This window comes from Hydrotalea lipotrueae (assembly GCF_019249625.1).
Taxonomy (GTDB): domain Bacteria; phylum Bacteroidota; class Bacteroidia; order Chitinophagales; family Chitinophagaceae; genus Hydrotalea; species Hydrotalea flava.
This window is the reverse complement of the sequence record NZ_JAESDL010000008.1, coordinates 1-57,671: the sequence shown is the minus strand read 5'-3', so window position 1 is coordinate 57,671 and position 57,671 is coordinate 1. Positions and strand designations below refer to the sequence as shown.

Here is a 57,671-nt window from a genome sequence, read left to right as displayed (position 1 = left end):
ACGGGCGAACATCATCAAGTGTTGCAGTATCCTTACCAATATTGGTAATGGTTAAGGTATATTCCGCAGGCTTACCATAAGGTATTTTTCCAAAATCAAAATTATCATTGGTAAATGAAAACTGCTTGCTGATGTCGGCATTTGTAATTTGTGTATGTGCCGTGAAAGTAACACCAGCAATTAAAAAAATGAGTAAGATGAATTTTTTCATGAATATGTGTTTAGTGTTGAAAATACAGTTGATAATTTTTGGAAGTTGAACAAATACAGGAAAAACATTTTTATTCTGCATATCAATGAATGTCGGTTATTGTAGCCTTATTGTTTGCAATTTTCATGCAACTTTTAATATGCTTGTATAATGGTGACATAAAATTATTGATAATAACAATTAAAAAAATTAAGAAACCATGAAATGATGTATTAAAATTTATTGTTAACCTGCCCAATACAGCAAAATATACATTCAAATCTTTCTATACTGGGCATACACCTTAATATTTAAAAAATAAAAAAAAGGTATTTTGTCAATTTGGCATGTATGCCAATTGTTTCCCCAATTTTGATTATCTTAACCCCATTTTACTTTGATTACTGCGAAATAAGTGGGTTACAGGTGAATACATTCCATTTACTAGACTCAGTATTGTGTAAAATTTCTGAATAATTGACAGTTGATGGGATAACAAAAACTTACGGTTGATAGTTTATTAATTTATTTTTGCTTTATGGAACAAACAATTACTGCAATTGATGCCAATGTACTTTCTTTTGAGGGATTCAGACAACAGGTACTGAATGATTTTAAATTAACTGTGATTAGTAGAGAAGCCAGTTTGTTGGGCCGCAGAGAAGTACTAACCGGTAAGGCTAAGTTTGGCATTTTTGGAGATGGAAAAGAACTGGCACAGGTAGCTATGGCGCGTTACTTTAAAGAAGGTGATTTTAGAAGTGGTTACTACCGCGACCAGACTTTCATGTTTGCAGCAGGACTGGCAACTTTAGAAGAATTTTTTTCACAGTTGTATGCAGATCCCAATATTGAACACGACCCCTTTAGTGCAGGCAGGCAAATGGTTTCGCATTTTGCTACACCCAATGTGGATGAGGCAGGTAACTGGTTAGATTTAGCCAATCGAAAAAATGTTTCATCTGATATAGCACCCACTGCAGGCCAAATGCCCCGTTCTTTAGGTTTGGCATTTGCTTCCAAATGTTTTCGAGAAATTCCAGTTTTACAATCCTACAAACATTTAAGCAAACATGGTAACGAAATTTGTTTTTGTACTATTGGTGATGCTGCTACCTCTGAGGGGTCTTTTTGGGAAACCATTAATGCTGCCGGGGTGCTTCAAGTGCCTTTAGCTATTTTTGTTTGGGATGACGGTTATGGCATTTCCGTTCCACGTGATTATCAAACTACCAAAGGTTCCATTTCAACAGCGTTGCAGGGTTTGCAAAAAGATGAGCATACCAATGGTATTCATATTTACAAAGTAAAAGCATGGGATTATGCAGGTATGTGCGAAGTGTTTGAAGCAGCATTACAAAAAGTTCGTGAAACGCATACCCCTGCCTTATTTCATGTAGAAGAAGTAACACAGCCTCAGGGACACTCTACCAGCGGCAGCCACGAACGATATAAAAGCCCTGAACGATTGGTTTGGGAAAGAGAATGGGATTGTATTAAAAAATTCAAAGAATGGATTGTGCTGAGTGAGTTAGCCACCGAAGATGAACTCAATAAAATTACGCAGGAAGCCAAATTGTTCGTGAAGGAAGCCAAAGCAAAGGCCTGGGAAAAATTGATGCAACCCATTAAACAGCAGGTGCAACAAACTGCCGAATTGTTGACTACTATAGTTGTGAATGATATGGATGTGTACCGCACCATACAAGAGAAAGTAAAAGAACTACAAACCAATGTAGAACCGCTACGAAGAGATGTTTTGCATACACTGCATACCGCAATGGAGTTAGCTCCGGCATCGCCGTCAATTGAAATGATTCAGCAATACCACCATTCACTGCTGCAAGAGGCAAAACAATTATACAATACCCATTTATACAATGAAGGCCCGGCCAGTGCTTTAAAGGTAGAAGCTGTAAAACCTTTAATTCCTTTTGATGCACCCCTTATTAACGGTTATGAAATTTTAAATAAATATTTTGATGCATTGTTTACACATCAACCTTTGGTCGTTGCATTTGGGGAAGATGTAGGAAATATAGGCGATGTGAATCAGGGCTTTGCCGGTTTGCAGGCCAAACATGGCAGTAGCCGGATTTTTGACACTGGTATTCGTGAATTAACCATTATGGGACAGGCCATTGGTTTGGCATTACGTGGTTTAAGGCCTATTGCAGAAATTCAATACATTGATTATTTACTGTATGGTTTACAAACTTTAAGTGATGATGCAGCAACAACCCATTACCGCACATTCGGACGTCAAAGCTGCCCCGTTATAGTACGTACCCGGGGCCATCGATTAGAAGGTATTTGGCACAGTGGCAGTCCTATGGGAATGATTATTCATGCACTGCGCGGATTTTATGTATGTGTACCCAGAAACATGGTACATGCAGCAGGTATGTACAATACACTGTTGCGTGGTAACGATCCCGGTATTGTGATTGAATGTTTAAACGGATATCGTTTAAAAGAAAAACTACCGGCTAATTTATTAGATTTTACTATTCCATTGGGTATACCCGATGTGATACGGCATGGAGATGATGTTACCATTGTTTCTTATGGTTCTACCTTACGAATTGTAGAAGAGGCAGCAGAACGTTTGGCTAAATTAGAGATTAGTTGTGAAGTAATAGATGTACAGACCTTATTACCATTTGATATTCATCATTCCATTGTAGCATCTCTTAAAAAAACCAATCGTATCCTATTTGTAGATGAGGATGTACCCGGAGGTGCTGCAGCATATATGTACAATCACGTAATGGAAGAACAGGGTGGATACCGTTGGGTAGATGTTGCCCCCAGAACACTTACTGCAAAAGCACACCGCCCGGCCTATGGCAGTGATGGTGATTATTTCAGCAAGCCCAATACCGAAGATGTGGTGGATATTGTATTGGCAATGATGCGGGAGTAATGTAGTTTTTAATTAATGAATGTATAATTGAAATAAAAAGAGAGGCTATACTTTAGGGGTAGCCTCTCTTTATGGTTATTATAGAGAATCAATTAGAAAATGTATCTGATTCCAAATTGCATTTGCCATCTGGATGGTAAATCAGGACTGGTTGTAAATGTACTTTTTTGAGAGGGATCGAACTGATATATAGATTTACCGGTATTATCGGTTCCTAAATAAGTAATAGGTTGATAATAACCGGTAGCGCTGGCATATTTTCTCAAACCCCAATTACTACTAATTAAATTGCCAAGATTTATAATGTCCCAACTTAATTGTATGGTTCTTTTTTTATTACCATCTTTTATAATAAAGTCTTGTAAAATACGCATATCAACTTCGCTAAACCAAGGTGTAACGCCGGCATATTTGCCTGTGTATTGTCCACGATGTTTACTTAAATATTTATCCTGTTCTATAAAAGCTTCGAGTGCGGCACCTTGTTGAGCAGCATTTTGAATATTACCAAAAGCATCAGTTAAGGGTGCAAAATTCATGTTATTGATTTCAGCTTTTGTAGGAATATACATTAAGTCATTGAAACTTGAACCATCCTGATTTACATCTCCACCATATACATAAGAAAAACGATTACCGCTTGACCAGTTGGCAAAAAATGATATGGTTGTTGCATGCTGTTTTTCTTTTCCATATTCAATTTTTTTAATCCCTGCTAATACAAAACGGTGTGTATTACCATATAATGATGGTGAACTTACTGCAATATTAGCATTCCCTATAATGGGGTTCCTATCAAATGCATCCCCTGAAATTTCAGCTGAAATGGAGCTTGCATCATTTGCTGCCAAATAATTATATGAACCAGTGAGAAATAAACCTTTTTTAAATGTATGTTGCATCTGGAAAGTTGCATTAAATGAATTGCCTACTTTTGTATTGGTAAAAACATAGGTGCCTGTGCTTCCTTTATCTGATGGATTATAGATGCTTCTATTATCACCTGTTCCAGAATTTAAATGGCCGGTAGGAGTACCTAATCCATAATCTCTAACCATCATTGCATTTACATCTTTTGTGTATGCCACATCTATTGTGAGAATAGTGCTTGGGGCTGCTTTATAATCAACACCTAAGCTTGATCTCCAAATTTGCGGCCATTTGAAATTATTGGCAGTTACATTATAGTATCCTGAAAAGGGATTGCCAATGGCATTACCGAGCCATACAAATGGAAATCTTCCTGTAAAGAAACCTGTACCACCGCGTAGTTGAACAATTTTATCACCATTTATATCCCAATTAAAACCAATTCTTGGCGACAGCAATGCAGTACCGTTAGGCATACGTGTATTATCAATGGTTTGTCCCGGCCCGTTTTTTACTGGTACACCTTCGGGATTATATAATTTTAAATTATCTGTATTGGCAACAGTTGGCGAACCACTGGTATAGCTTCCGGCAAAAGTGCCATTACTATTCATATTGGGGCTTGTATAACTTGCTTTTGATGGATAGTAAATAGGCTTATCAATCCTTAAACCATAAGTTAATTTAAAGTTTTTTGCTACTTTCCATTCATCTTGTGCATAAGCAGATAGCTGACCTACTGTTAAATAATACCATACCCATTTATCTGCTGCAGCTCTGTTTTTTGCATAAGTTACATCTACATCAAGTGGGTAGGCTCCAAAAATTACATTGCCACCAATTGGAACCTGTGTTTTGAAAGTGTTGATATCTATTGGGCTAAACAACGATGGTCCAAAACCTAACAAATTAAATGAATTACCAAACTTAAATTGTTCGTATGAAGCACCAAATGTTAATGTATGTTTTGCAAGAATTACATTGAAATTATCCGTTAATTGTAATGCATCCTGATTTAATACATTGTGAATTGAAAACGGTTCATATCCCGCCACTATATATGGAACGCCATATTTTGTAATATTTAAAACAGGAAAGGGAGTTGAAAATGCATTACGGTGATCTCTGAATAAAGTATAAACTGCCCTGAATTTATTGGCAAAAGTGCTATTGAAATTTGATTTTAATTCTAATCCAAAAGAATGTAATTTATTAACCATTTGATACCCTGAATTTCGGAATTGCAGCGTAATGGCATCAGGACCTCTTCGGTTGATGGCATTGGGATGTGCAGGTTTTTCCTGTGTAGCATCTAAGCCATTGTATGTAAACGATAATGAATGCTGGTCATTAATTACCCAGTCAATTTTAGCCAGCCATTTGTAATTAATTTGCTTTAAATTAAAACCCTGATAAGGGCCTGTAACATAACCAAAGCGATTGAATAAAATTTTGCTTACGGTATCTAAATCAGACTGTAATACCCTTGATGTTGTTAATCCGCCGGCATTAGAAGCATTTTGTGCTACATAGGCGCTGGCCTGATCTTCTCTTTGTTGAGTTTCAAAATTAACAAAGTAGAATAATTTATTTTTTTTAATGGCTCCACCTAATGAAGCACCTCCCTGAAAATCGGTTAAGGAAGGAATATTGAATTTTGTGCCTTCTACTTTATGGCCGGTTAATGTTTGGTTTCTGTAAAATCCATATACTGTACCGCCAAATTTATTGGTTCCACTTTTTGTAACAGTATTAACACCGGCCCCGGTAAAGCCGGCTTGTGTAACATCATAAGGGGCAATATTTACTTGTATTTGATCAATTGCATCTAATGATATAGGTTGGGCACCGGTTTGTCCACCCGGAGTGGGTGCATCTAATCCAAACGGATTATTAAAAACCGCACCATCTAATGAATAATTGTTGTATTGTCCGTTTCTTCCAGCAAATGAAGTGCCGTTATAGCCTTGTGAAGCAGATGGAGTTAATCTGGTAAAATCATCTGCCGATCTTGATATTGTAGGAAGCTGTCTTAATTGTCTGGAGTTAATATTTGTTGCTGCACCGGTTCTGTTTTCATTAAATATTTTTGAACTTGCTGAAGAAACTACCACATCATTCAATTGATTAATGTTGGTACTTAGTTGTACTGCAACACTTGTATTCTGACCCAGGTCAAGAAAAATATTGCTTTCTGTTTTGGCAGTATAGCCTGTATAGCTTGCTGTTACATTATACGGTCCGCCAACCCTGAGATTGGGTACTTCAAAACTTCCATCTGATTTTGTAATAATTGTTTTATTAATTCCCGCATCAGGATAAGCAATGGTTACAACTGCACCCGATAGTGGTTTACCCTTTTCATCTTTTACCGTACCACTGAGTATTGCCGTGGTAATCTGTGCTGTGAGTGTAATAGCACTTAAAATAGACAGTGCTAACAACAGCAATGGTTTCAACAATTGTTTTTTAATCATTTTGCAAGGTTTATTGAATAAAATAATGTAAAGTTAAAATTACCATTTTGTTAATTAATTTTAACTAAACTTTACTGCCTATTTCAATAATCTTGTTTTTGCAATAATTATGTGCATTGGGTGTGGAAAATATTATTATTGTTGATGCATAAAAGAAATATTGATAAAATTTTATGTTTAACTATGTTGTATTAGTAGACTAATGCCGCTACTCAATAAATCGATTTCTCCATTTTTCATCGGGTATGAAGCAGATATTTTTTTTCCCAAACCAACGGTAACGGTTTGCTGCAATATAGTTGTAAACCTTATCTCTGATGAATTTGGGAATTATCCATCCAATTGCCAACAAGTTCATTGGAAATTTTAACTCAGTGGCAACTTTTAATGCGGCGGTTGATTGGGTGTATATTTTGTTGTTTTGTAAAAGAATAAAACTGCCGAAATGTTCTAAGGGTAAGTTGTATTTTAATAAAATATTTTTCCCGAAATTACTTTGTAAAGAGGCAAATTGAAATTGTTGTTTTGAATCATTGCGCAGTACAAACAATACTGAATGGCTGCATAAATTACAAACACCATCAAAAAAAATGATAGGTTTTAATAAGTTGTGATGATTTTGCATGTTATCACTATTAACAAAAAAAGCAGGGATACGTTGTGTCATTCCTGCTTTTTTACTTTTTAGCTTTTACCCCATATTGTGAAACACTTTTGTTACATCTTCATCCTGCTCTAATCGTTCAATGAGTTTACTTACTTCTTCGGCCTGGGTATCATTTACCGGAATTGTAGTAGTAGGAATCCATTCTAATTCAGCGCTGATGGGTGTAATGCCTTTGTCTTCTAATGCTTTTTGTAATTTACCAAAATCAACAAAAGCGCATCGCAATACAATAATATTATTGCCTTCTTCATCGGTGCTTTCTCCCATTTCTTCTAAACCAAAATCAATTAGTTCTAATTCTAATGATTCAATATCCAAATTTTCGGGTTTTAATTTGAATACCCCCATTTTCTTAAACTGAAAGCTTACACTGCCACTGTTACCTAATGTTCCGCCACCTTTGTTAAAATGGCTTTTAACATTGGCAACGGTACGCACATGATTATCGGTAGCCGTTTCAACCAATAAGGCTACACCGTGCGGGCCATAACCTTCGTATAAAATTTCATCGTAATTGGTGGCCTCTTTGCCCATGGCGCGTTTAATGGCTGCTTCCACCCGGTCTTTTGGCATGTTAACACTTTTGGCGTTTTGCATGCAGCGGCGCAAAGCCGGATTGGTAGCAGGATCGGGCCCGCCGGCTTTTACGGCAATTACAATTTCTTTTCCAATGCGGGTAAATTGTTTGGCCATTCTGTCCCAACGGGCAAACATGGTGGCTTTCCTTACTTCAAAAATCCTTCCCATAATAATATTTATAAATAATAAGTAATTGAAGGCTTGTTTATAGTATGGCAGGTTGTTCATTGAACGTAACAAAGCTCCTTTTTGCAGGAACGTTGAAGTGAGTGACACAACAGGCGATGCCATGCGTACAACAGCCGGCTACAAAAAAATTGTTGGCAAATTTAGCAGTAAACGGTGGTACAACAAAAAACCCCGACGAATCGGGGTTGAATGGTATAAGGTCTTTACTCTTTTTCAAAATCGGTTGCTTTGGGTAAAATATCTCCTGGTGTATTGAGTTTGCTGTGTTTGCGGCTATAAGCAAAGTATACAATAATACCCAGTGCCATCCAGGCAAACGCAACTTTTAAGGTTTCGGGATCTAAAGCTACTATCATCCCCAAACAAATAACGAATCCCAAAATAGGCACCAATGGCACCAATGGCGTTTTGAAAGGACGATGAATTTGTGGCGATTTGATGCGTAAAATCCAAACCCCCAGGCTTACCAATAAAAAGGCAAATAAGGTACCAAATGAAGTTAAATCGCCGGCTACACTACCCGGAACAAATGCAGCAAAAAGACCAACAAAAATAAATAATATCCAGTTGGCTTTATACGGGGTTTTGTATTGGGGATGTAAATCGCCAAATGCTTTTGGGATTAATCCGTCGTTACTCATGGTATAAAAAATACGGCTTTGCCCCATTAACATCACGAGAATAACAGAAGAGAAACCGGCTAAAATTGCTACCGTTACTGCAGTAGCCAGCCAGCTATAGCCTGTCATATAATGTTGAATGGCATAGGCAACGGAAGCTTCTTTTCCGGCTTTTGCAAATTCACTCCAATTGGCCACACCGGTTAGCACATGACCAAATAAAATATAGAGAATGGTACAAACCACCAGCGATCCTAATATACCAATCGGCATATCTCTTTTCGGGTTTTTAGCTTCCTGTGCAGCCGTGCTTACTGCATCAAAGCCAATGAAGGCAAAAAACACAATGGCAGCACCACCTAAAACGCCACCCCATCCATGTTTAAAATAACCACCATGGCCGGGTGCATCGGCGGGTATCAGGTAAGGGGTATGATTTTCGGGCTTAATAAAATGCCAGCCAATGGCAATAAAGGCAATTACAATGGCAACTTTTATAAATACAATAATCATATTAACGGTTGCAGATTCCTGCATACCACGAATTAATAATAAGGTCAATGCAAGCAATATCACTAAAGCCGGCAAATTGATGATGCCCCGAACACCGTTCATAGAAGTTTCGAAGGGCGAGTGGCACCATTCATATGGGATTTGCCCTCCCAGCAAATTATTCAGGTATTCGCTCCAGGCAATAGAAACGGTAGCAGCACCCAGTGCATATTCCATAATAAGTGCCCAACCAATAATCCAGGCAATTAATTCACCCATTGTAAGATAAGAGTAGGCATAAGCACTACCCGCAATGGGTATCATAGAAGCAAATTCAGCATAACATAAGCCGGCAAAAGCACAGCCAACAGCAGCTACAACAAATGATAAAGTAACGCCCGGGCCTGCGGCTTCGGCAGCTGCAGCCGCAGTTCTTACAAACAATCCTGCGCCAATAATGGCACCAATACCTAAGGCTATCAGGTTTCCGGCTCCCAGGGTTCTTTTTAAACCCGATTCACTATCGGAAGCCTGCGTCATAATGCCCTCAATTGATTTTTTTCTAAATAAACTCATGGTACAGTTGATTAGGTTTTACAATTTTCGAATTGGAAAAATAGGAATTTAATTCATTACAGCAGGTAAAACTTTATGAAACAGCGCGGAATAATTGATTTTTTGAAACAGGTGCATAAAAAATTGAAAGCAAATACTGTTCTGAAATACAAGTGTTTCTTTTGCAAAACAATCTGTAAGGAGTATTCATTATACGTGGTTTATACCTATATTGCCGCTTTGTATAACCGGTTTTGAAAAGCCTGCAATTATATTTAATAAAATAGTGCAGTATTCTGGCTGCATGCGCTGCTTAAACAGAAACACCATATGAAGAAAAACAGATTAACCCTCTATATTTTAATAGCGATGTTACTGGGTATTGGCGTTGGTTATCTGGTGCATGAAAATTCATCCCCAACCTTTATTGCTGCTTTTGCGCCAAAAGCCAATTTATTAACCACCATATTTCTGCGATTGGTGCAAATGATTATTGCCCCGCTTGTATTCAGTACACTTGTAGTGGGTATTGCCAAATTGGGTGATTTAAAAACGGTTGGAAGGGTGGGCGGTAAAGCATTGCTTTGGTTTATCTCAGCATCTTTTACCAGTTTATTATTGGGGCTTTTACTGGTTAATATTTTTAAACCCGGTACCGGTATACATTTAACGGCAGCTGATACCGGCGGTGCCAAAGATTTATTGGGTAAAACACAGTCTTTTTCTTTAGATACTTTTGTGAGCCATGTTTTCCCCAAAAGTATTATTGAGGCCATGGCTACCAATGAAATTTTACAAATTGTAATTTTTTCTATTTTCTTTGGTATAGCAACTGCTGCTTTGGGTAATACCGGAAAAATTATTATTAAAGTATTGGATGCGGTAGCGCAGGTAATTTTAAAAATGGTAGGTTATATAATGGGATTTGCACCATTGGGTGTATTTGGTGCTATTGCCGCGGTTATTGCCACCAATGGGTTAGAAGTGTTTAGGTTTTACAGTTTGTATCTCTTGTATTTTATGTTGGGTATTTTTTTGTTGTGGGCATTGTTATTAATAGTAGGGGCTATGATTTTAAAAAACCGATTGCCTGCTTTGGTACGCAGAATTGTTCAACCACTCATTATTGCTTTTAGTACCACCAGCAGCGAGGCAGTTTTTCCCAAATTAACAGAGGAACTCGAACGCTTTGGTTGTAACAATAAAATTGTTGCATTTATTCTGCCCCTGGGCTATTCCTTCAATTTAGACGGAAGTATGATGTACATGACTTTTGCCAGTTTAGCCATTGCACAGGCCTATGGTATTCATTTAGATATTGGCACCCAGCTCACCATGTTAATTGTTTTAATGTTAACCAGTAAAGGTATTGCCGGTGTGCCTCGTGCTTCTTTGGTAGTGGTTACGGCAACTTGTGCAATGTTTAACATTCCACCTGAGGGGATTGCTTTAATATTGCCAATCGATCATTTCTGTGATATGTTTAGAACGGCTACCAATGTGTTGGGAAATGCTTTGGCTACTTCAGTGGTAAGCAAATGGGAGGGGGCAATGGAATTGGAAAATGCAGCTTAAAATACATTCATTTTAATTAAATAGTATGTTGTTATCTTTTGAATGGCATCAGTTATTACAACCACAGTTTTATATTGAGCATGGCGGTCTTTGGGTGCTGCTGTTTATTGTATTTGCTGAAACCGGATTATTTGTCGGATTTTTTTTACCAGGCGATAGTTTATTATTTGTTGCAGGTATTTACAGTAATATGCTAATGGCATCTTTTATCGAATCGAATAGCAGCTTTATTAATTTGGTTTTGTTGATTGTATTGATTTCGCTGGCAGGCATTTTGGGCAATGCGGCTGGTTATTGGTTTGGTAGAAAAGTAGGGCCGGCCATGTATCATTGGAAAGATAATTTTATTTTTAAACAACATTATTTACAACAGGCACACGATTTTTATGAAAAGCATGGCGGCGGTGCCATTATATTTGCCCGATTTATTCCAATTGTAAGAACATTTGCACCTATTGTAGCGGGCATTGTGGCCATGGAGCATAAAAAATTTACCTTCTTTAATATTGTAGGATGCGTAGCCTGGGTAATTGCAATGGTAGCAGGTGGACATTATTTAGACAGGTTTTTTATTGTAAACTATCAGTTTGATATTAAAAAGCATTTAGAAATTATTGTGCTGGCTATTGTTTTGGTAACCACTGCACCAGTATTAATTAAATTGTTTTTGGGTAAACGAAGAAAGCAATAGCTAAAACTGCTGTTCAGGATGTTTTTACAGCTTCTTTTATTCGTTTTGCATCAACCTTTCTCCATTTTATTTATATTCATGCCTTTAAAAATTAGATTGAAACAATCGGTATGAATCAAAAGCAATATGGCATCCTGTCATTACCCGTTATTATAGGCGCATTAGGTTATTTTGTAGATATTTATGATTTGCTCTTATTCAGCATTATACGTGTTCCTTCTTTAAAATCATTGGGTTTAACCGATGCTCAGATTGCAGGCGATGGGTTGTTTATCTTAAACATTCAAATGATTGGGCTGTTGCTGGGCGGCATATTATGGGGTGTTTTGGGCGATAAAAAAGGAAGACTTAAAGTTTTATTTGCTTCCATTATATTATACTCTATTGGAAATATTGCCAACGGGTTTGTACAAACGGTACACCAATATGCATTGGTGCGCTTTATTTCCGGTATTGGTTTGGCCGGTGAATTGGGAGCAGGTATAACATTAGTAAGTGAATTATTGCCTAAAGAAAAAAGAGGGATAGGCACATCAATGGTTGCAGGCATTGGTTTAACCGGTGCTGTATTTGCATTTTTTATTAAAGAAATGTTTGAATGGCGTACCTGTTATTTTATTGGCGGCGGTTTGGGGCTGTTATTATTGTTATTGCGGGTGGGTGTTTTAGAGTCGGGTATGTTTCAATCACTGCAACATAAAAATGTACGCAAGGGCGATTTTTTTATGTTGTTCTTGAAACGAAAATATTTTCTAAAATACATGAAGGCCATTTTAATAGGATTACCCACCTGGTATGTGATTGGTATACTTATTAGCTTTTCAAAAGAGTTTGGAGCGCACATGCAAATTCAGGGTACTGTAGATCCGGGGAAAGCAGTAATGTATGCGTATGTGGCCATTTCAATTGGAGATGTACTGGTAGGCTTTTTAAGCCAGGCATTACAAAGCAGAAAAAAAGCGGTGTTTATTTTTTATGGTATTACGGCCATTTCAATTGTATGGTTTTTTAATCTGCATGGGCAATCGGTAAACATGCTGTATTTGGTAGCTGCTATTTTAGGTTTCGGAACGGGCTTCTGGGCTATTTTTGTAACCATGGCAGCAGAACAGTTTGGTACCAATATTCGTGCAACAGTGGCAACAACGGTACCCAATATGGTAAGAGGTTCATTGGTATTAGTTTCTTTGCTATTTACAGGATTACAATCATATACCGATTATTTAAAAAGTGCCTGGATAACAGGAATTGTTGTAATGCTTATTGCTGTATTGGCTGCCTGGTATACTGAAGAAACTTTTCATAAAGATTTGAATTATGTAGAAGTGGATGAGGTATTGCCATAGCCGGGCAATTTCCTGATAAAGTATATCTTCCGTCAATACAGCATCGTTACAACTGATGGGCGATTGAAAATAGGTGGCCTGTAACATTATTGATTTCTAAAAACTTTGTATGAAGTTGTTGGTGATTCGTTTTTCTTCAATTGGAGATATTGTATTAACCACGCCGGCTATACGTTGTCTGAAGCAACAACTACCCAATGTTGAAATTCATTTTTTGAGTAAACTTCAGTTTAAAGCGGTTACAGAAGCCAATCCATACATCGATCAATTTCATTATTACAATGGCAATTTATCTGCCCTAATCAAAACTTTGAAAGCTGAGCAGTTTGATTATGTAATTGACTTTCATAAAAACTTTCGTTCTTATAAAATTCGTTGGGCTTTGCGTACCAAAGTATTGGCTTATCGAAAACTGAGTGTACAAAAATTTTTACTAACCCGATTTCACATTAACTTAATGCCGGGTAGGCACATATCACTACGTTGTTTAGATGCTTTAGCACCTTTGGGGGTTACTGATGATGGGAGGGGGTTAGATTATTTTATACCATTGCATGCAACACTAAAGCCAGGCGATTTACCGGTATCGCATAGTGCCGGTTATATTGCCATTGTAATTGGAGCATCGTATTTTACCAAGAAGTTGCCTTTGGAAAAACTGCAAGAATTGTGTGCTGCCATCAACTACCCCATTGTATTGGTAGGGGGAAAAGAAGATGCTACGATGGGTGCGGCCATAGCTACTGTTGATGATATTAAAGTTTATAATGCCTGTGGAAAATTTTCTTTACATGAATCTGCCGATATTGTTCGCCATTCCAATCTGGTGATTTCGCATGATACCGGTTTACAATATATTGCCTGTGCATTTCAAAAAAAAGTATTGGCCATTTGGGGTGGTACTTCGCCAGCATTAGATGTGGAACCTTATTACGGAACCGGTTACGTAAATGAAGCATTGCATCATTTGTACCATAACTATGTGGTACCAAATTTAGCTTGTCAGCCCTGTTCAAATTACGGTACTACAACCTGCCCTAAAAAGCATTTTCATTGTATGCAATGGCAGGATGTGGATCAAATAGCAAAGGATGCGTTGGCAATGGTTACAAAAAAATAAGCCCTGCTATTAAAACAGGGCTCATTACGAAGGTATATTGATCATTACAATGTTTTCAGCACATCATTCATGCCTCTAACAGCGGCGGCACTTTTTGCAAATGCTGCTTTTTCATCTTCATTTAATTCAAAATCCAGAATTTTTTCCCAGCCATTTTTTCCAATGATTACGGGTACGCCCATGCAAATATCTTTTTGGTCATATTCGCCATCTAAATAAACACAACTGGTAATTAATTTTTTCTCATCGCGTACAATGCTCTCTACCATAGCTGCACAGGCAGCGCCGGGTGCATACCAGGCCGATGTACCAATTAATTTGGTTAATGTAGCACCGCCCACCATCGTATCATTAATAATTTGTTGTTGCTGTTCGGCAGATAAAAATTTGGTAACAGGTACACTGTTCCAGGTTGCTAAACGAATCAATGGAATCATAGTGGTATCACCGTGTCCGCCCACTACCACTGCATTTAAATCAGCAGGGCTGCAGCCTAAGTGCTGGCTTAACTGATAACGGAAACGGGAGCTGTCTAATGCGCCGCCCATTCCGATTACGCGGTGTTTAGGTAATCCGGTAGCCTGTAATGTTAAATAAGTCATGGTATCCATTGGGTTGGATATGATGATGAAAATTGCATTGGGTGAATATTTTAAGATGTTTTCTGCAACACCTTTTACAATGCCTGCATTTACACCAATCAATTCTTCTCTTGTCATACCGGGTTTACGCGGTAAACCTGAAGTAATTACCACCACATCCGAATGGGCAGTTTTTGAATAATCATTGGTGCTGCCGCTAATGCGGGTATCAAAACCCAGTAAAGCTGCAGTTTGCATCATGTCTTGTGCTTTCCCTTCGGCAATGCCTTCCTTAATGTCTAATAAAACCAGTTCATGGCAAAGTTCTTTTCTGGCAATATTATCGGCACATGTTGCACCAACGGCACCTGCACCTACAACGGTAATTTTCATAAAAACATATTTAATAATTAGTGAATAAATTTATTTCAAAAACCTATTATTATCCAAATGGGATAGCTATTATTTTAAGGTAAGCTTTCAAAATTTTTATTGTAAGGCTTCCATTATTTCCTGAGGTGAAGCGCCCTGTCTGAATTCTTTTACAAACTTACCATGCTTATTATATAAGGCTATAAAAGGGGTAAATTCTACTTTATAAAATGCGGGTATAAAATATTGGGGATCTCTTCCTGCAACCACATTTTTATACTTACTCAGGCCATAATCAAAATAAAATTTTTTAATATCATCAAAAGGGTGGTAGCTAACCCAAACAAAAAATATGTTGGAAAGACTATCCATTTTTTTGTTGAGTTCTTTTGCCTCATATTGGCAATGGCCACAATCGGGGCTGAAGTAAATAATGGCAACCGGAATGTTTTTAGGAAGGGAACGATTGGTAAACCAGGTACTGTCTGTACTTAAAATCTGAAAGGAAGGAATGGTTGGATTTTTTAAATAGGCTGGTAAACTGTCATTATTTGTTTGTGCATTTGTGAGGAAGGGAAGCCAGCAAATAATGGCGCAAGCGATGAATATGTGCTTCATGTTGTATAGTAATTTAACTTGTTTTGAAATGAAACAATTTACAAACCGTAAATGCGGCATAAAGATACGAATACGTTTTTTGATGACGGTTTTAAAACACAAAATTAATTGAGAAAATACCTGCATATTGTTAAAATAGAGGAATTGTTTTGTTGGTGGGAAATTAGGCTATAGCATAAAAAAACCTGTCGAAATCAGCTGATTCGAGCAGGTTCTGAACAACGAAAATACGCTTCTGTTTTTACCCTTTGTGCGTCATGTTTTGTCTGTGAATTTGTCTGTCGGCGCGCTTAACAGGATGTTTTACGCCTTCGGCCTGTAATTGTTTTCTGTCCTGATTCATATCTTTTTTATCAGAGCGAATGTCTTTACCTAAAGCATTTGCTTTTGCTTTATTCCCATTTTCTAAGGCTTCTGCACGTTGCCTTTTGTCTTTTCTAATATCACGCACATCATGACGCATGTCTTTCATGCCTGATTTTACTGCAGGATTTTGAGTAGGAGTGCTGGTGGTAGCTCCGGTTTGTGCCATTGCTGCAATGGTGAAAAATAAACCGCTTGTTAAAAGGAAAACTGTTTTTTTCATGAGTTTCATTTTTTATAGATGGTGTATAATAACAGACCATTAGCGGATGAAGAAGTTTATTTAGCCGGTAAAATAATTTTAAAAAAGAATGTTAAGTATTGAATTGGTGGTAGTAGCTAGGGTATGGGGAAATTGAGTGAACCAATATTTTATGGAACGAATTGAAAGAGGGCGTAAGATATATTCTATTTTTTTTGTGCAGCTTCTATCATGCGCATTTCTTTGGCATCCTGTAAAAATTCAGATGCAAAAATAAAATTATTGAGTAACTGGTCTTTGCTGAAAATGATGTCTTTATTACTGCCTTCCCACTGTTTGCGGCCATTATGGAGATAAATAATATGGTCGCCAATTTCCATTACACTATTCATATCGTGTGTTACCACAATGGTTGTGGTATTAAATTCATGTGTAATATCTTTAATGAGTTTATCAATCAGTAAAGAAGTTTGCGGATCTAATCCTGAGTTGGGTTCATCGCAAAATAAATATTTCGGATTGAGTACGATGGCTCTGGCAATACCTACTCTTTTCTTCATACCACCACTTAATTCAGCCGGAAATTTTTGATTGGATCCGGATAAGTTTACCCTTTCCAGCACTTCATTCACCCGTTTTTGTTTTTCTGTCATGGAAAGTTTACTGAACATATCGAGTGGAAAACGTACATTTTCTTCTACAGTTTTTGAATCGAATAGTGCCGAGCCCTGAAACAGCATGCCAATTTGTTGCCGGAGTATTTTTTTCTCATGTTTGTTCATGGTCAGCATACTTTCACCGCTGTATAAAACATCGCCTGAGTCGGGTGTAAAAAGCCCCACAATACATTTGGTCAAAACCGTTTTACCACTACCACTGGTGCCGATAATGAGGTTACATTTGCCAGCCTCCATGGTAGCACTGATGTCTTCCAAAATGGTTTTATCTCCGAATGTTTTTTTTATGTGGCTAATTTCAATCATATCATATTATGCTAAGCTACAGAACTTCTATTTGGTTCTTCAATAAATCCTGCCAGCTGTCTCTTTTTCTAATTAAATGCGTTTTCCCATTTAATACTAATACTTCGGCGGGCTTAAATCTGCTATTAAAGTTACTGCTCATTTCAAAACCATAAGCGCCGGCATTGTAAAACACTAAAAAATCACCTTCTCTGGTTTCATTTAATAAACGGTTCCATGCAAAAGTATCGGTTTCGCAAATATTACCTACAACTGAATAGTGTATATGTTTACCGTTTGGATTGCTGATATTTTGAATGCGATGATAGGCATCATAAAACATGGGGCGTATTAAATGATTAAAGCCACTGTTTACGCTTACAAATGTAGTAGCAGAAGTGGGTTTCAGTACATTTACCTGTGTAATGAAATATCCTGCTTCACTTACCAGATATTTACCTGGTTCAAACCAAACCTCTAACGGTTTGCCATTTGGGTTGGGGTGCGCCGAAAATGCTCTTTTTACTTCTTTAGCCAGTAGTTCAATATTAGTGCCTTCTTCGTTTTCTTTGTAAGGTACTTTAAAGCCCCCACCCAGGTCAATGTATGTTAAGTGGTTAAATTTTGGAATTAAATCAAACAGCACGGTAATGCCTTGCACAAATACCGAAACATCTTTTATTTCGCTGCCGGTATGTATGTGCAATCCTTTAATGATAAGGTTGTATTGCTGAATAATGTTTAAAATTTCTGCTATTTGGTCAACCGGTATGCCAAACTTGCTTTTATCGTGTCCGGTAGATATTTTTAAATTGCCTCCTGCCAGAATATTGGGGCGTAACCGGATACCAACGGGGTAGGTATTGCCGTATTTTTTGCCAAATTTTTCTAAGTTGGAAATGCTGTCAATATTAATGTGCACACCTTCTTGAGCGGCTGCCTCAATTTCGTCAAAGGCTATACCGTTAGAGGTATATAAAATTCTGTTAGGCGGAATACCTGCATATAGTGCCAATTGCACTTCATTAATTGAACTGCAATCCATATTGCAACCCAAATTGCCAATGTATTTTAAGATACTGATATTGGTTAATGCTTTGCAGGCATAAAAAAAACGGGTATTGGTTTCTTGAAATGCATGGGTTAGTTGTTGGTACTGTGCCTCAATTTTTTCTGCATGATACACATAAACCGGTGTGCCATAATCATGTGCTATGGCTAATAAAGTTTCGTTACTGAGTGGCTGCATGCTGCGAAGATACAGCTTGAAAAAATAGATTGAGGATGATAGAAATGTTTATTCAGGAGAATTTTCCGGTTCAATCAAATCCTCGTTCGCTTCGTTTTCAGAACTGATACTGTCATCCACTAAAAGTTCACCCTGCGCATTTACAACAATGTTGCTGCTGTTATCTTCCTCATTTGATTGGGTGGCACTCATAAAATCTTCCGGTTTAATAACGGTGGCATCAACAGCCTGCTCAGCCAATACTTCTTTTATTTTAGGTAAATCATCAGGTGAGTTTATGCCAAAATAATCCATGAAATTTTTAGAAGTGGTGTATAACAAAGGTTTACCGGGCAATTCTTCATTTCGGCCGCTTATTAATATTAATTCTTTTTCTAATAATTTTTGAACACTGTAATCGCTGTTTACACCGCGAATGGTTTCAATTTCTCCTTTTGTAATAGGTTGTTTATAAGCAATAATGGCTAATGTTTCCAAAGCTGCATTGGAAAGGCGTTTTAAAAATTTATCTCCATTTAGTTGTACAACTGTTTTGTGAAATGCTTTTTTGGTTAGAAATTGCCATCCACCGCCGCTTTCAATTACTTCAAAGGGGTAAAATTCTGATTTGTATTTTTCGGTAATACCTTGAAGCGCCATTTGTATCTGTTCCAGATTAATTCTTTCTTCCATAAAACCAAAAGCATTATTAATCAGCTCTACCATTTCGGAAACTGTCAGTGGTTTTTCGCTGGCAAAAATCAATGCCTCAATATGTGGTATAATAGCACTTAATTCCACTGTTATGTTGCTTAAGGAGTTACTAAAATAGGTTTTTTTGATTAACCTTGTAAAGCGGCTGCTCCACTCACTATTTCTGTAAGTTCGGTTGTAATGGCTGCCTGTCTGGCCCTGTTGTACGAAATACGCAACGATTTTAATAATTCATTGGCATTGTCGCTGGCTTTGTCCATGGCCGTCATTCTGGCGCCATGTTCGCTTGCATTGGCATCCAATACTGCTTTATATAGTTGTGTGTTTAAAATTTTAGGCATCAGCTCAGTAAGCAAAATTTCTTTTTCGGGTTCAAAAATAAAATCTGCTTTTTGTGATCCGGTTTGTTGAATTTTTGGGATGGGTAAAAACTGTTCTGCAACAAAACGTTGTGATGCAGCATTTTTAAATTCGCTGTAAATAATTTCAACCGCATCAAAAGTTTTGTTTTCAAAAGCATACATGGCAGCCTGTGCGGCTTCTTGAACTTTTTCAAAGCTGAGCTGTAAAAAAATATCTTTATAAGTTTCTTCAGTTTTAAAACCCTGCTTTGACAGGCTTTCATAACCTTTTTTACCAATATTCCAAATAGTGATATTGCCTTTTTTTAATTGGGCTGCATATTTTTCGGCAATGGTTTGCTTGGCCAATTTTACTACATTGGAATTATAGGCGCCACAAAGTCCGCGATCGCTGGTAATTACAATCAGTAGCACCTTTTCAACCGGGCGTTCTTCAGCCAATGCAAGTGAGGCACCACCTTCCATATTGCTAACAATATTGCTGAGCATTTCCTGTAATTTTCGGGCATAGGGGCGCATTTGTATAATGGCATCCTGTGCCCTGCGTAATTTGGCAGCACTTACCATTTTCATGGCTTTGGTAATTTGCTGGGTGCTTTGTACACTTTTAATTCTGTTACGTACTTCTTTTAACTGACCGGCCATATTTCAACTTTAAATTGGCTGCAAAAGTAGCAGATTGGTATTAAATTCCCATCCTTCCTTAAAAATCTACTTAAAATTTTGGTTTACAGGTGCCAAACCAATCCTAAACCATTATTGGCAGGCTCTAAACAAAGCTTTGAAAGTCTTTTACCGTTTTGGTGATGTTCTAAGTACTGAATTACATCTAAAACAAATAAAAAGCTGCCCTGAAGTATTATACTGCTGCCAAAACCCTCTGTTTGGTCGTTGTTTTTTCTTAGGCCATGCTCTCTTAAATACAAACCTGTTGTAATGTAAGCTGCATCTAATCCTGTATTCAGCAGTAAAAATTGTTCTGTTTTTTGCTGCTGTAGCCAATTTTGCTGCGGGGTAATTTTTTTTGTGAGCGCTTTTTTGGCCTGTAAAAATCCAATACCTGCTATGGCAGCATTCACGGTGTTCCAATATACATTCATTTTAAAAAAAGTCTGTGTATTTCCTGAAGTACTGGCAGCACTGATACTGCTTTGGATGATATTTAGCCCTGCCCATGCGCCCAAAATACTCATGTTGTTTTTTATCAGCGTTTGGCGATTTATGTAAATACTATCATATTTCTGTTGCAGTGAACTGTCTGTTAAATTGATTTGTGCCTCAATTGTAATGGCAAAAAAGCCACTTGTTACAATTAATAACCAAAACTTTTTGTTCATAATATCCAAATTATTGTGAAATGAATGCAGGAATAGCACTAAAATGATTTCAAACCCAAAATAAATGGTGAATTCGTTAAGTAATTGATAAAGCAGTATTATTGCGCCTGATAAACATTGAGAACCTTCAAATTGTTTACCTTTGATGCCCCTGTTTATGTCATTTTGGCTTAAATGGTTTTGTAGCACTGATTTTGGATAAAAAACTTTTTTTAATACACCACAAGTTATTTTGAGATATGCTGAAATTAATGTCAAAAATTTTAGGTGGAAATAAGAGCGAAAAAGACGTTCAAAAAATTCTTCCTATTGTTCAAAAAATTAATCAGTTTTATGAACAATATAAAACGCTCAGCAATGATGCTTTGCGCAACAAAACTGTTGAATTTAAAGCAAAAATAAAAGCCCATCTTACTGAAATTGATGATGAAATTGCCCTCTTGCAACAAGAGGCAGATGCGTTGCCACCTACCGAAATTCATGAGAAAGATAAATTATACCATCAGCTCGATAAATTAAAAAAAGAGCGGGATAAACATATTGAAACTGTACTGAATGAAATTTTACCTGAAGCTTTTGCCGTGGTGAAAGAAACAGCACGCAGGTTTAAAGAGAACGAAACACTTGTAGCTACAGCTTCTGATTTGGATCGGGAATTGAGTGTGAAAAAAGATTATATCACTATTCGCAACAATGAAGTAGTATTTAACAATAACTGGATGGCTGCGGGTGGTAAAGTGGTTTGGAATATGCTGCATTATGATGTGCAATTGATTGGTGGTGTGGTATTACATCAGGGAAAAATTGCGGAAATGGCTACCGGTGAAGGTAAAACATTGGTTTCTTCTTTGCCTGCTTACCTGAATGCCCTGGCCGGCGAAGGGGTGCATATTGTAACAGTGAATGATTATCTGGCTCGACGTGACTCTGAATGGAATGGACCCATTTTTGAATTTTTGGGCCTGAAAGTAGATTGTATTGATAAACACGATCCCAATACAGAAAACAGGCGCAATGCTTATCTGGCTGATATTGTATACGGAACCAATAATGAATTTGGTTTTGATTACCTGCGCGATAACATGGTTCACTCTCCCGATGAAATGGTACAACGGAAATTCCATTATGCCATAATAGATGAAGTAGATAGTGTATTGATTGATGATGCCAGAACTCCTTTAATTATTTCGGGCCCCATTGGTAAACAAGACAATATTGAACAATTTTTTGAACTGAAACCCCGAATTGAAAAATTGGTAGAAGCACAGAAAAAAGCGGTGAACCAGTTTTTAATTGAGGCCAAGAAAAAAATTGCAGAAGGCAATGACGATCCGAAAGATGGCGGATTATTGCTGTACCGCGCTTTTAGAGGATTGCCTAAAAATAATGCACTCATCAAATATTTAAGTGAACCGGGCATGCGCATGAAACTGCAAAAAGCAGAAAATTATTACATGGCCGATCAGTCGCGGGAAATGCACATTGTAGATGCGGAACTCTATTTTTATATTGATGAAAAAAATAATTCGGTTGAGTTAACTGATAAAGGGATTAACCTGATTACCAAATCGGGCGAAGACCCACACTTTTTTATATTGCCTGATATTAGTGTAGCACTCGGTGAAATTGAGCAGAACAATACACTCAGTGCCGAAGAAAAAATACACAAAAAAGAAGTCCTGATTAATGAATATGCGCAAAAAGCAGATCGTATTCATACCGTACAACAATTATTGAAAGCCTATACCTTATTTGAAAAAGATGATGAATATGTTGTTTTAGACGGGCAGGTAAAAATTGTAGATGAACAAACCGGACGTATTTTGGATGGCAGGCGTTATTCAGATGGTTTGCACCAAGCTATTGAAGCAAAAGAAAATGTGAAGATAGAAGCTACTACACAAACCTATGCTACCGTTACCCTGCAAAATTATTTTAGAATGTACCATAAATTAGCCGGTATGACGGGTACTGCACAAACAGAAGCCGCCGAGTTATGGGATATTTATAAATTAGATGTAGTGGCCATACCCACCAATGTGCCTGTAATAAGAAAAGATAGCAACGATTTGGTATTTAAAACCAAAAGAGAAAAATTTGGTGCAGTAATTGAAGAAATTTTGAATCTGCAAAAAAATGGCCGCCCGGTTCTGGTAGGTACTACCTCAGTAGAAGTAAGTGAGCTACTCAGCAGGATGTTACGGCAAAAACAAATTGCCCATAATGTATTAAATGCCAAACAACATGCCCGTGAAGCACAAATTATTGCTGAAGCCGGTATGGCAGGCGCTATAACCATTGCTACCAATATGGCCGGTCGTGGTACCGATATCAAATTAGGACCCGGTGTAAAAGAAGCAGGTGGTTTGGCCATTCTGGGTACCGAACGTCATGAATCCAGAAGGGTTGATTTACAGCTTCGTGGCCGTGCCGGTCGCCAGGGCGATCCTGGTTCTTCCGTTTTCTTCGTTTCGTTGGAAGACGATTTAATGCGCATGTTTGGCAGTGATAGAATTGCCAAAGTAATGGATTTTGCAGGTTATAAAGAAGGTGAGGTGATTCAGCATAGCATGATTACCAAATCTATTGAACGTGCACAGAAAAAAGTAGAAGAAAACAATTTCGGCATTCGAAAGCGGTTGTTAGAGTATGATGATGTAATGAATAAACAACGTACCGTTATTTATACCAAACGCAGCCATGCTTTGTTTGGAGAACGTTTGGCACTCGATTTAGACAATGCTTTTTACAGTGTAGCCGCAGAAATTATTAACGGATTTAAAGTAGAAGATGATTTTGAAGGATTGCGATTAGCCTGTATTGTACACTTTGGAACCGATACCAATATTACACCGGAAGAACTGAATAAATTATCAGAACAACAGTTAACCGAAAAATTATACAATCAGGCCATTACCAATTACCAAAGCAAGAAAGTAGAACTGGCCACACAAACATTACCGGTATTTAAAAATATTCGTCAACAACAAGGCGCCCATATCGAAAATGTAATTGTACCTTTTGGTGATGGCAGAAAACAATTACAGGTATTGGCCAATATGCAAAAAACACTCGATACCAACGGTATCGAATTGGTGAATGCACTTGAGCGATCTGTTACATTGGCGTTTATTGATGATGCCTGGAAAGAACATCTAAGAGCCATGGACGACTTAAAACAAAGTGTTCAAACCGCAGCCTATGAGCAGAAAGATCCATTAGTAATTTATAAAATGGAAGCCTTTAATTTGTTCAAACAAATGGATAGTGAAGTGAATAAAGAAATTGTTCAATTCCTTTGCCATGCTACCATTCCTTTGCAGGAAGGTGAAACCGTTCGGGAGGGCCGTCAGCGTAAAACTGATTTAAGTAATATGCGCACCCAAAAAGAATCATTGAATGGTGCCGTTAGAGAAGATGATTATTACGATCCCACTCCAGTAAAACAAGAGCCGGTTAAAGTCGGTCCGAAAATTGGTCGTAATGATCCCTGTCCATGCGGAAGCGGCAAAAAATATAAAAACTGCCACGGAAAAGAAGCGTAAACATATATTTTACCGGAAAGGGGTTATCAGCATATTCCTGCTTTTAACCCCTTTTTTATTTACTTTTGAAATAATTAAACTTGCTATATGCCTGCTGTAACAGCATTTTTACCCGATTTTAGAAATACGCCTCAAATAGATCATGTTGGCGTAGAAGAAAGAGCCGCCCGATTTACCAAACGCAGTATTAAAGCCGAAACCAAAGTAAACGGTTTAAAACTGGCCTTGAATATGATTGATTTAACAACCTTAGAAGGAAAAGATACCGACGGAAAAGTAAAACAATTATGCTATAAAGCCATGCACCTGTATGATGCTTATCCCGGCCTACTAACGGTAGCGGCTATATGTGTGTATCCTTCCATGGTTGCTGTTGCTAAAAAAGCATTAGAAGGTTCCGGCATAAAAGTAGCTTCGGTAGCAACAGTTTTTCCAAGTGGCCAGTCATCGCGTGATGTGAAAATTAGAGATACCAAATTTGCCGTGCAACAAGGTGCTGATGAAATTGACATGGTAATTAGCAGAGGAAAATTTCTGCAGGGTGAGTACAATTTTGTGTTTGATGAAATTGCTGCAGTAAAAGAAGCCTGTGGTACTGCCCGATTAAAAGTTATTCTGGAAACCGGTGAATTGGTTACTTACGATAATGTACGCCGTGCCAGCGAAATAGCAATGTATGCCGGTGCCGATTTTATTAAAACCTCAACGGGCAAAATTCAACCTGCAGCTACCATGCCGGTTACCTTAGTAATGTTAGAAGCCATTCGCGATTTTTATTATAGAACCGGAAAAAAAATTGCCATGAAACCTGCAGGGGGTATCTCTAAAGCCAAAGCCGCATTGCATTATTTGGTAATGGTGCAGGAAACATTGGGCAACGATTGGTTGAATAATGAATGGTTTCGTTTTGGTGCAAGCAGCCTTGCTAATGATGTATTGATGCAATTAGAGAAAGAGCGTACCGGTGTGTATCAGGCAGCCAACTATTTCTCAATCGATTAGTGTGAATTGTTTATTTGAATATTTTATTAATCAATTTTTATGGCCAAAATAGCTAAAAATAATACACCTTCCCTCAACTTTAAAACGAACTATGCACCGGCACCCGAAAGTGTGAGTGCTGCTTCATTGAAAGAACAATACCAACTTTTTATAAACGGAAAATTCGAAAAACCACTCAGTAAAAAATATTTTGATACCATTAATCCGGCTACGGAACAAAAAATTGCATCTGTTGCCGAAGCGGGTATTGCCGATGTTGATAAAGCCGTGAAAGCCGCAAGAGCCGCATATAAAGATGTTTGGGTTAAAATGCCAGCTAAAGAACGTGCTAAATATATTTTCCGTATTGCAAGGATGATTCAGGAAAGAGCCAGAGAATTTGCCATTATTGAAAGTTTAGATGGAGGTAAACCCATCCGCGAATCACGAGATATTGATATACCCCTCGCTGCCAATCATTTCTTTTATTATGCGGGATGGGCCGATAAATTAGCTTATGTCTTTTCTAACAGAAACCCGGTACCGTTAGGTGTGGCCGGACAAATCATTCCATGGAATTTTCCTTTACTGATGGCGGCATGGAAAATTGCTCCTGCATTAGCCTGTGGTAATACCGTAGTGTTAAAACCTGCTGAAACAACACCTTTAACTGCATTAAAATTGGCCGAACTGATTCAGGACTGTGATTTGCCACCCGGTGTAGTTAATATTATTACCGGTGCAGGTGCTACCGGTGCTGCCCTGGTCAATCACCCCGATATTGATAAAATTGCGTTTACAGGCTCAACAGAAGTGGGTAAAACTATTCAGCGTGCAACTGCCGCCACGCATAAAAAATTAACCTTAGAGCTGGGCGGCAAAGCTGCCAATATTATTTTTGAAGATGCACCCATTGATCAGGCGGTGGAAGGCATTATCAATGGTATTTATTTTAATCAGGGGCATGTTTGTTGTGCGGGTTCCCGTTTGTTTGTACAGGAATCAGTTTACAAAGAAGTGTTACAAAAATTAAAAGACAGGATTGCTACCTTAATAGTGGGCAATCCCTTAGATAAAAATACCGATATAGGTGCCATTAATTCAAAACAACAATTACAAACCATTCAAAAATACATTGCTATCGGGAAAAAAGAAGGTGCAGAAATGTTTGAAAGCAGTTGCGATTTGCCCGGTAAAGGCTATTTCTGTAGGCCAACTTTATTTACCAACGTTGCACAAAGCAGCCGCATTGCACAGGAAGAAATTTTTGGCCCGGTATTGGCCATTCAAACCTTTAGAACCGATGATGAAGTAATTGAAAAAGCCAATAATACACCCTATGGTTTAAGTGCAGGGGTATGGACGAACAAAGGCTCTCGTATTTTTAACATCACCACCCGTTTGCGAGCAGGCGTAGTTTGGGCCAATACCTATAATAAATTCGATCCCGTTTCGCCCTTTGGCGGCTACAAAGAAAGCGGTTTTGGCAGAGAAGGAGGGTTGCATGGTTTAAGCGCTTATCTTAAATAGCGGTATAGAATTGATGTAGTAAAACCTGATTGGAATGGTTACAAATTATTTGTAGATGGTTTTTTGTAAAATATACCTCTAAAACCATTTTTTGAATTTTTAATTTTGAAGTATGACAGAAAGAATTGATGTACTGAAAACATATAAGCTCTATATAGGAGGCCAGTTTCCCAGAACCGAATCAGGCAGGTATTATGCTATTAAAGATGCCAAAGGGAAATTACTTGCCAATATGTGCCAGTCTTCCAGAAAAGATTTTCGTGATGCGGTAGTAGCAGCTCGTGGTGCTTTAAGCGGTTGGTCGGGCAAATCGGCCTTCAATCGTTCGCAAATACTGTACCGTATGGCTGAAATGTTGGAAAGCAGAAAAAATCAGTTGGTAGATGAATTATTGCTACAAGGAAGTAAAACAATGGATGCCGTTACTGAAGTGAGCACAGCTATTGATCGGTTGGTGTATTATGCCGGCTGGTGCGATAAGTATCAGCAGGTGTTTAGTGCTGTTAATCCCGTTGCATCGCCACACTTTAATTTCTCTGTGCCGGAGCCTACCGGTGTAGTAGCAATTGTAGCCCCACAACAATCAGCTTTCATTGGATTGGTATCTGTAATAGCACCGGTTATTGCAGGCGGCAATACCTGTGTGGTATTGGCATCAGAAAGTTTACCCATTTCTGCAATCAGTTTAGCAGAAATCATTCATTCATCAGATGTGCCGGGGGGGGTTGTTAACATTTTAACCGGAAAATCCAACGAATTATTGAAGTACTTTGCAGAACATATGGATGTAAATGCCATTGTATTCAATCAATTATCAAAAGCAGAGGTGCAGTTGGTGAAAGAAAAAGCATCCTTGAATGTAAAAAGGGTAATTGAATACAATATTAAAAATTGGCTGGATGATACCGCCGGACAGTCGCCTTACTTTATATTGGATACACAGGAAATAAAAACCATCTGGCATCCTATTGAAACGGTTGCTGCCGGCAAATCCGGTTACTAAATATTTTTTTATGCAGCGAATTTTGGTGCTTTTTGTATGCTTATTGGTTGGAAAAACAATTATTGCCAATACACCTGATACGATTATTGTACACAAAGATGTACGAATAGATACGCTGGTAACCAAACAAGCTGCCATGAATAAACGAATGCTTTTAAAGTCATCGGGCGGTTTAGTCAAAGGCTATCGCATTCAGGTAATTACTACCAGCAGTAGGGATGAAGCATTTAAAATTAAATCTGAATTGCTGGCTAAATTTCCTGATCAAAAATCGTATATTTTATTTCAAAGTCCTTATTTCAAAGTAAAAATTGGTAACTTCCTGAAACGAGAAGATGCGGAATTATTACGAACGCAATTAAACAATACATTTCCCTTTAGCGTGTATGTGGTAGATGATATGGTGGAATATGCCGCTACCGGTATGCCTAATTAAAAGGCAATTGATTAGTTTAAAATATGAATATGCTTTTAACAAGAATACAACAGCGGGCTAAATTATATGCAGATGAGTTTGTTGCAGTTCGCCATTGGTTACATGCCCATCCTGAATTAAGTTATCAGGAATTTGAAACCTCCCGGTTCATACAATCTAAATTAAATGAATGGGGTATTGCTTTTGAAGTAAAAGCAGGAACCGGTGTGGTGGGAATGATTGAGGGAAAAGAGCCACATAGCCGAATCATTGCCCTGCGTGCCGATATGGATGCTTTGCCAATAGCAGAAGAAAATGAAGTGCCTTATCGTTCAACCAACGAAGGCGTTATGCATGCCTGCGGACATGATGTACATACTACCTGTTTGTTGGGAGCAGTAAAAATTTTGAACGAATTAAAAACCGAATGGTCGGGTACCGTTAAATTTATTTTTCAACCCGGTGAAGAAAGAAATCCAGGTGGCGCCAGCCTTTTAATTAAGGAAGGCGTATTGGAACATCCCAAACCACAGGGAATTATTGGTTTACATGTTCACCCCGGTTTACAGGTGGGTAAATTAAGTTTCAGAAAAGGGCGTGTAATGGCCAGTGCCGATGAAATATATATTACCATTAAAAGCAAAGGAGGCCATGCCGCAGCACCGCATTTAACGGTAGATACCATACTGGTGGCATCGCATATCATTATTGCTTTGCAGCAGGTTATTTCCAGAAACAATAACCCATTATCGCCTTCTGTTTTATCTATCTGTGCCATACAGGGTGGGCATACTACCAACGTAATTCCCAATGAGGTAAAATTAATGGGCACTTTCAGAGCCATGGATGAACAATGGCGTTTTAAAGCCCATACACTTATTGAGAAAATAGTAATAGGCGTGGCCGAAAGTATGGGGGCTGAGGTGCAGTTACATATTGATGTTGGCTATCCTACGGTGGATAACGATGCACAATTGACGGATACTGCCTGGAAACTGGCCGATGCATACATGGGCAGCGAAAATGTGGAAGAAACAGAAATTAGAATGGGTGCAGAAGATTTTGGATATTATACTCAGGTAGTTCCGGGTTGCTTTTTCAGACTGGGTGTAATGAATACGGAAAAGGGAATTACATCGGGTGTACATACCCCTACATTTAATATTGATGAAGCTGCTATTAAAACCGGAATGGGAATGATGGCCTGGCTGGGGGCCATTGCTACTATTGAATAAGTATACACCACTTACATGCCCATTGAAAAGTATTGATAAATATAAAAATATAAGCACATCACAAAATAAATCCGCAAATTTACTATACTTTTCAACAAAAAAATCAGGTGGTTTCACTGAATTTTTGTAATATGGAAAAACATACCTTGCAGTATGAAATGATGTAATATTCTAAATTACTGCTGAGTATGACTGCCATTGTGATTGCGGAAGATAATCTTACTTTTTTAGATAAAATAACTACCTGGGTATTACGGGAACCGGGGATGGAGCTATTGTATTTTGCCCGTAATGGTATGGCTTTGCTGCAAGATATTATCTCTAAAAAACCTTTGCCCGATGTTATTTTAATGGATATTGAAATGCCATTGATTGATGGCATTGAGGCCACCAGTTTTATTAAGGATCAGTATCCGCAAATCCGCATCATCGGCCTTACATCGCACAGTACAGAGGGAATGGCCATACACGCACTTACTGCCGGTATGGATGGTTTTGCCGGAAAAGCCCTTTCTGAGTATATTTTACCGGAAGCTATTGAAACCGTTTTAAAAGGGAAATTATTTATAGACAACAGATTAGATTTTAATACCGACTATATTTTAGAAACCGTTAAAAAACGAAAAGAACTGATTGCCAACTATCACAATGCATTGCCAACGCTAACACCTAAAGAAATGGCATTTATCATTTTAGCAGCTACTTCTTTAAAATATAAACAGGTTGCTGAGATTATGAATCTCAGCGAAAAATCAATTCATGGTTATTTTGAAGCAGTTTCCAATAAGTTAAAATTATCCAGTCGTCAGCATTTAACCCTGTTTGCCCATCAGCATGGACTAACGCATATGGCCGATTATACCAGTAGTTATTAGGGTTGAATACCAATCATTTTAATTTCTGTATTTTAGTTGTACTTTGCAAGCCTGCTTTTGTAACAGAAGCAGATGCCTGCCGTGCAGCCCATAGTTCGGAACCCTGAAGTGAGTGACACAACAGGCGATGCCCACTGTTGTTAAAGCAGGTACCCAAAAAATGCTTAAATGGATAAGAAAAAATTAAGAAGAGAGGAGGCATTGGAATACCATGCCAAAGGCCGACCCGGAAAAATTGAAGTAATTCCTACCAAAGAAGCCAAAACCCAGCGCGACCTTTCACTTGCCTATAGCCCAGGTGTTGCAGAACCCTGCAAAGCCATTAAAGAAAACCCCGAAGACATTTATAAATATACTGCTAAAGGCAATTTAGTGGCAGTAATTACAAATGGTACAGCTGTACTTGGTCTGGGCGATATTGGACCCGAAGCCAGTAAGCCGGTGATGGAAGGAAAGGGAGTTTTATTTAAAATTTTTGCAGATATTGATGTGTTTGATATTGAAATCAATGAAAAAGATCCCGAAAAATTTGTGGCTATTGTAAAAAGTTTAGAACCCACTTTTGGCGGCATTAATCTGGAAGATATTAAGGCGCCGGAATGTTTTTATATTGAAGAACAATTGCGGCAGCAACTGAAAATACCCATTATGCACGATGACCAGCATGGTACGGCCATTATTAGTGCTGCTGCTTTATTGAATGCATTAGATATTCAGAAAAAGAAAATAGAAAAAGCCCGTTTTGTAGTGAATGGTGCCGGCGCAGCAGCTATGGCCTGTGTACAGTTGTATGTAGCATTAGGTGCCAAATATGAGCATTTTATTATGTTTGATAAAGATGGGGTTTTGCATAAAGGGCGCAATGATTTAGGAGATGTACGCATGAAGTTTGCCGTTGATAAAGCTGATTGGGATTTAGCCAAAGCCATGAAAGATGCAGATGTTTTTTTAGGCCTGAGTGTGGGCAATGTGGTAACGCAGGATATGATAAAAAGCATGGCCAAAAACCCCATTGTATTTGCAATGGCCAATCCCGATCCGGAAATAACTTATGAAGATGCTACAGCTGTTAGAAAAGATATTATAATGGCCACCGGCCGAAGTGATTATCCTAATATGGTTAATAACGTACTGGGCTTTCCGTATATATTCAGAGGTGCATTAGATGTGAGGGCTACACAAATTAATGAAGCTATGAAACTAGCAGCTGTAAAAGCCTTGGCTGAATTGGCCCGCTCTCCGGTACCAGACATTGTGAACTTGGCCTATAATTTAAAAAATTTAACCTATGGGCCTGAATACATCATTCCGAAACCCATTGATCCTCGCTTACTCTCTACCGTAGCACCTGCTGTAGCAAAGGCAGCCATAGAAAGTGGTGTGGCACAACGCATCATTCAAAATTGGGATGAATATGCCTTGGAACTGAATAAACGATTAGGTTTGGATAATCAGTTAATGCGAATTATCAGTAATAAAGCCCGCAGGGCTCCCAAACGAATTGTTTTTGCAGAAGCAGATAATTTAAAAATTTTAAAAGCTGCCAGCATTGCTTATGATGAAGGTATTGCCTATCCTATATTATTAGGAGTGGAAGAAGATATAAAAAGAATTGCACTGGAAAATAGTGTGGATATTTCTGACTTACCCATTATTGATACCCGCAGTGATACTTATGCCGATAAACGTGAATTTTATGGGCAACTGTTTTTCCAAAAAAGGCAACGCAAAGGGTTTAACCGTTATGAGAGTTTTAAAATGATGAAAGACCGAAATCATTTTGGTTGTATGATGGTTGAAACCGGTGATGCCGATGCCATGATTTCAGGATTAACCCGAAATTATGCCGATGCCATTAAGCCTGCATTACAAATTATTGGAACCGATGAAGGGGTGAAAAAAATTGCAGGCATGTATTTGCTGCTTACCAAAAAAGGCCCGCTTTTTTTAGCCGATACCACTATTAACTTTAACCCCACTGCCGAAGAACTGGCCGATATTACTTTAATGGTAGCCAGAGAAGTGCGTACCTTTAATTTAGTGCCACGTATTGCTATGTTAAGTTACAGCAACTTTGGCAGCAGTAATTCCCCGGAAGCTAATTTGGTTGCTGAAGCAGTTCAAATTGTAAAACAACGTAACCCTTCTTTAATTATAGATGGCGAAATGCAGGCTAGTCTTGCTTTTAATAATGAAATTTTAAAAGACAATTATCCCTTTAGTGATCTGGTGGGGCAGGATGTAAATGTATTGATTTTTCCTAATTTAACTTCTGGCAATATTGCCTACAACTTATTGAAAGAGTTGGGTGGTGCCGATGCAATTGGCCCTATTTTGCTGGGTTTGAAAAAACCTGTGCATGTACTGCAATTGGGTAGCAGTGTACGCAGCATAGTAAATATGGCTTTAATTGCGGTGGTAGATGCACAAATGAAGTGTAAATTAGATACGGAAGCCGAGGTACAAAAATCAAAATGGTGGAAAAGGCGGCGTTTAAAAAAGAATTAATATTTTCGTTGATGAATCGTTTTGGCGAAAACATTTAAAAATTAAAACATGTCTTTTTTTTCACATTTAGGTTCGTTTTTATTGCTGTTGAAGGGAATGTTTACACGTCCGGAAAATTGGAAAATGTATTGGAAAGAACTCATGAACCAGTGTGTTGATATTGGCGTGGGTGCTTTGCCTATTGTGGTAATTATTTCTTTGTTTTTAGGCGCTGTAACTACCGTGCAAACGGCTTATCAGTTGGTAAGTCCGTTGGTACCGCAGGCTACTATTGCACAAATTGTTCGCGATAGTATGATATTGGAATTATCACCTACGGTAGTTTGTATTGTTTTGGCCGGTGTAGTGGGCAGTAAAATTGCCAGTGAATTGGGCAATATGCGCATCAGCGAGCAGATTGATGCGATTGAAATCATGGGCATCAATACCAAAAGTTATTTATTGTTTCCTAAAATTATTGCTGCTTTAATTGTTGTACCTGCATTGATTGTAATTTCTGCTGTATTGGGTATTTGGGGTGGAAGAGAAGCGGGCAGTTTAACCGGCATCTTATCGCACGATATATATGATATTGGGTTAAGGCAAAACCTGAATTTATACAATATTCAATTTGCTTTATACAAGTCGTACACCTTTGCCTTTATTATTAGCAGTGTACCTGCTTACTTTGGTTATTTTGTTCAGGGTGGTGCACTTGAAATTGGCAAAGCCAGTACCAGAGCCGTTGTAACCAGTTGTATTTTAATTTTATTTGCCGATTATGCATTAGCAGCCTTACTGTTATAACCGGGTTTTGTTCCATAATTTTACGTTTTTTATAGGTGCATGTTATTATAATTTGGTAGCTTTCATTTTATTTATATCTATGAAAGCAACATCTTTTCAACGCAACATTAGCCACCCGATTTTATACCGCTTATTCTTATTAAAAAATTTACCCATGGCTTTTTTGGCCGGGTTGCAAGTTCAACAATTCACTGAGGCATCCGCGGTAGTAACCACTACTTATCGTTATCTTACAAAAAATCCTTTTCGTTCCATCTATTTCGCTGTATTAAGTATGGCTGCTGAATTAAGTACGGGCATATTGGCTTTTGCACAAGTATACGAACAACCTGTTAAAGTTAGTATGTTGGTGGTTGGAATGCAGGCACAGTTTTTTAAAAAAGCAACCGGTACCGTTCAATTTAGCTGTCATGATGGGAACGCCATTCAAACTGCTATTCAAACTACTATTGCTACCGGTGAATCTGTTACGCTTCTTTGTCATTCAATCGGTACAAACGAACAAAGTGAAGTTGTTGCTAATTTTGAATTTACCTGGAGTTTTAAGAGAAAATAATTGGCATATTCGTTTTCAGGTATTAAATTACAGTAATATTTAAATGTAGTTGTCATTGATGCATTCTAACGGAATGGTGCGTTGATTGCTGCATGAAAAATAATAGATAGGCCCATTTTACATATGCATTAAATTTAAAAAAATGAAAATTGCATTTCACGGAGCAGCAAGAACGGTAACCGGTTCAAAACATTTACTGACTTTAGATAATGGCAAAAAAATGTTATTAGATTGTGGCATGTTTCAAGGGTTGGGAAAAGATACCGAACCCTTAAATATGCAATTTGGTTTTGTTGCCGCAGATATTGATTATTTAATTCTTTCTCATGCACATATCGATCATTCCGGTTTAATTCCCAAATTGGTGAAAGAAGGTTTTCAGGGAAAAATTTTTTCTACACCTGCTACCAAAGAACTGAGTGATGTGCTTTTGCAGGATTCGGCTCAAATACAACGGGATGATACTAAATTCATCAATAAAAAAAGAGCCAAACAAGGATTGCCGCCTTATGCACCTTTGTATGATTTAGATGATGCTTCTAAAGCATTCGATTATTTTAATTTGGTGGAATATGGTGTATGGACTACCATAGAAAAAGGCGTTGAATTATTGTTTACCGATACCGGACATATTATTGGCAGTGCGGCCATGCATTTACGTATTACTGAAAACGGCATAACACGCCAGCTCACTTTTAGTGGCGATGTAGGGAGGTATAACGATGCTATTCTTCGCTCACCGCAAACATTTTCCCAATCTGATTATATTATTTTAGAAAGTACCTATGGTAATAAATTACATGATGAAGTACATGGTATTGCCGATACTTTATTGCAATGGATTGAACACACCTGTATTGAGAAGAAAGGAAAACTGATTATACCGGCTTTTAGTGTAGGCAGAACGCAGGAATTGTTGTATGCTTTGAATCAGTTATCCCTCGAAAGAAAATTGCCTAAAATTGCATTTTATGTTGATAGTCCTTTAAGCAGAGAGGCAACGCAGGTAGTAAAGTCATACCCGCAGTATTTTAATAACAGGATTAGAAAAGTGATGGAACAAGATGAGGATCCTTTTGATTTTCCGGGATTAAGTTTTATTAAAACGGTGGATGAAAGCAAAGCGCTTAATTTTAAAACAGAACCTTGTGTAATTATTTCTGCCAGTGGAATGGCCGATGCAGGAAGGGTAAAACACCATATTTTGAATAATATTGGCGATAATAAAAATACTATTTTATTGGTGGGCTATTGTGAACCCCACACCATGGGGGGCCGCTTATTAGCCGGCGATAAAGAAGTGAAAATTTTTGGCGATTTTTATAAAGTAGTGGCAGAAGTGGGCGAAATGCACAGTATGAGTGCACATGGTGATTATGATGATTTATGCCAGTTTATTGCTTGCCAGCAAAAAGATTTGGTAAGAATTTTGTTTTTGGTACACGGAGAATATGATGTGCAACAGGATTTCAGGAACCGATTAGTAAGAAAAGGTTTTAAAGAAGTGGTAATACCTTCATTACATTCTGAACATTTGTTAGATTAAAAAATTATTTATGCAAATTTGAGAACAAATTTATACTTGAATTATTGATATAAAATATTCTTTTATTATTAATGTATACCTGTGCTAAAACGTTCCACAATACAGTTGTTGCGCATTCCGTTTTCTTTTTTATTAATGCCAGTATTCTGGTTTTCCTTATTATTTGTTGAATATATTCAATGGTGTCATGTCATTTTATTGTTTTTTATTATTCATATTTTAATGTACCCTGCCAGTAATGCTTATAATAGTTACATGGATAATGATACTGAAAGTATTGGTGGTATAGCCAGGCCGCTTGCCCCCACAAAGCAATTGTTTTATGTTTCTTTAGTAATGGATGTTTTGGCTTTTGTATTGGCCTTGTGGATGAACGTTTGGGTAGGCTGTAGTGTGCTTGTTTATATTATTTTTTCCAGATTGTATAGTTACAGAGGCGTTCGTTTAAAAAAATATCCGGTGGCGGGTTTCCTAACGGTTATTTTAAATCAGGGCGGATTGGTTTTTTTTACTGTTTATCAGGCTGCAACAATGCAACCTGCAGTTTCTGTACCCATAATGGGGGTGTTAACAGCCATATTATTAATTGGTGGTTTTTATCCAATTACTCAGGTTTACCAGCATGCGGCCGATAAAGCAGATGGAGTAACAACACTCTCTGTTTTATTGGGTATAAAAGGCACTTTTTTATTTTGTATGGCCATGTATGCACTGGCTTTTTTGTGTATGTTGTATTATTTTACATCCATTTCCTCTATTCATACGTTTATTATGATACAACTATTTTTTTTGCCGGTATTGGTTTACTTTTTTTACTGGATGCAATTGGTCTGGAAAGATGTTCAAAATGCAAACTTTAAACAAACCATGCGAATGAACTGGATTGCAGCTACATTTACCAATATGGCCTTCATTTTTGTATTAATACAACAACACATTGGCTAATATTATTTCAATAGGAACTACAGTGCCTGATTTTTGCCATCAGCAAACCGATATTCTGCAGTTTATGCAGAATATGTATCGATTAGATAATGCACAGAAACGTATATTGTCTTTTTTATACCGCCAAAGTGGTATTCGTCAGCGCTACTCCGTTCTCAATGATTTTTCTGAAAAGCATGAGCACCTGCATCAACTATTTGCTGCACAATCTGTAAATCCACCTATTTCTAAACGGATGGATGTATATCAATTAATGGCGCCGGTATTGGCATTCAAAGCAATTCACAATTGTTTAAATGGAGTGGCAGAACCTCATCAAATTACACATTTAATTACCGTAAGTTGTACCGGAATGAGTGCGCCGGGTATTGATTTGCAATTAGCTGAAATGTTGAACCTGCCCGATACTGTATTTCGAACCTCTGTAAATTTTATGGGTTGTTATGCAGCCATTCATGCATTAAAAATGGCCAATTATATTTGTAAGTCTGAACCTGACGCCGTTGTTGTAATTGTTGCCGTAGAATTATGTACCCTTCATTTTCAGCCCGAATTTACGGAAGATAATGCTGCCAGTAGTTTGTTGTTTGCCGATGGAGCTGCGGCGGTACTTGTTTCAACCCAACAGGTTAAAACCACACCCAAACCGATAATTGCATTGGAAAGTTTTTATTCTAAAATAGAGCGAAAAGGAAAAAATGATATGGCATGGATGATTGGCAATCATGGTTTTGAAATGACACTGAGTGGGTTTATTCCATCCATTATTGAAGCGGATATTGAAGAGCTGGTATATGCTGCTTTGAAAAATTCAGGTTATACGCTACAGGCCATACAGCATTGGTGTCTGCATCCCGGTGGAAGAAAAATTATTGATGTAATTGAAAAGAAATTAGGATTAACTCGTGAAAAAACGATTTCATCCCGTTTTATTTTAGAAAATTTTGGCAATATGTCTTCGCCCACCATATTATTTGTATTAAAAGAAATGATGCAACACAAACCTCTGCAACCGGAACCTGTTTTTGGAATAGCATTTGGTCCGGGTTTAACCATGGAAACTTTTACTGCCCAACTGATATGAATTTGCGTAAACGCTCATACCAACCTGAATTGTTAGATGCGGATGCCATTCCGTTTGAAGATATTTATTTGAATATGAAAGAGTTGAATGTTATTAATACCTGGTTGGGCGGCCATGCGATAACTGTTAATGGATTTAAACAATTCGTCAAAAACAAAAACCAAATAACTGTTTGCGAAATAGGTTGTGGCGGTGGTGATAATTTAAAGGCGATTGCTGAATTTTGTATACAACAACGGATACTCCTTTCAGTAATAGGAATTGATAAAAATGCCTCTTGTATTGAAGTAGCAAAAAAACTAAATGGTAATTGGGTAGATTCCAAATGGATAGTGGCCGATTATGCTTCTGTTGTATTTCAGCAAAAGCCTGATATTATTTTTTCTAGTTTATTCTGCCATCATTTTACCGAAACGCAATTAAATTTTCAATTACTATGGATGCAACAAAATAGTCGATTAGGTTTTTTTATCAATGACTTGCACAGAAATTATGTAGCCTACTACTCCATTCTTTTACTTACAAAACTATTTTCAAAATCCTACCTGGTAAAGCATGATGCACCACTGAGTGTTGCACGTGGATTTATAAAAAAAGAATGGGAAACTTTATTACAGGTTGCAGCCATCCATTACTATTCTGTTACATGGAAATGGGCATTTCGTTATTTAATTATTGTACGCCATGAAATCAGCAATTGATTTTGATGTAGCCATTATTGGTGGTGGTTTGGGTGGATTAACACTGGCCATTCAATGTGCCAATGCAGGATATCGTGTGGCACTTTTTGAAAAGGAAAATTACCCATTTCATAAGGTTTGTGGTGAATATATTAGTAATGAAAGTAAGCCTTTTTTAAACCATCTGGGTATACCATTGGAAGAATGGAATTTACCTGCTATTCAGCAATTAATAATAACAGATGTGAAAGGTAAGGCATATCCGTTTGCATTAGATTTAGGTGGATTTGGTGTTAGCAGGTATCAATTAGATAGTGCTTTATATAAGTTAGCTGTGCAAAAAAAAGTTCAGGTATATAGCCAAAAAAAAGTTTTAGATGTAAACTATTTGAATAATTATTTTGAGGTAGCGGCAATCAATACAAATATTTCTGCAAAAGTTGTAGTAGGAAGTTTTGGTAAAAGGAGCAATTTTGATGTACTATGGAAACGAATACCATCATTTAAACAAAAAAGTCCTTCTTCAAATAATTTTATTGGTGTTAAATACCATATTCGCTATCCTCATCCTTCTAACCAAATTGCATTACACAATTTTAAAAATGGTTACTGTGGTATTTCCATGATTGAAGAGCAGAAATGTTGTTTGTGTTATTTAACAACGCTGGATAATTTGCGTAACAATGAAAGCCGAATTGAAGTGATGGAAAAAAAAATACTTTTTAAAAATCCTGCGTTAAAAAAAATATTTTCTGGAGCTGATTTTTTGTATAATGCACCACAAGTAATTACGCAGGTATCTTTTGCGCCTAAAACACAAATTCAAAATCATGTATTAATGGTTGGTGATGCTGCCGGATTAATAACTCCACTTTGTGGCAATGGTATGAGTATGGCAATGCATGCCGGAAAGTTAGCCTTTCAGGCGATTGACGGTTTTTTGCAGGGTACCGTCAATAGAACGGAGATGGAACACCAATATGCTAAAAACTGGCATCTCCAATTTCAGCAACGATTATGGGTTAGCAGAAAAGTACAGGCATTGATGGGTGCCGAATGGTTAACTTCTGTTTCTTTAAATTTGTTACAGCGTTTTCCTTTTTTGGCTAAACAGGTAATTAGTTCAACCCATGGTCAACCTTTTTAGTGTACACATTGTTAATGTAACTGGTTGAACAAATACGATTGTATGAAAAGTATTTTTTTAGGATTATTTTGCCTGTTGAGGATGACACAGTTATTTGCACAAACCCTACACCCGGATGATGCTACTTCGCAAGTTTTATTTACCATTAAAAATTTTGGTATAAATACAACTGGAAGTTTAAATGGGTTGCAAGGGGATATTATCATTAATGAACAGGATTGTTCAAAAGATTATTTTCATGTAAGTGTAAGTGCTTCTTCTGTAAATACGGGTATTAGTGCAAGAGATCATCATTTACGTTCCAATGATTATTTTAATGTTGCTACTTTTCCTGACATTCAATTCATCTCCGAATCTGTATATCAAAATAAAAGTGATGGAACATGTTGGGTAACCGGAAAATTAACCATTAAAGCAGTTAGTCAATTTATCAAATTCCCTTTTACAGTTGTTCGTACGTCAAATGGTTATCGTTTGAAAGGTGCATTTTTCATCAATCGGTTAGATTACGGGGTTGGATTATCCAGTTGGGTGTTGGCCAATACAGTGTTGGTGCAATTAAATGTATTAGCTGTTCAATAAATTGAGGTTATTAGATAAATGTTCGGGTGCCAAAATCGGTATAGGTTTCTCTAAAATTTTTTGGTGTACAATTTTTTCGTTTTTTAAATGTACGATTAAAATTGCTCATATTATTAAACCCACATTTATCGGCAATTTCATTAATACTATGGGTGGTTTCAATCAATAATCTGGCCGCATGACCAATTCTAATTTCATTTAATGTATCAACAAATGTTTGTCCGGTTCTGGTTTTAAAAAAACGGCTGAAAGAAACTTCAGTCATGGCTGCAATTTTAGCTACTTCGGTAAGGGTAATGGGTTGTTCAAAATGTTGAAGCATATATTCCATTACTTTTTCTATTCTTCTGCTGTTAAAAGAAAAATGATTTGTATTGGCAAAAGATGTATCAGATAATATTTGCATATTTTTGGAAGTAGAAAGTTCATGCAAAATGGCGAGTAATTCCAAAACAGAATCGAAACCTTTTTTTTCGGGTAATTCCAGTAATCTGGGTTTTAACAATGCTGTTGTTTCTGCTGAAAATAAAATGCCTCTGGAAGAATGGTCCAGCATATTTTTAATAAAGTTCAACTGATTACGGCGTAAAAATTTTTCATCAAACAAATCCGGATGAAACTGAATGGTAATTTCTGTTATTTCATTACTGGTGCACTGGTTTGTAAACCAGCCGTGTTGTAAATTAGAGCCTACTAATACCAGTTCAATTTCACCTACTTCTCCAATATGATCACCAATAACACGTTTGGCTTTTGGGGCATTAACAATAAAGTTTAATTCAAACTCTTCATGATAATGTAAAGGAAAATCAAATCCTTTTTTCACTCTTGAAAAGATCGTAAAACAATCGTTTTGTGTTAACGGAATTACTTCTTTTAAAAGTTCAGGGGGGGTATACATAAAAGTTTATTTTAAGGTTGGCTAAGACAAATTAAAATTTGAAATGCTGCATGCGTTCTAAAATTACTGTTAATTTGATAAAAAAGTATTACTATCTATATTTTTTTGATTTTTATCAAACCTTTATGTAGTGTTATTTTTACACAGTGGTTCTTTTAATAAATGCTAAAATAACAATATAATTTGATAAAAAAGTATTTAAAATGCAATCGGTTGATATTTATTTTTGGTGAAACAAATTGCTATATGAAAAAATTAAGGCTACAACGCTTTTTTTTGGCGTGGTTATTAGTACTCTTCTCATTTGCTGCTTTTGCTCAAAGCAGAAAAATTACCGGAACAGTTACAGATGAAAATGGTGCCAGTTTGGATGGTGCTACCATTGTGGTAAAAAATACAAAAATTAGAACCACTACTAATGAAAATGGTATTTTCTCCATTAATGTTCCAAATGATAAGCATGTTTTAGTGATTACTTATGTAGGATTGAGAACGCAGGAAATAAACATAAATGGAAAAAATGTGATTAAGATAGTTCTAAAACCCTCTTCAGGCGATTTGAATGATGTAGTAGTAATTGGTTATGGCACACAAAAAAAGCAGGATGTAAACGGAGCTATTTCAACTGTTAGTGCTAAAGATATTGCAGATATTCCACAACCTTCTGTTGATCAAATGTTACAAGGGCGGGCAGCTGGTGTTACCGTTACACAAAACTCCGGCCAACCCGGAGCTGCTGTTTCTGTACGTGTAAGAGGCATCACCTCATTTACCGGTACTGAACCACTGTATGTAGTTGACGGAGTCGCCATTGACGGCAATGCACCTTCACAGGCTTCATCAAATGATAAAACCCTGGGTGGATTATCTCCAAGTGAGCAAGAGCAAAAACCAAGTGTATTAGCGAGTATTAATCCAAATGATATTGCATCAATTGATATTTTGAAGGATGCCTCTGCCACAGCAATTTATGGTAGTCGTGGCGCCAATGGTGTTATAATTATTACTACTAAAAAAGGTAAGAATGGAGAAGCCCGGATTAATTATGATGCTTACTATGGCAATCAGGAACAGGGTAAGTATTTAAAAATGATGAACCTGCCACAATATGCAAAATTTGAAAATACATTAGCAGATCTGTATGGCTTAACTCGCCGAATAGATTTTGCAGATCCGAGTAAATTAGGGCCCGGTACTAACTGGCAGGATGCTGTTTTTAAGAGAACCGCACAAATGAGCCATACACTTTCCATGTCTGGTGCAAATGGAAAAACAGACTATTATATTTCCGGTGGTTATTTTGAACAAAAAGGCACTGTAATTGGTTCAGATTTTAACCGGTTTGCCTTTCATACCAACATTAACTCTCAGGTAAAAGATTGGTTTAAAGTGGGAACAAGTATTACTGCCAATCAAAATAAGGCTAATATAGGTTTAGGCAATTCATATGGTATTATTTATAATGCATTATTGCAGGCTCCTGATGTAGCAGTGTATAACGCAGATGGATCATATTCAGGGCCGGCTGTAGTTAATGGCACCATACAGGGTGGCCCTAACCCTGTTCAACAAGCAATGAGTATTACCAATTATTTAATTAGAAGTAATATTCAGGGTATGTTGTATGGCGATATTAAATTTTCAAAAGACTTTACTTTACATTCAGAAGTGAATGGTAATTTTAATTGGGGACAGGCAAAAATTTTCCGCCCAACTTATTCTTATGGTGCACCAGGTTCCGCACCTGCTTTCGTCAATACACAGGCCGTTTTGTTAGAAAATAATAATTTTGATCACTATTGGAGTTGGTTAGAACATTTAAATTATAACCACACTTTTGCAGGCAAGCATGCTGTTCAGGCTTTAGTAGGTCATGAAGTATGGGCATCTGCATATGATGGTATTGTAGCCAGTACCAAGGGTTTTACTGCAGGCAATGCCATTCAAACTTTAAACCTGGGTACGCAAACCTCCAACACGTTAGATGAACCTAAGGGTAGCACATCTATGGAGTCCTGGTTAGTACGTGTTATTTATACTTTTGATAATAAATACAGTATTACTGCAACTGATCGTAGAGACCAGTCATCCAACTTTGCTCCCGGCCATCAGGTTGGGTATTTTCCCGGCGTTGCAGCGTCATGGAGAATTTCTCAGGAGCCTTTCATGGCAAAAATTAATTCTTTATTCAGTAATCTTAAGTTGCGGGTAGGTTATGGTACTACCGGTAATTCTAATACAAATGGAGGATATAAATATGGTTCAGCTATTACACCTGTTGTTACAGGAATAGGAACAGGGTTTAGTTTTGCCAACTTTAGTAATCCCAATTTAACATGGGAAACTGCTATTCAAAGTAATGCAGGTATAGATTTCAGTATGCTTCATAACAGAATAGATGCATCTTTTGATATATACAAAAAAACATCAAAAAACTTTTTATTCCAACAGCCTTTACCTGCTTTTTTGGGCGGGGGAACGGCTGAATATTCCAATGCTGCTGTGGTACAACCACCTTGGGTAAATGCCGGCGAAATTCAAAATACCGGTTTTGAATTTAGTATTACCAGCCGTAATATCATTAAAAAAAATTTTACCTGGACAACCAATGTAGTGTTTTCACATTATAACAATAAGGTTATATCATTGAACGGATTTCCTGCTATTATCGGCAATGTTTCTACCGGTTTTGGGCCTCAAATACCTGCTACTTATACACAGGTTGGCGGACCCATCGGAGAGTTTTATGGTTATAAAACATTAGGTATCATTAAAACACAAGATCAATTAGCTTTTTTGGCCCAGCATCCGCAAAATGTAATTGGCCAGCCCGAATTAATTAGTAGCAACAGATCGCAAACAAATGCCATTTATTTAGGTGATATTTTATATGATGGTAATGATGGTAAAGGCGGGCCTAATAAACAATATGCTTTAGGTAATCCCAATCCCGATTTTACATACAGCATTACCAATAGTTTTACTTATAAAGATTTTGATTTTTCCTTTTTCTTAGTGGGTTCACAAGGTGGTAAAATTTTAAATGCTGTTTCATTTCAAACAATGGGAATGTACAGTTTATACATGAACCAAAGAGCCAATGTTGCTAATTTCTGGACTCCTTCTAATCCTAATTCCAACATACCTGCTCCAAGGTCTGGTTTCGGAAATAATAACCTCGTTATGTCTGACAGATTTCTGGAAGATGCTTCTTATTTAAGAATACAGAATGTTCGAATAGGATACAATCTGCCTCAGGCATGGGCAGCAAAAGTAAAAATGGCCAGATTAAAAGCTTATATAAGCGGACAAAATTTATATGTATTTACTAAATACAGTGGCCTTGACCCGGAAATAGGTTCTTTAAATCAAAACCCAGTTTTGCAAAATATTGATTATGGCAGGTATCCTACACCGCGTACAATCACCTTTGGATTGAATGCTGAATTTTAATTTATTAACTACTTAAGTGAAAACTACAATGAAAACAAAATATATATTCAGTTTCATAGTCTTCTCAAGCTTGCTTTCATTAGGCTGTAAGAAAGATTTCTTTAACAGACCGCCTGAAAACGCTTCTACTGTTGGCACTTATTACCAAACTGCTGATCAGGTACAATCCAGCACCAACATATTGTATGCAGCACCCTGGTTCGGATTTAATGGGAAAGCATTTTTAGCTATTGGAGATTTACAGGCCGGAAATGCTATTTGTTATGCAGGTACAGATGGTTCGTTTGATGCCTTTGGTGCTTTCGGTGCCGGAAATGCAACTCAAACTGTTGCCAGTGCCTGGAATTCTTTATACACAGTAATTGCACAAGCTAATGCTTTGCTAAATAATCTGCCCTCTGCAGTACCTGCATCAGTGCCTCCTGCTGTTGTAAATAATGCATTAGGTGAAGCACGTGTAATGCGAGCTGCTGCTTACTTTTACTTAACAAGGCTTTTTGGGAATGTTCCCATTATTACAGATCCTTCTCCATACGTTGGTAGTTTTTCCAGTGTGCGTACAAATCCTGTAACAGATGTATATAAATTTATTACAATGGATTTGCAGTTTGCAGAAAAAAATTGCTCGTCAGGGGTTGCATCCACAGGGCATGTTTCAAGTGCCTCAGCTTCGGGTTTATTAGCTAAAGTATATTTATATCAACAGAAATACGATAGTGCACTAATTGAAGTACAAAAAGTAATTAGTAGTGGCGAATTTGGTTTGGTTGGGTTAGATGCACCTGGAAGCTATACTCAAATGTTTGAATTGGCCGGCAATAATAATAAAGAATCTATGATTGCTTTACAATGGACTTCTAACGGAGGGTATGGTTTTGGTAATCAACTACAATCGGTAATTGCGCCAAATACTAATATTACCGGCACCGGCGACGGATGGGGAGAACTAGGCCCCAGCTTAGATTTGCAAAATGCTTTTAAAAATGCTGGTGACTCAATTCGAAGACATGGATGTATTATGGTTGATGGCGATTTTTATCCGGAAATACAGAAAAAAATAGGCGGCTATTACGTACATAGAATTGATAGGGGTATGGGTGCTGTGAATGCGCAGGGTACAGGTGCAGGTATGAAAAAATATGTTGTAGGTACACCCGATGATAATGGCGGTTTAAGTGCTTTTCAGGCTACTTCCAATAATACCTATTTATTGCGCTATGCTGACGTGTTATTAATAGGTGCGGAAGCCATAATGGGCAAAATTGCAGGTGCTCAAACCGGGCAGGGTATTGATACCAATGCTGTTTGTTCTGACCCGGTTGCATTAGGTTATTTGAATAAAGTCCGGCAACGAGCAGGCTTGCAGGCATTGGCCAGTTTTACTTACAAACAATTGCTTAATGAACGAAGATTAGAGTTTGCCATAGAAGGGGATTATTGGTATGATTTACAAAGAATTGATGGCTTTAATAATGCACATCATCCAACTGCTATTGCTATGATTAATGCACAAGACAGACGCACTGTAAATGTAGATAATACCACCGGACAAATAACCAGCTATAATGTCGGAAGAAGTTTTACACTCAGCGATGCAAATTTTATATTGCCTTATCCGGTAACAGAAACTGCAGCTAATCCTTCATTATTAATGCCTCCTGTTCCCTATAAATTTTAAACATTAATGTTATTTCATATGAAAACAACAAATAAATATATTAAAAAAAGGCATATTTTATATGCTTGTATGATACTAACCTTTGCTTCAATAGTGGTTTCATGCAAAAAATATGATAGTCTCGGGTTTACACCCGGAACCGGTAAACCTACTATCAGTTCAGTTCATACCTGGAGTAAAACCGATACAACAGTTTATTATGATACCGTCACATCTATTGATGCATCAGGAAATATAACTAAAACACCGGTAGCCAGAACCAACAAAATTGTGCCGTTTGATTCAGCCACTACTGCAGGTGCATTAGGCAATTATTACATTATTTATGGGTCTAATTTAGGTAGTACAACATCAATCACCTTCAATGGATACAATGCCTACTTTAACAGAGCATTGTTAACCGATAACTCCATAGTAGTGCAGGTACCATCTAAAACTCCTTATTTACCCCCATTAGCAAATGACAGTTTAGTTGTTATAACTTTATATGGTAAAGCAACTTATAAGTTCAGCATTTTGGCACCACCACCAACGCCATCGGCTTATTCTAATTACGATTTTTATTCCGGTTCTCAAATTACACTTAACGGGGTGGGATTTGCGACTATTTCTTCTGTGAACTTAACCGGTGTTAGCGGCGGCACAGCTAATGTAAGTATTGTTAGTCAGAACGATTCAGTAATGGTTTTGCAATTTCCTTCTACAACCATTACTCGGGGTAACTTAACCTTTTCTTATAATTCAGGGGGAACTACTCAAACGTTAACTGATAAACAAGAATTGGTAGATCTGGATAATGCCTATCAAATTTTTACGGATGATTTTCAAAACAGTTGGACAGATGGTTCATGGGCATCACCTTCCGGAAAATCAACCAACGCATTTAAAACAGGTAATGCTGCATTTATTGCTTCATTCCCCGCTGGCGGATGGAAAATTGAGGGCTTTGCTAATTGGTGGCCAAGTTTGCCTTATGATGCTTCGTATAAATACATTATTTTTTGGATAAAAGGAGGTACTGTATCACATACGTTGAATCTTGAAACAAATACTTCATCTGTAGGTTACGGACAAAACTCGGTAAATCCAATTGTGGTACCTCCCAATGTATGGACTTACTTTAAGATACCACTCAATACGCTTAATTTCTGGAAACCCGGAACGACGCTGCAACAATTGGGTTTCTTTTTGAAAGGGCAAAGTGGTGATGTGGATGAAACTTATTATTTTGATGATGTGGTGTTAGTAAAATAAGAAGATTGTTTTAGCATGTACATTAAAGCTATTGTTTGAAAAAAGTTCTGTTTTTTGAAGCACTGATGATTTAAAAAAACATTACTTAAATTAGGGCAAATCCAGTTTCCGGAAAGCTTCAATTTGGTAACTTTTTAACATTAGTATTAAATGATTGAACTATTTGGTCAAGTGGTAGCATCTCATCAAGAGCATGATACCACTTATTTCAAAAATCGAACTTATTTGTTGAATTCAGTTTTTTTAAAAGTGGAATCTATGCTTTATTTTATTTTTTTTAATTTTAAACCATGCAGCCCCCAACCATGTATACGCATTTGCTATATGTAAGACAAAAGTGTTCAATAACGTTGATTGGCATATTGTTTCTTGTAATGGTATCAACAAAAATATATGCACAACCCGTTGACATTGCTGCTACTAAAGAAACTTTACATTTGTATCAGTTCTTACAAAAAACCTTGTATCTGGGAATATTATTCGGCCACCAGGATGATTTGGCTTATGGGGTGAATTGGAAATATGTTGATGGAAACAGTGATGTGCAATCTGCAGTAGGCGCTTATCCTGCCGTTTATGGTTGGGAATTGGGACGAATAGAAAATGATGCAACGAATAATATTGATGGAGTACCATTTGCGAAGATGCGGCAATATATACAAACTGCATATGAACGGGGTGGTATCATCACCATCAGCTGGCATTTAAATAATCCATTAACCGGAAAAACAGCATGGGATCCCTTTCCCGGAACGGTTGCTTCTATTTTACCCGGTGGAGAAAAAAATGCAGTATACAATAGTTGGTTAGATAAAGTGGCCAATTTTCTTCAATCTTTAACAGGAAAATATGGTGAAGTTATTCCAGTTATTTTCAGACCATTTCACGAACTAAATGGGAATTGGTTTTGGTGGGGAAAAGCACATTGTACCCCAGATGAAATGATTCGTTTATACAGATATACTGAACACTATTTGAAAGATGTTAAAAATATTCACAACTTGCTTTATGCTTTTAATACCGATCAGTTTGCCAATCTAAATGAATATGAAGAAAGATATCCGGGCAATGCATTTGTAGATATTGTTGGTTTCGATATTTATCAACGTGATAATAGCGGTAAAGCGTTTGTGCATAATATTGGAAGAATGTTAACTGATTTGGATGCATTTGCTGCAACCCACAAAAAAATTCCTGCACTAACAGAGTTTGGGTTTAATGAAATTCCGGATAAAAACTGGTGGACAACCGTTTTTGCAGCCGGATTAAAAGGGCATCAGGTTGCTTATGTATTAGGGTGGCGTAATGCTGGTGCAAAAGCCGACGGCAGTATAGAATATTATGTTCCTTTTCAGGGAGAAGCCTCGCAGCCCGATTTTCAGAAAATGAAAAAAAGTGGCTTGTTTATTTTTCAGGATAAGTTAAGTTTTAGTAAAGTATACCAATAACAGCAAAATGTTTTTTCTCATAAGTAGTAGTCGTTTATTAAGATTTGAAACACCGACCGTAGTGTCTACTATGGTCTTTTTTCTTTTGTTATGCACACCTGCAGCTTTTAAGAAATTATTTTGCATTCATTCAATTGCAACACTTCAATGAAACTTCAACTCATAGATGTATTAATTCTTGTAGCCTACCTTATTACAATGGTTGCTATTGGTTTATGGATGCGTAAACGGGCAAGATTAAGCAAAGAAAGTTACTTAATGGGCGGAAAATCGCTGCCCTGGTATATGTTGGGACTAAGTGATGCATCTGATATGTTTGATATTAGTGGTACTATGTGGATGGTAACTTTGTGTTTTATCTACGGATTGAAGAGTATTTGGATTCCCTGGTTATGGCCTGTATTTAACCAGGTATTTATGATGATGTTTTTAAGTAAATGGTTAAGAAGAAGCAATGCCAATACCGGTGCCGAATGGCTGCAAACCCGTTTTGGTGTACATGGTGCCGGCATAAAGGCCTCTCAGTTAGTCGTTATTGCCTTTGCATTAATTAGTTGCCTTGGTTTTTTAGCCTATGGATTTGTTGGCTTAGGTAAGTTTATGGAAATTTTTATACCATGGGATAATGTGAAGGGATATATTCCTTTTCATGTAGCCGATAAATATGTGCCTCATATTTACGGTATCGTATTCACACTCTTCGCTATGTTTTATTCAATTCTCGGTGGCATGCATAGTATTGTGCTGGGCGATGTAATTAAATATGCCATCATGACAGTTGCCTGTATTGCCATTGGTGTAATTGCCTGGCATCATTTAAATGGCCATCAGTTGCCGGTTCCTGAGGGATGGAAAGATCCATTTTTTTGTTGGCGATTGCATTTAGATTGGTCAAATATTGTAGCTGATGCGAACAAAAAAATTGAAGAAGATGGATTTGGATTATTTGGAATATTTTTTATGATGATGTTATTAAAAGGTGTTTTTGCTTCATTGGCGGGCCCTGCACCGAATTATGATATGCAAAAAATTTTAAGTACCCGAAGTCCAAAAGAAGCCAGTAAAATGACTGGTTTTGTAAGTATTATTTTATTACCTATACGGTATACAATGGTAATTGGCTTAACGGTATTGGCTTTGCTCTACTATCATACATTGCCTTTAAAAGGACCAGATGGTGTAGTAGACTTTGAACGTATTTTACCTGCTACCATTAATAGTTTTCTGCCTGTTGGTATTATGGGTATTGTTTTAACAGGGCTTCTTGGAGCGTTTATGGGTACATTCAGCGGAACTGTGAATGCAGCTCAGGCATATATTGTTAATGATATTTACTTAAAATACATCCATCCTACTGCTAATAATAAGCGTATTATTTCCATGAACTATTTGGTGGGTGTAATTGTGGTAGCCACGGGTGTATTTTTTGGTTTTTTAACCAACAACGTAAATGATATTTTACAATGGATTGTTGGTGGTTTATATGGAGGATATGTGGCGGCCAATTGTTTAAAATGGTATTGGTGGCGTTTTAATGCAAATGGATTTTTTTGGGGTATGGTAGTTGGTATTATCGCTGCATTAATCATGCCTTATGTAACAACGGGACTGCCTTTATATTGGTGGCCTGCATTATTTGTTTTATCACTTGCCGGTTGTTTTATTGGAACCTATATGGCTTCTCCAACCGATGAAGCTGTATTAAAACATTTTTATAAAACAGTTCGTCCATGGGGTTTTTGGAAACCCATTCATCAACTTGTTCTTAAGGATAATCCTTCCTTTAAGGAAAATAAAAATTTTTGCTTAGATATGTTTAATGTTTCAATCGGTATTATTGGCCAACTGTGTTTTACATTGTTTCCAATGTACCTGATTTTGAAAATGCAAACACCATTTTGGATCAATCTTTCTATTATTCTGATAATCGTATTTATATTAAAAAAAACCTGGTGGAACAGGTTAGAAGATTAGTATTTCGAAAAACTAAACCAAACACGCATGCATGACTATTTAACACGTTTCAACTGGTTAAAGGATAACTATGAATCACTCATCAAAAAAAATAATCAACCCATTCAACAACTGAGTGGGCTTTATGTACGATATTCAAATCCTGTACTTACTGCTGCTCATACTCCTTTAATGTGGCGGTATGATTTAAATCCGGCTACGAATCCATATTTGTTGGAAAGATTTGGAATCAATGCAGTATTCAATGCAGGTGCCATTAAGTTCAATGATAAGTATTTATTGATGGTTAGGGTAGAAGGTACCGACCGAAAATCTTTTTTTGCAATTGCTGAAAGCCCAAATGGTATTGATCATTTCAGGTTTTGGGACTGTCCGGTTCTTATTCCGCAAACCAATATACCTGATACCAATATCTATGATATGCGATTAGTGGCACACGAAGATGGTTGGATTTATGGCATCTTTTGTACGGAACGACGAGATCCTTCGGCTCCTGAAGGCGATCAGTCTGCAGCCATAGCACAATGCGGTATTGCCAGAACAAAAGATTTAAGGCAATGGGAACGTTTACCCGATTTAATTACACCTTCTCCACAACAACGTAATGTAGTATTGCACCCTGAATTTGTAAATGGAAAATACGCATTTTATACCCGACCGCAAGATAGTTTTATTGAGGCCAGAAAAGGCGGGGGTATTGGGTTTGGATTAGCTGATAATATTACCCATGCTGTTATTCATGAAGAAACGATTGTAGATAAAAAAGTATATCATACTATTTATGAAGCAAAGAATGGGGCAGGACCTGCTCCCATTAAAACCAAATATGGATGGTTGCATCTGGCGCATGGCGTTAGAAATACTGCTTCCGGATTACGGTATACCCTTTATGTATTTATGACTGATTTGAATGATTTAACCAGAGTGATACATAAGCCTGCCGGTTATTTTATTGCCCCCGACGGTGAAGAAAGAACCGGTGATGTTTCGAATGTAGTATTTAGTAATGGATGGATATTGGATGATGACGGCGAAAATTTGTTGATTTATTATGCTTCATCCGATACAAGAATGCACGTTGCAGCAACTTCACTCTCTATTTTGTTAGATTATGTGCTCCACCATCCGGAAGATGGGTATAGTTCTGCCGCATCGGTACAAACATTGCAACAAATTATTGATAATAATTTTGCTTATCTCAATCAGACTGCCTGTAGCGTGCAACATATAGTTTCAGCAGAATAAAATTTTAGTTGTTTAACCTATACAATTTGAAAAAAATATTAAAATATAGAAATCAAATGGAAACAGAGCTGCAGCAAATTTTGCAGTTTTGGATGAATCATGCGGTTGATCAGCAAAAAGGTGGTTTTTTAGGAGCACTCAATCATCAAAATATTCCCGATTTAGCTGCCCCTAAAGGAATTGTATTAAATGCCAGAATACTATGGACATTCTCGGCTGTTTATCAATGGAAGCCAGATACCCAATATATCATGCTGGCAGAAAGGGCTTTTGATTATTTAATGGAGTATGGATTGGATAAAAAATTTGGAGGTGTTTTTTGGAAATTATTGCCTGATGGTAATGTTTTAGATGATCGTAAACAAATATATGCACATGCATTTGTTATATATGGATTGAGTGAATTCTATGAAGCAACAAAAAATAAGAAGGCTTTAGATGCAGCCATTAGTCTATTTTATCTGATTGAAGAAAAAAGTTATGATGTAAAATATGGTGGTTATTTTGAAGCATTTACACGAAACTGGTCTGCCATTGAAGATGCTCGTTTAAGTGAAAAAGACCGGAATGAAAAAAAAACTATGAATACACATTTGCATATAATTGAAGCATATGCCAATTTGTATAAGGTTTGGCCAAACAGAATTTTAAAATTCAAAATTATTCATCTGCTGCAATTATTCAAACAGTATTTTATTGATGCCAAAAGTTTTCATCTGAATTTATTTTTTACTGAAAATTGGCAATTAAAACGCGATGTTATTTCTTATGGACATGATATTGAGGCAGCTTGGCTTTTGTTAGACTGTGCTATTATAATTGGTGATATTGAATGGATGCACACATTGGAACAAATGGCGGTATCCATTGTAAATGCTGCGGCAGAAGGTTTAGATGTGGATGGCGGATTATGGTATGAAAAAAGAATAGCAGATGATTTTTTGATTCGGGAAAAACATTGGTGGCCACAGGCAGAGGCCATGATAGGTTTTTTAAATGCCTGGCAAATAACACAACAAAACCATTTTTTTGAAAAATCGTTCAATAGCTGGCAATTTGTAAAAGAGCATATCATCGACAAAAATTATGGCGAATGGGTATGGGGTGTTGATGCCAATTACCGGGTAATGAATAGTCAGGATAAAATTGGTTTTTGGAAGTGTCCTTATCACAATGCAAGGGCTTGTATGGAAATTATTCAAAGGTTATCCATGCCAACAATATTTGATTCGTTTTAAACCCATAACATGTATCAGTCAATCGTTCATTTCTTGAAACAAAACCTGCTGTGCGCAGCCATGTTATTTTTAAGTGTTACATGTGTATTTGCACAACAGAGCATATTTAATATTACTGATTATGGAGCAGTTGTCAATAGTAAATTGCCTGCTACTAAAGCGTTGCAAAATGCCATTGATGCTTGCAGCAAAAGTGGTGGCGGAACGGTTTTCATTCCTTCAGGTACTTTCATTATTGGTACGGTGCATTTGCAAAGTCATATTACTTTGTATCTGCAATCCGGTTCCATTTTAAAAGGCAGTACGCATTTATCCGATTATGAAAATTTTTTTCCTGATACGCCTTTTATTCCTATACATAAAGGCATGTTCTTTACTGAAAATAAAGAAGATATTATCATAACCGGTGAAGGTAGGATTGATGGCAGTGGTATTTTCTTTTTCGATACCACAAAGGCTAAAAAGTTAGATAGTATTGCCACCCGTTTTACCAGGCAAAAAAATAATTTTAGAAACATAGCTGAAGGAGTTGGTGACGGACCTTTAGTGCCGAATGACAGGCCTTATCAGATGTTTGTATTCAGTAATTGTAAAAGAGTATCGGTAAAAAATATTTTTATTACGGATGCCCCTTTCTGGTGTATGCATTTTGCCGATTGTGATGCAGTATTTGTAAGTGGTATTCGTTTGTGGAATAATTTATTGGCGCCAAATGCCGATGGTATAGATGTTACCAGTTGCACCAATGTAATTATTAATGATTGTGATATCAGAGCAGGTGATGATGCCATTGCAATAACGGGTTATAACCATCATTTTGAAATACCCGGTTTTCAACATGTCAAACATATTTCAAAAAATATTATTGTTAGCAATTGTAACCTGCAATCTTATTCCAGTGGTATTCGAATTGGTTTTTTAGATCAGAATACCGTGAAAAATATTGAGGTGAATAATGTAAATATTACTAATTCTACAAGAGGTATTGGAATTTTTTTACGTGATGAAGGTTCTTTGGAAAATATCAGCTTCAATAATGTATTTATTGAAACTAAATTACGCACGGGCGATTGGTGGGGCAATGGTGAACCGATTCATATTTCTGCTGTTCGTGGCAAAGCAAACATTCAATTGGGTTCCATTCGGCATGTATTTTTTAATAATATTATTTGCGCCGGCGAAAATGGAATATTATTGTATGGTAGTGAGGAAAGCCATTTACAGGACATCAACTTCAATCACATTCGTTTTAAAGTTGTGAATAGTGCTTTAAATACTGTTGCCGGTGGGAATATTGATTTGCGTGGATGTTTACGACCAAGAGAACAACTATTCCAAAGTGATATTCCTGGAATTTTAGCGCGTTATATAGAAGGTTTACATATCAACGATTTTATGTTGGAATGGTCTAAACAATTACCATCATTTTTTACCAATGGCTTGGAATTGCACCACTTCAGCAATGTATCCATTTTCAATTTTAAAGCTTCACATGCACCAAATGCAATTAACGGGTATAAAATTTTTGCTGCAAGCGGCGATGGATTTGTTACAGACGATCTTTCCGGTGTAAAAAAGGTAGAGGTTCAATAATGAAATGTATTCATTTGTCATAAATAAAAATTTGTTATGCTTCTTCATAATAAAAATCCTTTGTTCTTAACCATGTTGTTTTTTGCACAACAGTTATTAGCTCAAATACCGGTATTCAATGTTGTTACGCCAAATAATACCAGTATACAAAAGTTTGATAAGTTTGAATTAACAATTCAATTAACTGCTGCTTATACCAACCCGTTTGATTATAATGATATTGCTGTAAAAGCCGTTTTTATGGCACCCAATGGTGTTGTTGATTCGGTAGATGGGTTTTATATGCAGGATTACACACTCAACACAACCAATGGCAGTATAACACCTGCCGGTAATGGTGTTTTTAAAGTTCGGTTTACACCTATTCAAACGGGTATATGGCATTACAGCCTTATTTGCACTAATACTGTTGGCATTACCACCTTTGGTGATGCTACATTCACTTGTGTAAATAGCTCCGATCCGGGGTTTATTCGAAAAAATAATTCTAACTATTTAAGTTTTGATGATAGTAGTCAATATATTCCCGTTGGCGAAAATATGTGCTGGCAGGATAATAATGTGTATACAGATTATTCCAATTGGTTAAACAAATTAAGCAATAACGGGGGTAATTTTATAAGAGTTTGGATGGCCGATTGGTCGTTTGCTTTAGAATGGAAAGGAAGTAATTATGGTGGTTTAAAAAACTATCAGCAATCCAATGCATATTACTTAGACTGGCTTTTAAATACTTGTAAGCAAAAGGGTGTACGTATTATGCTTTGCTTAAACCATCATGGGCAGGTATCTACTACAGTAAATCCAGAATGGAACAACAATCCTTATAACATTGCAAATGGAGGGCCTTGTAATAATACATGGGATTTTTTTTCAAACTCAACTGCTAAAAATTTATTTAAAAACCGAATGCGTTATATTATTGCCCGGTATGGTTACTCTAACACAATTATGAGTTGGGAATTGTTTAATGAAGTAGAATGGACCGATAGTTTTAATACTTATAAAACAAATATTACAAACTGGCATCAGGAAATGGCTGCTTACATTAAATCGAAAGATGTGTATCAGCACTTGGTAACCACCAGCTATGCACATGATAATAATGATCCAGCTACCTGGAGTTTGGAAAATATTGATTTTACGCAAACACATTATTATGTTGGCGCACCCAATTTAGAGTCGATATTAGCTGCCGGCAGCCGTTCTTATATCTGGCAATTTAAAAAACCAATACTCAATGGCGAGTTTGGTATTAATTCCGGAAACGTTGCTTTATCTTCTATTGATCCGAATGGTGTGTATATTCACAATACAATGTGGGCTACTGCATTAAGCGGGGCAATGGGTACTGCAATGAGTTGGTGGTGGGATAATTATATTGATCCGAAAAATTTGTATACGCATTTTAAAGGCATCTCTTCATTTGTAAATGCATTAAATTTAAAATCTGAATTATATGCACCGGTTACAGCCACCATAAGCGGAGGGGGTAATGCCGATTTAACCATTTCACCCAGCGCTGGCTGGGCTGCAGCTACTGCTGCTAATTTCACCATTGATGCTTCCGGAAATATAACACCGACTGCCACACAGTTAGGACAATATTTGTATGGTTCGGTATACAATACCCAATATAAAAATCCGCCTGTTTTTACTGTTACTTATCCTGTAGCCGGACAGTTTAAAGTGGTTGTGAACAATATTAGCACAGCACCTCAGTTGCATATTTATCTGGATGGTAAGGATACGGCTTTTAATACTGTTGCCAATGCTACCTATTTCATCAATGTGTCTGCAGGTAATCATACCATAAAAGTGGATAATACAGGAACCGATTGGATGAATATTTCTAGTTATGTTTTTACTAATGTAGGTTCTTCGGTTGCTGCATATGTATTGCAATCTGCACTACAAAATAAAATTGCCGGATGGATTTTAAACAATCAATATAATTGGAGTTATTTGCAAAATCATAATGGTGTAGCACCTCCTCCTATAAATGGTGCTACTATTCAAATTGCGGGAATGGCTAATTTAAATTATACAGTACAATGGTATAATACGAATACCGGCTTACCAGTAAGTACTTCATCTATAACAGTGAATAATGGTATTTTAACAGTAAATATTCCCAACTTAAGCTGGGACTTAGCATTTACTGCAACACCTAACGGATGTGCCCTTGTGAAACCATTGTTTACAAAAAATGTGTATTCTATTTGTGGTAATGATTCTACATTAGTTTCCATAAGTAATAATATCGGTTCCGATAGCCTTTTTTGGAATATTAATGGTATAACAGATTCATCACAACGAACACAACGGTTTATCAATAATGCAGGATATGTAATAGCAATACTTCGGTAGTTTTTTAAGGTTGAGAAGGATTGGATATGGATAACAAATTTGGAGGGGAAAAGATGTTAACAG

Annotated in this window: 44 protein-coding genes (1 of these 44 running past the window's edge); 30 read left to right on the top strand and 14 right to left on the bottom strand. The window is 37.1% G+C overall.

Annotated features, from left to right (window positions below; translation table 11 throughout):
• A protein-coding gene (locus JK139_RS06735) for a DUF1573 domain-containing protein (protein WP_176712996.1) crosses the window boundary here: on the bottom strand, positions 1-211 show its 5' end (the start). The gene continues 239 nt to the left of window position 1, outside the view; the window shows 211 of its 450 coding nt (coding positions 1-211); its start codon is at positions 209-211; its stop codon lies off the left edge, out of view.
• A gap of 517 nt (positions 212-728) precedes the next feature.
• Here JK139_RS06735 and JK139_RS06730 point away from each other — a divergent pair.
• Entirely contained in the window at positions 729-3,116 is a 2,388-nt protein-coding gene (locus JK139_RS06730; RefSeq protein ID WP_074418036.1) for an alpha-ketoacid dehydrogenase subunit alpha/beta, read from the top strand.
• 92 nt (positions 3,117-3,208) lie between these two features.
• On the opposite strand, the gene JK139_RS06725 is transcribed toward JK139_RS06730, so the two are convergent.
• From JK139_RS06725 to JK139_RS06710, 4 genes are all read right to left on the bottom strand, one after another.
• On the bottom strand, positions 3,209-6,463 hold the full coding sequence (locus tag JK139_RS06725) for a TonB-dependent receptor (RefSeq protein WP_074418035.1): 3,255 nt from the start codon (positions 6,461-6,463) through the stop codon (positions 3,209-3,211).
• A gap of 208 nt (positions 6,464-6,671) precedes the next feature.
• Positions 6,672-7,130 (bottom strand): thiol-disulfide oxidoreductase DCC family protein, encoded by a 459-nt coding sequence (locus JK139_RS06720; RefSeq protein ID WP_228733151.1) that lies wholly within the window; start codon positions 7,128-7,130, stop codon positions 6,672-6,674.
• 24 nt (positions 7,131-7,154) lie between these two features.
• Positions 7,155-7,877: a YebC/PmpR family DNA-binding transcriptional regulator gene (locus tag JK139_RS06715; RefSeq protein ID WP_074418043.1), complete on the bottom strand. Its 723-nt coding sequence runs from the start codon at positions 7,875-7,877 to the stop codon at positions 7,155-7,157.
• Positions 7,878-8,101: 224 nt separating this feature from the next.
• Entirely contained in the window at positions 8,102-9,586 is a 1,485-nt protein-coding gene (locus tag JK139_RS06710; RefSeq protein WP_074418033.1) for an APC family permease, read from the bottom strand.
• Positions 9,587-9,895: 309 nt separating this feature from the next.
• Here JK139_RS06710 and JK139_RS06705 point away from each other — a divergent pair, with 309 nt between their 5' ends.
• The 4 genes from JK139_RS06705 (at position 9,896) to JK139_RS06690 (ending at position 14,297) form a co-directional block, all read left to right on the top strand.
• Positions 9,896-11,140 (top strand): dicarboxylate/amino acid:cation symporter, encoded by a 1,245-nt coding sequence (locus tag JK139_RS06705; RefSeq protein WP_218330893.1) that lies wholly within the window; start codon positions 9,896-9,898, stop codon positions 11,138-11,140.
• 25 nt (positions 11,141-11,165) lie between these two features.
• Positions 11,166-11,831, top strand: a complete 666-nt coding sequence (locus JK139_RS06700; RefSeq protein ID WP_218330892.1) for a DedA family protein — start codon at positions 11,166-11,168, stop codon at positions 11,829-11,831.
• A 110-nt stretch (positions 11,832-11,941) separates the two neighbouring features.
• On the top strand, positions 11,942-13,177 hold the full coding sequence (locus JK139_RS06695; RefSeq protein WP_068243242.1) for an MFS transporter: 1,236 nt from the start codon (positions 11,942-11,944) through the stop codon (positions 13,175-13,177).
• 109 nt (positions 13,178-13,286) lie between these two features.
• On the top strand, positions 13,287-14,297 hold the full coding sequence (locus tag JK139_RS06690; protein ID WP_218330891.1) for a glycosyltransferase family 9 protein: 1,011 nt from the start codon (positions 13,287-13,289) through the stop codon (positions 14,295-14,297).
• Between the two features lie 44 nt (positions 14,298-14,341).
• Here JK139_RS06690 and mdh read toward each other — a convergent pair whose 3' ends face one another.
• The 8 genes from mdh to JK139_RS06650 all read right to left on the bottom strand — a co-directional run bounded on the left by mdh (position 14,342) and on the right by JK139_RS06650 (position 21,036).
• On the bottom strand, positions 14,342-15,271 hold the full coding sequence (mdh, locus tag JK139_RS06685) for a malate dehydrogenase (RefSeq protein ID WP_218330890.1): 930 nt from the start codon (positions 15,269-15,271) through the stop codon (positions 14,342-14,344).
• A gap of 96 nt (positions 15,272-15,367) precedes the next feature.
• Positions 15,368-15,868, bottom strand: a complete 501-nt coding sequence (locus JK139_RS06680; protein WP_218330889.1) for a TlpA family protein disulfide reductase — start codon at positions 15,866-15,868, stop codon at positions 15,368-15,370.
• A gap of 241 nt (positions 15,869-16,109) precedes the next feature.
• Positions 16,110-16,454 (bottom strand): hypothetical protein, encoded by a 345-nt coding sequence (locus JK139_RS06675; RefSeq protein WP_143439134.1) that lies wholly within the window; start codon positions 16,452-16,454, stop codon positions 16,110-16,112.
• A gap of 185 nt (positions 16,455-16,639) precedes the next feature.
• A complete protein-coding gene (locus JK139_RS06670; RefSeq protein ID WP_074418557.1) occupies positions 16,640-17,416 on the bottom strand; it encodes an ABC transporter ATP-binding protein in 777 nt (258 codons plus the stop codon).
• A gap of 16 nt (positions 17,417-17,432) precedes the next feature.
• Complete coding sequence (lysA, locus tag JK139_RS06665; RefSeq protein WP_074418556.1) at positions 17,433-18,644, bottom strand: diaminopimelate decarboxylase; 1,212 nt, start codon at positions 18,642-18,644, stop codon at positions 17,433-17,435.
• A gap of 48 nt (positions 18,645-18,692) precedes the next feature.
• Entirely contained in the window at positions 18,693-19,424 is a 732-nt protein-coding gene (gene scpB / locus JK139_RS06660) for an SMC-Scp complex subunit ScpB (RefSeq protein WP_081298673.1), read from the bottom strand.
• 41 nt (positions 19,425-19,465) lie between these two features.
• On the bottom strand, positions 19,466-20,344 hold the full coding sequence (gene atpG / locus JK139_RS06655) for an ATP synthase F1 subunit gamma (RefSeq protein WP_074418555.1): 879 nt from the start codon (positions 20,342-20,344) through the stop codon (positions 19,466-19,468).
• Between the two features lie 83 nt (positions 20,345-20,427).
• A complete protein-coding gene (locus JK139_RS06650; RefSeq protein ID WP_141676827.1) occupies positions 20,428-21,036 on the bottom strand; it encodes a DUF6992 family protein in 609 nt (202 codons plus the stop codon).
• A 251-nt stretch (positions 21,037-21,287) separates the two neighbouring features.
• Here JK139_RS06650 and secA point away from each other — a divergent pair, with 251 nt between their 5' ends.
• The 16 genes from secA to JK139_RS06570 all read left to right on the top strand — a co-directional run bounded on the left by secA (position 21,288) and on the right by JK139_RS06570 (position 40,454).
• The gene (gene secA / locus JK139_RS06645) at positions 21,288-24,581 is read left to right on the top strand and encodes a preprotein translocase subunit SecA (RefSeq protein WP_288071879.1); all 3,294 of its coding nucleotides are present in this window, start codon (positions 21,288-21,290) and stop codon (positions 24,579-24,581) included.
• Positions 24,582-24,668: 87 nt separating this feature from the next.
• Positions 24,669-25,583: a deoxyribose-phosphate aldolase gene (deoC, locus tag JK139_RS06640; protein WP_218330887.1), complete on the top strand. Its 915-nt coding sequence runs from the start codon at positions 24,669-24,671 to the stop codon at positions 25,581-25,583.
• Between the two features lie 39 nt (positions 25,584-25,622).
• Positions 25,623-27,092 carry an aldehyde dehydrogenase family protein gene (locus tag JK139_RS06635; RefSeq protein ID WP_218330886.1) on the top strand — a complete coding sequence of 490 codons (1,470 nt, stop codon included), beginning with the start codon at positions 25,623-25,625 and terminating at the stop codon, positions 27,090-27,092.
• Between the two features lie 112 nt (positions 27,093-27,204).
• The gene (locus JK139_RS06630) at positions 27,205-28,095 is read left to right on the top strand and encodes an aldehyde dehydrogenase family protein (protein ID WP_218330885.1); all 891 of its coding nucleotides are present in this window, start codon (positions 27,205-27,207) and stop codon (positions 28,093-28,095) included.
• Positions 28,096-28,105: 10 nt separating this feature from the next.
• Positions 28,106-28,531: an SPOR domain-containing protein gene (locus JK139_RS06625; protein ID WP_074420722.1), complete on the top strand. Its 426-nt coding sequence runs from the start codon at positions 28,106-28,108 to the stop codon at positions 28,529-28,531.
• A 29-nt stretch (positions 28,532-28,560) separates the two neighbouring features.
• Positions 28,561-29,745 (top strand): M20 metallopeptidase family protein, encoded by a 1,185-nt coding sequence (locus JK139_RS06620; protein ID WP_317196295.1) that lies wholly within the window; start codon positions 28,561-28,563, stop codon positions 29,743-29,745.
• A gap of 188 nt (positions 29,746-29,933) precedes the next feature.
• Positions 29,934-30,620, top strand: a complete 687-nt coding sequence (locus JK139_RS06615; protein ID WP_074420721.1) for a response regulator transcription factor — start codon at positions 29,934-29,936, stop codon at positions 30,618-30,620.
• A gap of 168 nt (positions 30,621-30,788) precedes the next feature.
• Positions 30,789-33,128 carry an NADP-dependent malic enzyme gene (locus JK139_RS15755; protein ID WP_074420720.1) on the top strand — a complete coding sequence of 780 codons (2,340 nt, stop codon included), beginning with the start codon at positions 30,789-30,791 and terminating at the stop codon, positions 33,126-33,128.
• Between the two features lie 48 nt (positions 33,129-33,176).
• The gene (locus JK139_RS06605) at positions 33,177-33,914 is read left to right on the top strand and encodes an MlaE family ABC transporter permease (RefSeq protein WP_074419417.1); all 738 of its coding nucleotides are present in this window, start codon (positions 33,177-33,179) and stop codon (positions 33,912-33,914) included.
• 79 nt (positions 33,915-33,993) lie between these two features.
• Entirely contained in the window at positions 33,994-34,470 is a 477-nt protein-coding gene (locus JK139_RS06600) for a DUF4442 domain-containing protein (RefSeq protein ID WP_074419416.1), read from the top strand.
• Positions 34,471-34,612: 142 nt separating this feature from the next.
• Positions 34,613-36,016 carry an MBL fold metallo-hydrolase RNA specificity domain-containing protein gene (locus JK139_RS06595; RefSeq protein ID WP_218330883.1) on the top strand — a complete coding sequence of 468 codons (1,404 nt, stop codon included), beginning with the start codon at positions 34,613-34,615 and terminating at the stop codon, positions 36,014-36,016.
• A 135-nt stretch (positions 36,017-36,151) separates the two neighbouring features.
• On the top strand, positions 36,152-36,961 hold the full coding sequence (locus JK139_RS06590) for a UbiA family prenyltransferase (RefSeq protein ID WP_074419414.1): 810 nt from the start codon (positions 36,152-36,154) through the stop codon (positions 36,959-36,961).
• Positions 36,954-38,045: a type III polyketide synthase gene (locus JK139_RS06585; protein ID WP_218330882.1), complete on the top strand. Its 1,092-nt coding sequence runs from the start codon at positions 36,954-36,956 to the stop codon at positions 38,043-38,045. Before JK139_RS06590 ends, JK139_RS06585 begins: the two co-directional genes overlap by 8 nt.
• Entirely contained in the window at positions 38,042-38,746 is a 705-nt protein-coding gene (locus tag JK139_RS06580) for a methyltransferase domain-containing protein (protein ID WP_074419412.1), read from the top strand. Before JK139_RS06585 ends, JK139_RS06580 begins: the two co-directional genes overlap by 4 nt.
• Entirely contained in the window at positions 38,730-39,872 is a 1,143-nt protein-coding gene (locus tag JK139_RS06575; RefSeq protein ID WP_074420719.1) for an NAD(P)/FAD-dependent oxidoreductase, read from the top strand. Before JK139_RS06580 ends, JK139_RS06575 begins: the two co-directional genes overlap by 17 nt.
• Before the next feature lie 42 nt (positions 39,873-39,914).
• On the top strand, positions 39,915-40,454 hold the full coding sequence (locus JK139_RS06570) for a YceI family protein (protein ID WP_218330881.1): 540 nt from the start codon (positions 39,915-39,917) through the stop codon (positions 40,452-40,454).
• Between the two features lie 10 nt (positions 40,455-40,464).
• Here JK139_RS06570 and JK139_RS06565 read toward each other — a convergent pair whose 3' ends face one another.
• Positions 40,465-41,355 carry a helix-turn-helix domain-containing protein gene (locus tag JK139_RS06565; protein WP_218330880.1) on the bottom strand — a complete coding sequence of 297 codons (891 nt, stop codon included), beginning with the start codon at positions 41,353-41,355 and terminating at the stop codon, positions 40,465-40,467.
• A gap of 246 nt (positions 41,356-41,601) precedes the next feature.
• Here JK139_RS06565 and JK139_RS06560 point away from each other — a divergent pair, with 246 nt between their 5' ends.
• The 9 genes from JK139_RS06560 to JK139_RS06520 all read left to right on the top strand — a co-directional run bounded on the left by JK139_RS06560 (position 41,602) and on the right by JK139_RS06520 (position 57,608).
• A complete protein-coding gene (locus tag JK139_RS06560; RefSeq protein ID WP_218330879.1) occupies positions 41,602-44,808 on the top strand; it encodes a SusC/RagA family TonB-linked outer membrane protein in 3,207 nt (1,068 codons plus the stop codon).
• A 28-nt stretch (positions 44,809-44,836) separates the two neighbouring features.
• Positions 44,837-46,486: a RagB/SusD family nutrient uptake outer membrane protein gene (locus tag JK139_RS06555; protein WP_218330878.1), complete on the top strand. Its 1,650-nt coding sequence runs from the start codon at positions 44,837-44,839 to the stop codon at positions 46,484-46,486.
• 69 nt (positions 46,487-46,555) lie between these two features.
• Positions 46,556-47,740 carry an IPT/TIG domain-containing protein gene (locus JK139_RS06550; protein WP_218330877.1) on the top strand — a complete coding sequence of 395 codons (1,185 nt, stop codon included), beginning with the start codon at positions 46,556-46,558 and terminating at the stop codon, positions 47,738-47,740.
• A 374-nt stretch (positions 47,741-48,114) separates the two neighbouring features.
• The gene (locus JK139_RS06545; protein ID WP_218330876.1) at positions 48,115-49,188 is read left to right on the top strand and encodes a glycoside hydrolase family 26 protein; all 1,074 of its coding nucleotides are present in this window, start codon (positions 48,115-48,117) and stop codon (positions 49,186-49,188) included.
• Positions 49,189-49,335: 147 nt separating this feature from the next.
• On the top strand, positions 49,336-51,162 hold the full coding sequence (locus JK139_RS06540) for a sodium:solute symporter family protein (RefSeq protein ID WP_218330875.1): 1,827 nt from the start codon (positions 49,336-49,338) through the stop codon (positions 51,160-51,162).
• Between the two features lie 27 nt (positions 51,163-51,189).
• Complete coding sequence (locus JK139_RS06535) at positions 51,190-52,407, top strand: glycoside hydrolase family 130 protein (RefSeq protein ID WP_074419295.1); 1,218 nt, start codon at positions 51,190-51,192, stop codon at positions 52,405-52,407.
• A gap of 56 nt (positions 52,408-52,463) precedes the next feature.
• Positions 52,464-53,645 carry an AGE family epimerase/isomerase gene (locus JK139_RS06530; RefSeq protein ID WP_218330874.1) on the top strand — a complete coding sequence of 394 codons (1,182 nt, stop codon included), beginning with the start codon at positions 52,464-52,466 and terminating at the stop codon, positions 53,643-53,645.
• Positions 53,646-53,654: 9 nt separating this feature from the next.
• Positions 53,655-55,238 carry a glycoside hydrolase family 28 protein gene (locus JK139_RS06525; RefSeq protein ID WP_218330873.1) on the top strand — a complete coding sequence of 528 codons (1,584 nt, stop codon included), beginning with the start codon at positions 53,655-53,657 and terminating at the stop codon, positions 55,236-55,238.
• A gap of 36 nt (positions 55,239-55,274) precedes the next feature.
• Positions 55,275-57,608 (top strand): DUF5060 domain-containing protein, encoded by a 2,334-nt coding sequence (locus JK139_RS06520; protein WP_218330872.1) that lies wholly within the window; start codon positions 55,275-55,277, stop codon positions 57,606-57,608.
• Positions 57,609-57,671 lie beyond the last annotated feature (63 nt).

Bases quoted from the DNA above. Each gene is read 5' to 3' on its own strand.
- JK139_RS06730 (WP_074418036.1), top strand. From the start codon at position 729: ATGGAACAAACAATTACTGCAATTGATGCCAATGTACTTTCTTTTGAG.
- JK139_RS06725 (WP_074418035.1), bottom strand. From the start codon at position 6,463: ATGATTAAAAAACAATTGTTGAAACCATTGCTGTTGTTAGCACTGTCT.
- JK139_RS06720 (WP_228733151.1), bottom strand. From the start codon at position 7,130: ATGACACAACGTATCCCTGCTTTTTTTGTTAATAGTGATAACATGCAA.
- JK139_RS06715 (WP_074418043.1), bottom strand. From the start codon at position 7,877: ATGGGAAGGATTTTTGAAGTAAGGAAAGCCACCATGTTTGCCCGTTGG.
- JK139_RS06710 (WP_074418033.1), bottom strand. From the start codon at position 9,586: ATGAGTTTATTTAGAAAAAAATCAATTGAGGGCATTATGACGCAGGCT.
- JK139_RS06705 (WP_218330893.1), top strand. From the start codon at position 9,896: ATGAAGAAAAACAGATTAACCCTCTATATTTTAATAGCGATGTTACTG.
- JK139_RS06700 (WP_218330892.1), top strand. From the start codon at position 11,166: ATGTTGTTATCTTTTGAATGGCATCAGTTATTACAACCACAGTTTTAT.
- JK139_RS06695 (WP_068243242.1), top strand. From the start codon at position 11,942: ATGAATCAAAAGCAATATGGCATCCTGTCATTACCCGTTATTATAGGC.
- JK139_RS06690 (WP_218330891.1), top strand. From the start codon at position 13,287: ATGAAGTTGTTGGTGATTCGTTTTTCTTCAATTGGAGATATTGTATTA.
- mdh (WP_218330890.1), bottom strand. From the start codon at position 15,271: ATGAAAATTACCGTTGTAGGTGCAGGTGCCGTTGGTGCAACATGTGCC.
- JK139_RS06680 (WP_218330889.1), bottom strand. From the start codon at position 15,868: ATGAAGCACATATTCATCGCTTGCGCCATTATTTGCTGGCTTCCCTTC.
- JK139_RS06675 (WP_143439134.1), bottom strand. From the start codon at position 16,454: ATGAAAAAAACAGTTTTCCTTTTAACAAGCGGTTTATTTTTCACCATT.
- JK139_RS06670 (WP_074418557.1), bottom strand. From the start codon at position 17,416: ATGATTGAAATTAGCCACATAAAAAAAACATTCGGAGATAAAACCATT.
- lysA (WP_074418556.1), bottom strand. From the start codon at position 18,644: ATGCAGCCACTCAGTAACGAAACTTTATTAGCCATAGCACATGATTAT.
- atpG (WP_074418555.1), bottom strand. From the start codon at position 20,344: ATGGCCGGTCAGTTAAAAGAAGTACGTAACAGAATTAAAAGTGTACAA.
- JK139_RS06650 (WP_141676827.1), bottom strand. From the start codon at position 21,036: ATGAACAAAAAGTTTTGGTTATTAATTGTAACAAGTGGCTTTTTTGCC.
- secA (WP_288071879.1), top strand. From the start codon at position 21,288: ATGTCAAAAATTTTAGGTGGAAATAAGAGCGAAAAAGACGTTCAAAAA.
- deoC (WP_218330887.1), top strand. From the start codon at position 24,669: ATGCCTGCTGTAACAGCATTTTTACCCGATTTTAGAAATACGCCTCAA.
- JK139_RS06635 (WP_218330886.1), top strand. From the start codon at position 25,623: ATGGCCAAAATAGCTAAAAATAATACACCTTCCCTCAACTTTAAAACG.
- JK139_RS06630 (WP_218330885.1), top strand. From the start codon at position 27,205: ATGACAGAAAGAATTGATGTACTGAAAACATATAAGCTCTATATAGGA.
- JK139_RS06625 (WP_074420722.1), top strand. From the start codon at position 28,106: ATGCAGCGAATTTTGGTGCTTTTTGTATGCTTATTGGTTGGAAAAACA.
- JK139_RS06620 (WP_317196295.1), top strand. From the start codon at position 28,561: ATGCTTTTAACAAGAATACAACAGCGGGCTAAATTATATGCAGATGAG.
- JK139_RS06615 (WP_074420721.1), top strand. From the start codon at position 29,934: ATGACTGCCATTGTGATTGCGGAAGATAATCTTACTTTTTTAGATAAA.
- JK139_RS15755 (WP_074420720.1), top strand. From the start codon at position 30,789: ATGGATAAGAAAAAATTAAGAAGAGAGGAGGCATTGGAATACCATGCC.
- JK139_RS06605 (WP_074419417.1), top strand. From the start codon at position 33,177: ATGTCTTTTTTTTCACATTTAGGTTCGTTTTTATTGCTGTTGAAGGGA.
- JK139_RS06600 (WP_074419416.1), top strand. From the start codon at position 33,994: ATGAAAGCAACATCTTTTCAACGCAACATTAGCCACCCGATTTTATAC.
- JK139_RS06595 (WP_218330883.1), top strand. From the start codon at position 34,613: ATGAAAATTGCATTTCACGGAGCAGCAAGAACGGTAACCGGTTCAAAA.
- JK139_RS06590 (WP_074419414.1), top strand. From the start codon at position 36,152: ATGCCAGTATTCTGGTTTTCCTTATTATTTGTTGAATATATTCAATGG.
- JK139_RS06580 (WP_074419412.1), top strand. From the start codon at position 38,042: ATGAATTTGCGTAAACGCTCATACCAACCTGAATTGTTAGATGCGGAT.
- JK139_RS06575 (WP_074420719.1), top strand. From the start codon at position 38,730: ATGAAATCAGCAATTGATTTTGATGTAGCCATTATTGGTGGTGGTTTG.
- JK139_RS06570 (WP_218330881.1), top strand. From the start codon at position 39,915: ATGAAAAGTATTTTTTTAGGATTATTTTGCCTGTTGAGGATGACACAG.
- JK139_RS06565 (WP_218330880.1), bottom strand. From the start codon at position 41,355: ATGTATACCCCCCCTGAACTTTTAAAAGAAGTAATTCCGTTAACACAA.
- JK139_RS06560 (WP_218330879.1), top strand. From the start codon at position 41,602: ATGAAAAAATTAAGGCTACAACGCTTTTTTTTGGCGTGGTTATTAGTA.
- JK139_RS06555 (WP_218330878.1), top strand. From the start codon at position 44,837: ATGAAAACAAAATATATATTCAGTTTCATAGTCTTCTCAAGCTTGCTT.
- JK139_RS06550 (WP_218330877.1), top strand. From the start codon at position 46,556: ATGATACTAACCTTTGCTTCAATAGTGGTTTCATGCAAAAAATATGAT.
- JK139_RS06545 (WP_218330876.1), top strand. From the start codon at position 48,115: ATGGTATCAACAAAAATATATGCACAACCCGTTGACATTGCTGCTACT.
- JK139_RS06540 (WP_218330875.1), top strand. From the start codon at position 49,336: ATGAAACTTCAACTCATAGATGTATTAATTCTTGTAGCCTACCTTATT.
- JK139_RS06535 (WP_074419295.1), top strand. From the start codon at position 51,190: ATGCATGACTATTTAACACGTTTCAACTGGTTAAAGGATAACTATGAA.
- JK139_RS06530 (WP_218330874.1), top strand. From the start codon at position 52,464: ATGGAAACAGAGCTGCAGCAAATTTTGCAGTTTTGGATGAATCATGCG.
- JK139_RS06525 (WP_218330873.1), top strand. From the start codon at position 53,655: ATGTATCAGTCAATCGTTCATTTCTTGAAACAAAACCTGCTGTGCGCA.
- JK139_RS06520 (WP_218330872.1), top strand. From the start codon at position 55,275: ATGCTTCTTCATAATAAAAATCCTTTGTTCTTAACCATGTTGTTTTTT.